This is a genomic window from Ruegeria sp. BHSB172 (genome assembly GCF_059613165.1).
In genome coordinates this window covers 1-45135 of the sequence record NZ_JBXWRZ010000024.1, presented here as the reverse complement: position 1 = coordinate 45135, position 45135 = coordinate 1, and the positions used below count along the sequence as shown (strand labels likewise).

Below are 45135 nucleotides of genomic sequence, written 5' to 3'. Positions count from 1 at the left end.
CTCCTCCGGCACGATGGTATTGCCGAGCGATTTGGACATCTTGTTGCCCTTCTCGTCCAGCGTGAACCCGTGCGTGACCACGTTGCGGTAGGGCGCGCGACCGATCGTGCCACAGGCCTGCAACATCGAAGAGTGGAACCATCCGCGGTGCTGGTCGGTGCCCTCCATGTAGACATCGGCGATGCCCTCGGGCGCACCATCCTCGCGATCGCGCAGAACGAATGCGTGGGTCGAGCCCGAGTCGAACCACACGTCCAGAACGTCGAACACTTGGTCATAATCGTCAGGGTTGACGATGCCGTCCAGCACCTGCTGTTTGAACCCGTCGGTGTACCAGACATCGGCACCGTGTTCTTCGAACGCGGCCTTGATGCGGGCATTCACTTCCGCGTTGCGCAGCAGATAATCCGGGTCGGTGGGCAGAGCGCCTTTCTTGGTGAAACACGTGAGCGGCACGCCCCAGGCACGCTGGCGCGAGAGAACCCAGTCGGGGCGTGCCTCGATCATCGAATACAGGCGGTTGCGGCCCGACGGCGGCGTCCATTTCACCAGTTCGTCGATCGAGCGCAGGGCGCGTTCGCGGATGGTGTCGCCCATCTGGTTCATGCCGTCGTCCAGCTTGCGGTCGACGGACACGAACCATTGCGGTGTGTTGCGATAGATGATCGGCGCCTTGGACCGCCACGAATGCGGATAGCTGTGCTTGATCTTGCCACGCGCCAGCAGCCCGCCGACCTCGGCCAGCTTGTCGATCACGGCCTTGTTCGCGTCGCCCTCGCCGCCCTTGCGCGACAGGATGTACTTGCCGCCGAAAAACGGCATGTCAGCGCGGAAGCTGCCATCGTCCATCACGTTGTAGGTGATGACCTGCTCGAGCATGCCCAGATCGCGGTACAGCTCGAATTCCTCCATCCCGTGCGAGGGCGCGCAATGGACGAAGCCGGTGCCTTCTGTATCGGTCACGAAATCGGCCGCGCGGAAATCGCGGATGTCGTCCCATTCGCCGTTAGACCCTTCGGCCCCTGCCAGCGGGTGCTGCAGCTGAATCTTGGCCAGATCGTCCTGCGTGACGTCACACAGGCGTCGGTACATGGTGTCGTCCAGTCGCGCGCGCGCGAACACGTCGGCGGCCAAGTTGTCGGCCAGCAGGTACCGGTCACCGATCCGAGCCCAGCATTCCTCGGGGCGGCCGGTCACTTCGTACAGCCCGTACGAGATATCCTTGCCATAGACCACGGCCTTGTTCGACGGCATGGTCCAGGGCGTCGTGGTCCAGATCACAACATAGGCGTTGTCCAGCGTGGTGTCGCCGGTGTTCACCACCTTGAACTTCACCCAGATGGTGAAGCTTTCCTTGTCGTGATACTCGACCTCGGCCTCGGCCAGAGCGGTCTTCTCGATCGGCGACCACATCACCGGTTTCGAGCCTTGATACAGCGTACCGTTCATCAGGAACTTCATGAACTCGTCCGCGATCACCGCCTCGGCGTGATAGTCCATGGTGACGTAGGGATCGGCCCAGTTGCCGGTGATGCCCAGGCGCTTGAACTCTTCGCGCTGTATATCGATCCAGCCTTCGGCGAACTTGCGGCATTCCTGGCGGAAGTCGATGACCGGAACCTCGTCCTTGTTCTTGCCCTTCTTGCGGTACTGTTCCTCGATCTTCCATTCGATCGGCAGGCCGTGGCAGTCCCAGCCGGGCACATAGCGCGCGTCAAAGCCCATCATCTGATGCGACCGCACGATCATGTCCTTGATCGTCTTGTTGAGCGCGTGGCCGATATGCAGGTGCCCGTTGGCATATGGCGGGCCGTCATGCAGGATGAACGGCTTGCGCCCCGGCTTTTCGCGCAGTCGGTCATAGACGCCGATCTTCTCCCATCGGTCCAGCCATGCGGGCTCGCGCTTGGGCAGGCCGGCGCGCATGGGGAATTCGGTTCGGGGCAGGTTCAGCGTGTCTTTATAGTCGGGTGTCTGGGTCGTGTCGGCGCACATGGAGAGGCGTCCCTTGGATGATCTTGGCGTGTTTGGATCGAAGCGGTCGGTGCGATGAACTCAAGCACCTTTGCCCGGCGTCTCGGAAACTCAGAGCGCCGGGGAAATAATTCGAATGATAATGGCCAAAACGTCTTGCATGGCCGGGCTTATAGGCCGGTTGTGCCTATTGGTCCAGAGCTTCCGGCCCCTGCGGCGAATGGCGCAGCTTGGCCCAGCGGTTCAGCCAAGCCAAACCCGCCAGCGCCAGCCCCAAAGCCAGCAACGAAAACACCCGGATCAGGCCGCCCAAGCCTGAGATGTCGATCAGGAACACCTTGGCCACCGCCAGCCCGATCACCGCCAGCCCGGCCTTGCGCATCAGGTTCGAACCGCGGGCCAACGACTGATAGAACAGCGCCGCGCCGATCACCAGCAGCGCGAGCGTGTAGGTATAAAGCTCGGGCTGGGACACGCCGTTGCCTTCATACATTCCTGCCGCACCCTGCCAGAAATGCCGGATGGTCAGGCCCAGCCACAAGGCACCCAGCGCGATGGACACCCCCTGGCAGACCAGCCGCAACTGGGCCGGCATCGTGGGGATTCGCCACGCGAACAGACCGATGACAAGGGCCGGCAGCAAATAGGCAATGGCAAGCGTGTTCACGATCGGAGGTCCCAGAACAGGATCTGCGCCAAAACGCAAAACAGGGTTGGCCACTGTCGCAGCCAGCGCCAGCCACAACAGGCCATGCGCGGCGAAAAACACGCCCAATGCGACCCGCACCCAGTTCAATCGCCCGCCCAGCGCAAACCGCTGCACCTGCGCGAATGCCAACAGCAGCCAAATGGCCGACAGCAGGCCCAGCCCCCAATGGCTGTCGTCGGCACCGCCCTCGCCCAGCCCTTCCAACCAGCGCAGCAGCAGCAGCGACACCAGAACGCCGCCCGTCGCCCAAGCCGCGCTGTCTAACATGACCTTGGCGACAGGTCGGTCCAGCGGGCGCAGCATCCACCATGCGGCGACATAGCCTGCAACCGCAGTTCCATAGACCAGAGCCATTTCCGGAACCGGCGCATCGAGCGCCCAGCCCAGACCCGGGTTCAGGATCAGCCGGAACGTGACGGTGACGACTCCGGCCCAGATGAACCAGCTCATCGGCGGCAGGGCAAACCGCCGGTCCAGCGCCGCCGCCGCGATGATCGTGACCACGAATGCGATGGTCAGCGCCGCCGAGCTGAGCACGATCACGCAGCCGAAGGTCAGGCAGGACAGGGCCGACAGCGTGGCCAAAGCCGGACGCATCCGGGCCTTAACATCCACACGCGCAAAGCGCTCGGCCAGCACCACCATCAGCGCCGCAAGCGCGACCGCATGCAGGGCCCAGGGGTAGGCTCCGATAACGCTGGCCGGGCGCCAGCCAAGCTCAAGCGCGATGGCCAGCGCCGGGGCGTACAGCGCGGCGGCACCGGCCCAGACCAGCGGGTACCGCCCACCCCGGAACGACCGCCATGCCGCCAGAACAGAGATCACCGCGCCCAGCGCAACCAGCCACGTCGCGGCCAACGGAAAATCGACTTCGGGCGTTTCGGAGTAGGTCTGCCAGAACCCACGCGCCACCGCGCCGCCATCAAACCCGTGCGTGAACACGAAACCACCCAGCCCCAGGGCAGGCAGCGCGGTCATGTCCTGCAGGGCCGGTGCGTCCTTGGCCCAGATCAGCAGGGCGAACGTCAGGACTGCCAGCAGGATCACACCCAGCCAGAACTCACCGCTCGTATCCGCCCATTGCAACACCAGAATGGCCGAGCTTGCCAGCACCGCCCCAAAGGCCAGACGCGTCGGAAATTCGGGCCACGGACCACTGGCTTTTCTGACAAATATTTCGCTGAACATCGCGCCGTCATGATCGGGCCAGATCCGGCGCACGGGAATGGCAATGGCGATCACGGCAACGGCGGCCACGTAGATGAGGAAAGCCGGTTCTGTGATCGGCGAACCAGCCACAAGCAAAAGGCCCGCCAAATAGGCTCCTATCAGCGACAGCACCGACACCCAGGCCCAACGCTGCACCGTGTCGATCCCAAGCCCAAGCCCGGTGATCACGAAGAAATATCCATACAGCCAGGAAGGGTCGGCCGACTCTCCACCTACGACGAATGGCGCGGCAAAGGCGCCGATCAACCCGATCGCCGCCAGCAGTGGGCCGTGGAACCAGCCCAGAACCAGCCCGACAAGGGCGATGGCGATCATGCCCGCCAAAGCCGCCTCGGGGCCGATCAGGTCATAGAGCTGGCGCGCCGCCAGCACACCGCCGAACAGCGTGACCAGCCCCGCGCCTGCAAATACCGAAGGCAGGTAGGCGGTGGCCGACGACTCGTCATCGCCGTATCGGCGCCGCACGACTTCACCCGCCACGATCAGCAGCGCGCCGAAGCCCAAGGCCGCCACCACGCGCGCGGTGGGCGGCAGCAACCCGTTCTCGACCCCGTATTGCACCAGAAATATCCCCGCCAGCGCCAGCGACAGGGCGGATACGGCATAGAACCAGTTCTCGCGGAGCCACGCGCCTAGATCGTCGAAGCGCTCGGCGCGGAACACGACTGCGGCCGGAGGGGATGCGGTCTCGGCAACAGTTGCCGATTTTTCAGGCTCGGGCTGTTGATCCGGCGTGGGTGGGCTTTCCTGTTTCGGCGGGCCCCAAGGGGCCGGTCGGGGTTTTGGCTTCAACGCTTCTGCTGGCGCGGGCGGCGTCTGCGCGGGCCGCGCCATGTCGGGCTGCGGCTCGACACCCAACCTGATCTCCAACTGCTCGACCCGCCGCCGCAGTCGGGCATGGCCGACCAGCAAGACGACAATAGATACCGGCATCGCCAAAACGACCAAGCCAACAAGAACAAGCAGAGATTCCAAACCGCACCTCCGGGCAAATCTGCATTATAGGCTATCCTGTGCAGGCGCGGTAAGACAGTCGGGAAATCCCAAATGGTTTCAGCCTGTTGTGGTCTGACGCCAGTAATCTAAGGATGGAACAGAGACCCGACGAGATAGGCAATTGCCGCCGCTGCTCCACCAATCGCCAGCGTCTCAAGCCCCGAGCGCCACCAGGGTGCCAGCGACCACCGGCTTTTCATCGCGCCGATGGCAAAGAACACGCCCAGCGTCATCAGGACCGAGGCTGAAAACGCGCCCTCGACACCCAACAAGAACGGCACGAGCGGAACCATACCGGCCACGACAAAGGCCGCGAACGTGGCTGCGGCGGCCTTGAGCGGATGCGGATCGACGCTGCCCAACCCGTACTCGCCCTCGATCATCAGGTTGATCCACGTGTCACGATCGGCAGTGATCGCATCGGTTGCCTGTTCGAGCACCCGGCCCGACAGGCCCTTGCGGGACAGAATTTCCAGCACCTCGCCGCGCTCGCCGTCGGGGTAGAGGCGGATGTGGCGCTCTTCGATGGCGCGGATCCGTCGGATATTGTCCAGCTCGGCCTTGGTCCCCGAGTAATTCCCAGCAGCCATCGAGAATCCGTCGGCCAGCACGTTGGCCAAGCCCAAGGCCACGATGACGAAGGGCGACAGCCCGGCCCCGGCTACGCCCGCCACGATGGCCAGCGTGGTCACCGATCCGTCGATCCCGCCATAGACCACGTCGCGCAGGAACCCGCGCCCGGGTGGGGCGTCGATCCGGTCTGCGATTTCCTGTTGGCTGTGGCCGTGATCCGCCATGGCTGGTCTCCCTTCCGGAAGATTTTGCCCTGAGTAGCGGCCCGTTGGCTTTGCGGCAGATCAACCCTTGGAAAACAGCCCGCCCAGCGCGCGCGAGACCATGCCGCGGGTCGACGGCCTGTGCCGGCCCGAGAAGGGCAGCGGACGGCAGACCTCCATCGCGGCCACGCCGACGCGGGCGCTGAGGGCGCCGTTGACCAGCCCTTCGCCAAAGCGGCGCGACAGCTTGCTGAGGACTGACCCGCCCAGAACCGGTTCAAGCAGATCGTCTCCCACGGCAACCGCACCGGTGGCCACCAGGTGAACAAACACCGCACGGGTCAACCGCCAGCCCCCCAGAAACCCGGCCCGCCCGCCATATATCTCGGCAATCCGGCGGATCATCCGCAGCGAGGCAAGAAGCGCCGTCGCAACATCGGCCAGCGCCAGCGGAACCAGCGCCGTCACGGTCGCGACCTGGCGCGCGGCGGCCTCGACTTCGCGGCTGGCGGCGGCGTCCAGCGGGGCCAGCAATTCATCCTCGACCAGTCCCAGCAGGCTCGAGGCGTCGAACTGATCCTCGATCCGTTCGGCCAGGCGGTCGCGGCCCCAGCGCGTATCCTCGCGCCCGCGATAGAACGTGATCAGGCGCTGGGTCACGGCCCGGGCCTGCGCCAGATCAGCATCGGCCAGCGCGGCATCGGCGGCGCGGCGCATCCCGTCCACCCGCGACAGCCGGCCCAGCGCGGCCAGTTCGCGCAGGGCGATCAGCAGAGCCACTAGCACCAGCGCGCAGATCAGGCCGGTCACGATCCAGCCCAGCACCGGCACGCTGGCGATCAACGAGGTAGCAAAATTCCAGGCAGCGACAGAGACCGCCGCCCCCACGACCGCAACCGCCAGCCCCCAGAACCACCGCCCAAGAACCGACGGCTTGCGCGCGGCCAGCCGGGCCGCGGCCTGCATCGCCTGCCCTTGGGGCGGCGCGATGTCCGGCACCGGCGCGGCCTTTGTCACGTCGGCGGCCGGGGCATCCTCGTCAAGCTCGATCAGAACCGGACCCTTGGCCATGCATTACTCCTTCCGTCGCCAGACGAACCGAATGTCCGGCAGCTGTTCATCATTGTCGGCCCCGTCGCTGCGGGCCACTTCGACAAAGCCGTGCCGTTCGTAGAACCGGCGCGCGCCCGTATTGGCCTGAAAAGCAAACAGCACCAGTTCGCTGCGACCTGCCTTGGCGCTGTCTAGCAGTTGTGCGCCGATCCCCTGGTTTCGCGCGGCGGGGCTCAGGTACAGGCAATGAACCTCGGTCCCGTCCACGGCTAGAAAGCCTGCGACCTTGCCGCCCTGTTCGGCAACCGTGACCCATCCATTGTCGATCATCCGCCCGCAAAAGGCGATGGCTTCGGCCCCGGAATGCAGCTCGGGCATCCAGTCGTTTTCGTGTGCAAAGCCGTGCAGGATCTCTCCGATCGCCCCGGCATCGAGGCTGCGCGCGGGCCTGAGGGTAACGGTCACAGCCGGTCTCCGATCAGGAACTGCGCAGCGCGGTCCAGCCGGATATGCGGCGGGCCGTCGCCGGGGCGCAGCGACAGATGCGCCGGGGCAAAGGTCATGAACCCGTAATCCTCGCCCAACCAAGTGTCGGCCCCCTTGCGCGCGGGGCCCAGCAGATGGGCGGGGTCTTCGGGCAGCTCTCCGGGATAGAAGGCCGCCTGCTTGCCGGTGTCCAACGTACCGCGCACGCAGGGCAGTTCGACGCCGTTGTGGGTGCGGATTTCTTCGGTCGTCACGCGCAGCGCGGCGATGGACATGGCAGCGGTCTCGGCCCCGGCGAACCTGGCGCGGTCGCGCGCCTCGCGCGTCAGAGCCTCCATGATCGCGGTCAGGCGCGGGTGCTGCAGGTGGTGCAGGTGATCGGCCTTGGTGGCAGCGAACAGGATGCGTTCGACCCGCTTGCCCAGCAGCATCTGGCTGAGCCACGCATTGCGGCCGGGCCGGAAGGCAGACAGGATATCACCCATGGCGCGGCGCATGTCCTCGACCGCCTGCGGCCCCTTGTGGATCGCGCCCAGCGCATCCACCAACACCACCTGCCGGTCGATCCGGGCGAAATGATCCCGGAAAAAGGGCTTCACGACCTGCGATTTGTAGGCCTCGAACCGGCGCTCCATCTCGCGATGCAAGCTGCGGCGGCGCGAGGCGCCATCGACCGGCAAAGGCGCAAAGGTCAGCACCGGCGACCCGGCCAGATCACCCGGCAGCAGGAACCGGCCCGGCGTACAGTCATAGAAACCCGCATCCCGCGCGGCAGTCAGATAGTCGGCAAAGCCCCGCGCCAGGGCCTGCGCGGTGGGTTCATCATGGGGGTCGGCCGGGTCAACAGATTTGATCTGGGCCAGGAAATCGGCGGCGGCCGGACGCTGCGCGATCCGCTCCAACGTTTCGCGCGACCAGTCGTCATAGGATTTTTCGAGCAGGGCCAGATCCAGCAGCCACTCGCCGGGATAGTCGACGATGTCCAGATGCACGGTGCGCGGCCCCTGCAGGCCGGCCAGCAGCCCGGCGGGGCGGGCCTTGAACGACAGACGCAGCTCGGACACGGCGCGGGTGCTGTCGGGCCAGTGGGGCTGCGGCCCGGTCAGAGCCGACAGGTGCGATTCATAGTCGAACCGGGGCACGGTGTCGTCGGGCTGCGGCTGCAGGTAGGCGGCGTTGATGCGCCCCTCCTGCTGAGCGACCAGGCCGGGCATCCGCCCCCTGTCCAGCAGGTTGGCCACCAGCGACGTGATAAACACCGTCTTGCCCGACCGCGCCAGCCCGGTGACGCCCAGCCGCACGACCGGTTCGAAAAACGTCTCGGACACGCGGTCACCGACGGATTCGACGCCGCGCACAAGACTGTCTGCCAGTGATGAGATGACCAAACCGCCGCCCCGCATTTCTTGTTTGTCCCAAGATAGGTAGCCGCTGCCCCGGTTGCCAGCGCTTTTGCCGCCTGCCCTTGCCCGGGCGCGTCCGGCAAGGTACCACCAGCCCATGCCCAGATACGCGTTGAAAGTCGAATACCAAGGTGCGCCGTTTGCCGGATGGCAGCGGCAGAAAGAGCTGCCCTCGGTCCAGGGCGCCATCGAGGCGGCTTTGTCGAAACTGCAGCCCGGTGCGCACACGATCGCGGCCGCCGGGCGCACGGATGCGGGCGTTCACGCGCTGGGGCAAGTGGCCCATTGCGACCTGGAAAAGGATTGGGACCCGTTCCGCCTGTCCGAGGCGCTGAACTATCACCTCAAGCCCTTGCCGGTGGCGATTCTCAAGGCCGCGCGGGTGGCGGATGACTGGCATGCGCGGTTTTCGGCCATCGAGCGGCAATACCTGTTCCGCATCCTGATCCGCCGTGCACCCGCGACCCATGACAAGGGCCAGGTCTGGCAGATCGGGCATCCGCTGGATGTCGCCGCGATGCAGGCCGGGGCCGACATGCTGATCGGGCGGCACGACTTCACCACCTTCCGGTCCTCGATCTGCCAGGCGGCCAGCCCGGTCAAGACGCTGGACGAGCTGCGCGTCGAACAGGTTCAGGGCTTTTCCGGCCCCGAAGTGCATTTCCATGTCCGTGCCCGGTCCTTCCTGCACAACCAGGTACGCAGTTTCGTCGGCACGCTTGAACGGGTCGGCGCGGGCGCCTGGACCCCGCAGGACGTGCGCGATGCGCTCGAGGCCGCCGACCGCGCGGCCTGCGGGCCGGTCTGCCCGCCGCAAGGTTTGTACTTGGCGCGGGTGGGCTACCCCGATCCTATTTTCGACTGACGTCAGAGCGCGCGCAGCAGCAATCCGCCCGCGATCACCGCGATCAGCAGCCCGGCCACCAGTTCGATCGTGGGCGCCAACACGGCCGCAAACCGCGTGGCCGAGGCCGAGGCCAGCAACCCGCCCCGCAACCCGAACGACGTCCAACCAACCAGGGTGGTAACGGTCGCGGTGCCCAGCGCCATGGCAAAGGCCCCGGCGATACCGACCATCGCGATGCCCATCTGCCAGGTCAGGATCAGCACGAACAAAGCTCCGGTACAGGGTCGCGCGGCGATGCCTGCGATCAGAATCAGCGCCTCGCGCAGGCTGCCGACCTGGGCCACCTCTTCGGCGGTCGGGCCGTGACGATGCCCGCAATCGGAACAGACCTCGCCGTCGTGGTGGTGATGCCCGTGATCATGATGATGGTGATGGTCGTGCGGAGCACTGTCCGCACGGCCGCGCCGGGCGAAACTGCGCAGCGACCGCAGAACAAGCCACAGCCCGATGGCCGCGATTGCGCCATAGCTGACCGGGGCCATGATCTGCTCGGTGGTGCCGACCAGGCTTTCCCGCGACATCTGGAACACCAGAACGCCTGCATAAACCAGAACGATCGCCGTCACGGCCTGCCCCAGCGAGGACAGAACGCTGATCGCCGACAGGCGCAGAAAGGCGACATTGCGGCCCAGCCCGTACCCTCCGATCAGCACCTTGCCATGACCCGGCCCCACCGCATGGAAGAACCCATAGGCAAAACACAAGGCCAGCAGCGTGGCCACGGCCTCGGGCTGTTCGGCCCGCGCGGCCCGCAGGGCACGGGCGATCTGGTTCTGAAATTCCCGCTGCTCGCCCGCGGCCCAAGACGCGAGGCTGTCAAAACCTCCGCTGCCCCAGAACCACAGCAGCAGCGCAATCGCCAGGCTGACCGGCAGGATCAGGTAGCGGGACATGAAACGCGGATCTCGGTGGCAAAGCGTTCACCGACCAGAGGGATGTCGTTCTCCTCGAGGTCATAGTCGGCGTCCAGGGTCAGCAGAAAGGCCTGCATCTGGGCCAGTTCGCCGTCGATATCCGGCTCAAACCTGTCGATCCGGCAGGTTTCAGGCCCGGAAACGGTGACCGGGCGCGTCACCTCGTAGGCGGTATAGAATGTCTCGTCATAGGGTTTGGCCGACAGAGCCTGCGCGGGTACTGGCTCGCCCTCGACCTTGCGCAGATGGGTGGTCACGATTCGACCATCCTCAGTCGTCGCGCGCGGCTCTAGCGGACCAGACAAGGCAACCGGCTTATCGGCTGCCAGGATGACCAGATCGCCGTTGTATCCTTCGACCCATTGCGCGTCGAAGCCAGCAAGGCGCTGTTCTTCCGCCTCGGATAAAACGCCGTCGCCGTCCTGATCCAACCTCATATCCTCGAGCACCAGCAGCGAGTAGAATTCGTCATAAGCCCAAGTGACGCGGACATGGGTCAGGTTGCCCGACTCATCCACGATGAATTCCAACCCGGTGTCGATGAAGACATGCGGGTGCGCCACTGCAGAAAACGGCAGGCAACAGGCGATCACGGCGGGTATCCAGCGCATGAATGCGAAGATAGGGTGCCCGACCGACGCTGGCAACACAGTTCGGCGGTGAGCACGGATTTTGCCGCTCATTTCGGCGGAAACAGGACCAGCGTCTGCAGCGCCGTGCCAATCGGGCCTTGAGTATCGTACAGAACCGACTGCGACATCCCGATGCCGCTGGGCTGCCAGAGTGACACGGAATCCGAGGCGAGCCAGTCAGACACCGGCTCGCGGTGGATCTGCACCGTCAGGTCGGTGTTCATGAACCCCATTTCCGAGGTCGGCGCATTCCAAGAAATGCCATTGCCGCAATCGGCCAGCGGGCACAGCGACTGGATCGGCGAGGGGGTTTCGCCCTGCAACAGAGGCGGGGTGCGCATCCAGATGGTTTTTGGCCCCGCCCCTTGGTTGCCGCCCTTGGGATAAGCCACCTCGGAATGATGGGCAAAGCCGGGCAGGTCATGCCGCATTTCGCCGATGGGAAACGGGCCGTCTTCGATCTGCGACAGGTCGGGGCCTTGGATCGCCACATTCGGCACCGGCCCCAAATCCCGGCGCGCCAGATGCATCGTGGTGGCGGTGGCGCACAGCGTGTCGTCCAAGTCATGCACGGTGACGCGCGTGGTGGCCAGCGTCTTGGTGTGGCGGACGGTCTCGGCGGCAACGCGCAGACCGGACAAAGGCAGCGGGCGCAGCAGATCGACCGTCAGGCGGGTCAGCATCTTGTCGGGACCGACCTCGATCTCGGCCGCGCGCACGATCAGGCCCGCAACCGGGCCGGCATGACAGTGATCGGCCGACCACGGCCCGCGCGCCGGGTCATTGCCGACAATGGCCCCGTCGGGCGCGACCCGAAAATATGCGGTCTCACCCACCACTGGCTGCATCGCCGCGTCCTGCATGTCAGATCTTTTCCTGGGTATGCTTTTTCAGTTCGGCCCGCGCCACCTGACGGCGATGCACCGCATCCGGGCCATCGGCTAGCCGCAGCGTGCGCACATGTGTCCAGGCAGTGGCCAGCGGCGTATCCTGGCTGACGCCTTGCCCGCCAAACATCTGCACCGCCTCGTCGATCACCTTCAGCGCAACACGCGGCGCGACGACCTTGATCTGGCTGATCCACGGGGCAGCCGCGCGCGCATCGCCCTGATCCATGTACCACGCGGCCTTCAGACACAGCAGGCGGGCCATCTCGATCTCCATCCGGCACTCGGCGATGATGTCGAAATTGGCACCCAACTGCGCCAGCTTCTTGCCGAAGGCTTCGCGCTGCAGGGCGCGTTTGCACATCTGCTCCAGCGCCATCTCGGCCTGGCCGATCGCGCGCATGCAGTGATGGATGCGACCGGGCCCGAGGCGCCCCTGTGCGATTTCGAACCCGCGGCCCTCGCCCAGCAGGATGTTCTCGGCCGGCACTCTGACATCGGTGAACCGGATATGCATGTGCCCGTGCGGCGCGTCGTCATGGCCGTACACTTCCATCGGGCGCAGGATCTCGATCCCCGGCGTGTCGGCGGGCACCACGATCATGGACTGGCGCTGGTGCTTGGGCAGGTCGTCGCCGCCGGTCTTGACCATCACGATGTAGACCTTGCAGCGCGGATCGCCCGCGCCGGACGACCACCATTTCTCGCCATTCAGAACATAGTCATCCCCGTCCCGCACGCAGGACATCGAGATATTCGTGGCATCCGACGAGGCTACATCCGGTTCGGTCATCAGATAGGCCGAGCGGATCTCGCCCGCGAGCAGCGGCTTGAGCCACTGCTCTTTCATCTTCTCGGTGCCATAGCGCTCGAACACCTCCATGTTGCCGGTGTCGGGGGCGGAACAGTTAAACACCTCGGCGCCCAGCGGGGTCTTACCCATCTCTTCGGCGAAATAGGCGTACTCGACCGTAGTCAGGCCAAATCCCTTGTCGCTGTCGGTCAGCCAGAAATTCCACAGACCCGCCGCCTTTGCCTTGGCCTTCAACCCCTCCAGGATCTCGGCCTGGCGGTCGGTGTACTGCCAGCGGTCGCCCTTGTTGATCTCGGCCTGGTATTCCTCTTCCAACGGCATGATCTCGTTGCGGATCATGTCGCGGACCCGCTCCAGCAGCGCCCGGTTCTCTTCGCGCAAGACGAATGACATGTTCATGGATGGTCCCTCCCAAATGGCCCGGCGCAGGGCCGAATTTCTGACGCGAGGATGGCGCAGGGGCACTGACCCTGTCCAGCCGGGTGACGGGACGTCACGCGCAATCATTTTTTCAAAGGACTTCGGGACGTTTGGCCCGGATCGAGCGTTTCCCAGGCAATCAGGGTGTCATGATCCAGTTTCCGCCAGCGTCCCTGCAACGCCGCGTCCGGATTTCGCGGGTTTGATCACCGCCTTCGGCTTGGATGAAATGCTGCAGATGTACACAGTTTCCCCGCACATCGCGTACCCGGATCGTCCCTTTCGAGCCGGTCTGTTCATTTTCCCAGCTGCGTTCCTGCCCGACGCTAGGCGTCCCGCCCGACAGCAGTGCCGTCGAGGCCGCGTCCAGAATCTGAAAATCAGCCGGGCTCAGGCCCATTTCGGCAATGATCCGCGACAGAGGTTTGGCCTGCGCCGTGCCGATCAACCCGACCAGAACCGATGTGCAGAAGAGGAAGAAAAACCGGGGCATGCCTTGAAACTCGCTTTCGTCGAAATGGGTCCGGGGCCAAGCCTATACCGCGGGTGCGGTGCGGCCAAGCCCCGGGCGGGGTGCACCTTCAAATAATCCCGAACAAACCTATTGCATCCGTGACGCTATCGGCCCCCGCACGATCGGCACATAGTGGCCGAGACACCTACCCGAGGTTTTACGATGGCTCATCCCACCTATTACGCGCCCTATGGCGGCCACCCCGGTCAGGATCAGTTGCTGACCGATCGCGCCATGTTCACCGAGGCCTATGCCGTGATCCCGCGCGGTACGATGCGCGACATCGTCACCAGCTTTCTGCCGTTCTGGGAGAAGACCCGGCTGTGGGTCCTGTCCCGTCCGCTCAGCGGCTTCGCCGAGACCTTTTCGCAATACATCATGGAGGTTCAGCCCGGCGGTGGCAGCGACCGACCAGAGACCGACCCGGCGGCGCAAGGCGTCCTCTTCGTGGTCGAAGGGACCGTGGTCCTGACCCTCGCCGGGCAGAAGCACGTGCTGGACCCCGGCGGATACGCCTATGTGCCGCCCGGATCCGACTGGGCGCTGCACAACCGGTCCGACGCGGTGGCGCGGTTCCACTGGGTGCGCAAAGCCTATCAGGCGGTGCCCGGCCTGCCCGCCCCCGACCCGATCATCACCAACGAGCGCGACGTGGCCCCCACCCCGATGCCCGGCACCGAGGGTCGCTGGGCCACCACCCGCTTTGCCGACCCGGCCGACCTGCGTCATGACATGCATGTCAACATCGTCACCTTCGAACCCGGCACCGTCATTCCCTTTGCCGAGACCCATGTGATGGAACACGGGCTGTATGTGCTGGAAGGCAAGGCGGTCTATCGGCTGAACCAGGATTGGGTCGAGGTCGAGGCCGGCGACTACATGTGGCTGCGCGCGTTCTGCCCGCAGGCCTGCTATGCCGGCGGGCCGGGGCGGTTCAGGTACCTGCTGTACAAGGACGTCAACCGCCACATGCCCCTGTCCGTGGCCGGGCGATAGCGAGAAATTCCCGCCCGAAACCGGCTTTCCCGGGCCGAGACTTCCCTCGGGGGCCGAAATTTGCTCTGATCGGGGCAGATTTCATGTGTTCATTCCCGGAGATTGCCCAATGAAACTGCGTAGATCCATTTTGACTCTGGCCACGATCGCGCCTCTCAGCGTCGCTGCCCCGGCCCTTGCAAACGAAGAAACCCGAACCGTATCGGTGATGAGCCGCACCTGGGCCGTCACCCAGGTGGCCGACGAACCGGTCGTGTACCGCGCCACCCGCGACAACAACAACCTTAACCCGTTCGGTCCGCCCCCGCGCCTGCGCACGCTTCAGGCCATCGCGGCCATCCAGCAAGCGACCGGGTGCAAGGTGATCCGGTCCAGCATGTACCAGAACATCTCGGGTCAGTTCTTCTCGCAAGTCAGCTGCCGCTGACATCCCTCCGAACGGGCATTGAGGTCGCCCCGGCGCCCTGCCATAGCTTGCGCATGAAGATTGCGATCAACGGATTCGGCCGCATCGGCCGCACGATCCTGCGGCAGGTCATGGCGCTGCCCGCCGGGTCGGATGTTCAGGTGGTGCTGATCAACGACATCGCGCCGCTGGAAACCTGTGCCTATCTGTTCCAATACGACAGTACCTTCGGCCCCTATGCCGGGACGGTCGCGGCCCGGAACGCCGCGCTGGTGGTGGATGGCGTAGAAATCCCCGTCACCAACAGCGAAGATGTGGCGCGGGTCGATCTGTCGGGGGTGGATGTGCTGCTGGACTGCACCGGCATCGCCCGCAGCTCGGACGTGGCCGCACGGGGGCTGCAGGCCGGGGCGTCAAAGGTTCTGATCTCGGGGCCGTCACCGGCCGCCGACACCACCATCGTTCTGGGCGCCAACGAAGACGTCTTGGGCGATGCTCGGATCGTGTCGAACGCGTCCTGTACCACGAATGCGCTGGCGCCGCTCGTCAAGGTGCTGGACGGCATCGGGGGCATCGCATCAGGGCACATGACCACGATCCATTGCTACACCAACAGCCAGCCGATGGTGGACGCACCGCGGGGCGATCTGGCGCGGTCGCGCGCGGGGGCGCTGTCGATGGTGCCCACGACCTCGAGCGCGACGCACCTGATCGACGTGGTGCTGCCGCATCTAGCCGGGCGCATCTCGGGCGCGGCGGTGCGGGTGTCGACGGCCAGCGTCTCGGCCGTGGACCTGGTGGCGACGCTGGAAACTCCGATGGACATCGACACCTTCACAGAACGGTTGCGACATGCGGTTGCCGAGTCGGCCGTTCTTGGCTGGACCGACATGCCCCTGGTGTCGTCCGACCTGCGGGCGCGGCCCGAGTCGCTGGTGATCGCTGGCCCCGAGATCCGCATGGTCGGCGACCGCCAAGTGCGGGTTTTTGGCTGGTACGACAATGAATGGGGGTTCTCGGCCCGGATGCTGGATGTGGCCCGGCTGATGGCGGGCTGACCCGGTCAGGGCAACCGCACCTCGTAAGGGGTGTCGAACCAATGCTCCTGAAGGTTGGTGCCGTCGCCGATGCGGTCGACCACGGCGAACAGGCCGGGCGCGTGCAGCGGCGTCAGCACGCCGTGCCATGTGCCGCGATGATAGTTCACGGCCTGCCCCGGCTGCGTCACGAAGGCCAGCGGCCTGCCCGGAACGCCATCTTCGTCCGGCGCGACGATCACCAGGAACGGCTGGTGGGTCATCGGAATGAAGGCCTGGCTGCCCTGAGGGTGACGTTCGACCATGTCCAGTTGATAGGGCAATGCCCGCGGGTTGGCGTCGAACAGGCTGATCCCCGCGCGCCCGTCCGCAAAATCCAGCACCGCTCGGTCATGGTATCGCCCGCACTGACCCTGGTTGATGATCTTGTCCGGCGCGCCCGAAACCTCGAGCACGTCGCCGAATGGCGCAAAGGCCTGGGCCGTCAGCGGCGCGATATGGATAACCAGGGTCATGAGGGCAGCAGGTCGCGCAGGCGAAACTCGGCGATGCGCTCGACCTGACGGCAGGCTTCGGCGAGCTCGGTCTCGCGGTCATTCTCGATGCGTCGCTGAAACGCCTGCAGGATCGAGGCCTTGTCGTGGTCGCGCACCGCGATGATGAAGGGAAAGCCGAATTTCCGGGTGTAACGCGTGTTCAGATTGGTAAAGGCGTCGCGCTCGGCGTCGGTCAGGGCGTCCAACCCGGCCGAGGCCTGTTCGGCGGTGCTTTCAGCCGTCAGGCGTTTGGCCTGTGCCAGCTTGCCCGCCAGATCCGGATGCGCGGTCAGAACGCCCAAGCGCTCCTCGGGCGAGGCCGAACGGAACACCCGCGCCAGCGCGTTGTGCAGCCCGCCCGCCGTATCGTGCGCCGGCCCCAGTTCCAGCGCCCAGGCGCGCTCGGCGATCCAGGCCGAATGTTCGAAGATGCCGCCATAGGCCGCCACGAAGGAGTCGCGGTCCATCTGCGAGGGGCGCGGGCGGCCCTGCGGCGGATGATGCGCGGCCCAGTGTTCGGCAATCTGTAACCGGGTCGCGAACCACACATCGGAAAAGCCGCGCGCATAGTCCAGAAACCGCTTCAGCGCCATCACCCGGCCCGGTCGGCCGATCAGGCGGCAATGCAGACCGATCGACAACATCTTGGGCGCGCCGGCCTGCCCCTCGGCATAGAGCGCATCGAAACTGTCGCGCAGATACGCAAAGAACTGATCGCCCGAGTTGAACCCCTGCGGCGTGGCAAAGCGCATGTCGTTGCAGTCCAGCGTATAGGGCACGATCAGCTGGTCGCGCCCGCCGGTGTGCACCCAATAAGGCAGATCGTCGGCATAGCTGTCGGCCACATAGGCAAACCCGCCTTCCTCGGCGACAAGCCGCACGGTGTTGTCCGAACACCGCCCCGTGTACCAGCCGCGCGGGCGGTCTCCGACCACCTCGGTGTGCAGGCGGATCGCCTCGGCGATCTGGGCGCGCTCCTCGTCTTCGGGCATGTCCTTGTGTTCGATCCATCTCAGCCCGTGGCTGGCGATCTCCCACCCGGCGGACTTCATCGCCGCCACCTGATCGGGCGAGCGCGCCAGCGCGGTGGCCACGCCATAGACGGTCACCGGCAGGTCGGCCATCAGGCGATGCAGCCGCCAGAACCCGGCGCGGGCGCCGTATTCATAGATGGATTCCATGTTCCAATGCCGCTGGCCGGGCCAAGGCGCGGCGCCCACGATTTCGGACAGAAACGCCTCGGACGCCGCGTCGCCATGCAGCACGCAGTTTTCGCCGCCCTCTTCATAGTTCAGCACGATCTGCACTGCCAGTTTGGCGCCGCCGGGCCAGTTCGCATCGGGCGTGGTGGCGCCATATCCGATCATGTCGCGCGGGTATCTGGGGGGCTGCATGTTGGGTTCCGCCTTTTGTTGCGACCATTCACTGGCTTTTTATTGCATGAAACCGCAAGGGATTATCAAATCAATCCGAACGCTGTTTCGGTTATTTGGCCGTTTCCTCGGGCATGGGTTTCGCCTCAGAATGCGGTCTATCCGTTTGCCAAATCCGCTGACGACCGGCAAGACTGCACCACGCAACAGGCAGGAGAGACCCGTGACAGGATACCTGACGACCCACGTTCTGGACACGGCCCGCGGCTGTCCGGCCCAAGGGCTGAAAATCGCGTTGTACCGCGTGTCGGGCAATTCGCACCGCAAGCTGGTCGAGATGCAGACCAACGCCGATGGGCGCACCGACAGCCCGATCCTGCCACAGGACAAGTTCCAAACCGGAACCTACGAGTTGATCTTTTTTGCCGGCGACTATCTGCGCGCCACCGGCCAGGCGGGAGCGGACCCGCTGTTCCTGGATCAGGTGCCGATCCGGTTCGGCATGTCCGATCCGCAGGCGCATTACCATGTGCCGCTGCTGCTGTCGCCCTACGGCTATTCCACCTATCGCGGCAGCTGAGAGCCTAGGCCTCGGCCCGGCGGACGACCGCGCCGATCCGGGCGATCACGAAATCCATGAACAGGCGCGCCTTTGGGTCCTGATGGCGGCGATGCGTGTACAGGCACGCCATCTGCACCGGAACGGGCGGCGTGTCCTGCGCCACCGGTACAAGACGGCCGGCCTTCAGATGCTCGGCCACTTCGAAGACCGGCTTCATCGCGATCCCCTGCCCCGCCAGTGCCCAATCGGTCAGCACGTCGCCATCATCGCACTCAAACCGGCCGGACACGGCAAAGCGTTTGGGGCCGTCGGGCGTCTGCAACAGCCATTGAAACTCGGTCGCGCCGGGATAGCGCAGGTTCAGGCATTCGTGCCGGTCCGCGATCAGATCAGCCCCCGATCGCGGCATGCCCCGGCGCGCGACATAATCCGGGGCCGCGCACAGAATGCGCTGACAATCGGCGATCTTGCGGATGCGCAGGGTGCTGTCCTCGGGCAGGCCGATGAAGAACGCAAGATCCAGCCCCTCGGTCGTCAGGTCCACCGAGCGGTCGGTCAGGCGCAGCCGCACGTCGATCTCGGGGTATTTGTCCAGAAATTCCGGCACTTGCGGCGCAATCAACCGCCGCCCCACCCCAAGCGGCGCCGCCACGAACAAGGTGCCGCGCGGGGCCTCGGTCAGGTGCATAACCTGCGCCTCGGCCTGATCGACCGCGTCCAGCACCGCCACCGCACCGGGATAGAAAGCCCGGCCCTGCTCGGTCGGCGACAGGTTGCGCGTGGTGCGCTGGAACAGACGCACGCCCAGATGATCCTCGAGCTGGGAAATCCGCGCCGATGTCACCGCCGGTGAAATCCGCAGATCGCGGCCCGCCGCCGACATGCTGCCCAGATCATAGACCCGGACAAAGGTGCGAATGTTGTCGAGATAGGACATCTTATCGTTTTTTTTGATACAGTTTGACAATATGCGGGAATACCGAAGAAACCACCACTTGCCTAGTGTGCGGGCAAACAATCGGAGAGCCATGGATGTTTGAGTTTGCCGTGTTCTGGGACTGGTTGGCCTTTGGCGTGCGCTGGCTGCATGTGGTCACCGCGATCGCGTGGATCGGGTCGTCATTCTATTTCATCGCGCTGGACCTCGGCCTGAACCGCGACATTCCCGGCCCGGCGGATGGCGAGGAATGGCAGGTGCATGGCGGCGGGTTTTATCACATCCAGAAATACTTGGTGGCGCCCGAACGGATGCCCGCTCACCTGACCTGGTTCAAATGGGAAAGCTATTCCACATGGCTCAGCGGCGCGGCGCTGCTGATGATCGTCTATTGGGTGGGTGGAGAGCTGTACCTGATCGACGCGCAAAAGGCCGATCTGGCGCTGTGGCAGGGCATCCTGATCTCGGCGGCGTCGCTGACCGTGGGCTGGCTGATCTATGATTTCCTGTGCAAATCTGATCTGGGCGAGCGTCCGACCCTGCTGATGCTGCTGCTGTTCGTTCTGCTGGTGGCAATGGGCTGGGGATACAACCAGATCTTCACCGGCCGCGCGATGATGCTGCATCTGGGCGCCTTCACCGCCACGATCATGACGGCCAACGTATTCTTCATCATCATGCCCAACCAACGGATCGTGGTGGACGACCTGAAAAATGGCCGCACCCCCGACCCGAAATACGGCAAGATCGCCAAGCTGCGCTCGACCCACAACAACTATCTAACTTTGCCGGTGGTCTTCCTGATGCTGTCGAACCACTATCCGCTGGCCTTTGCGACCAAGTACAACTGGATCATCGCGGCGCTGGTCTTTCTGATGGGCGTCACCATCCGCCACTATTTCAACACGCGCCACGCCCGGGCCGGCAACCCGACCTGGACCTGGCTTGTGACGGCCCTGCTGTTCATCGCCATCATGTGGCTGTCCACCGCCCCGATGCACGACCCGCTGGAAGAGGCCGAGGCGCAGCCGCTGACGCCCTATGAACAGAGGTTCGCCGAGGCCCCCGGCTTTGAGGCCGCCCATGACGTCGTTCTGGGCCGATGTTCGATGTGCCACGCGCGCGAGCCGGTCTGGGACGGCATCCTGTGGGCGCCCAAGGGCGTTCTGCTGGAAACCGAGGCCGACATCGCGCGCAACGCCAAGCAGATCTATCTGCAGGCGGGGATCAGCCACGCGATGCCGCCCGCGAACGTGACCTACATGGAGCCCGAGGACCGCTCGGCCATCGTCCGTTGGTTCCGCAACGCCGGGTCATGACAGCCGGCTGAAAATCCAGCTTGTCCACCCAATATTTCTGTCCCTTTCCCGCGCGCGATGTTCTAACATGCCGATCAAGGACGTTGCGGAGGCCGCATTTCGGCTGAAAAACCGCAATGCAGAACGGGTGGAGCCAATTGATGCGGGCAGGCAGGCGGAAGTGCAGTCTGAGGGGCTGGTTCATTGGCGCGGTGCTGGCCGTGGCCCCGCACAGCCTGCTTGCACTGGAAACCTCCCTGTCGGCGCCGGGCCTGCCGCCGGACGTTGTCAAGAAGATCGAAAACACGTCCTCGGTCATCACGGCCGAATCCCGGGGCCTGGACACACCTTTGGAGGTCTTTTCGGCCGCCCTGTCCGATTATCGAACCATCGTGCAGATCCTGTATGACGCGGGGTATTTCGGGCCTTCGGTCAGCATCAAGCTGGACGGGCGCGAAGCCGCTGACCTCAGCTCGGTGAACGTTCCGGCGCGGATCAACCGTGCGGTGATCTCGATCAATCCCGGGCCCGCGTTTTCTTTCGGAACCGCCGTCATCCGCCCCGTGGCCCCCGAAACCGACCTGCCCGAAGGCTTCGCCACCGGAAAGCGCGCCACTACCGGCGCGATCCATGATGCGGCGTCGGCCGGGGTGCAGGGCTGGAAAAACGCGGGCCACCCCAAGGCCGCCCTGTCCGATCAAGAGATCATCGCCCGCCACGCCCAAGCCCGGCTGGATGCTCGGATCAGGCTGGACCCGGGCCCACGCCTGCGGTTCGGCAAGATGCATATCGCAGGCGACACCGATGTCAGACACAGGTCAATCGAGAAAATCGCTGGTTTCCCTTCGGGCGAGGTCTATTCGCCGGACAAGCTGCAGAGAGTCGGCACCCGGTTGCGTCGCACCGGAACATTCAGCAGCGTTTCGATCGTCGAGCGTGAAACACCCAACCCCGACGGCACGCTGGATTTTGACGCCACCTTCGAGGACCTGCCCAAGCGCCGCCTGACCTTCGGGCTCGAACTCGCCTCGCGCGATGGGCTGGATCTGGCGGCCACCTGGACCCACCGAAACGTTTTCCGACGCGCCCAGCGTCTGCGGCTCGAAGCCGCGATCCGCAACATCGGCGGGTCCGAAGACGTCGATTACCGCCTGGGCCTGCGCCTGGACCAGCCCGACAGGCTGGGCCCCGACGACAGCACATTCTGGAGCGCGTTGCTGGAACGGCGCGACACCGACAATTACACCGTCTCGGCAGCGTCGCTGGTCTTCGGCGCACGTCGGACATTTTCAGACCGTCTCTATGCCGAAGCCGCCACGGGTTTCTACTACTCCGAAGCGGATGACGCCTATGGTACAGGCCGCAAATTCCGGTATTTCATCCTGCCGACCCGATCCGAATGGGATCTGCGCGACAGCAAGGTCAGCGCCACGCGCGGTTATTACCTTGACGCCCAGGTTATGCCGTTTGTCGGGCTGTCTGGAACCGATACGGGGATTCGGCTGTTTGTCGACGGGCGTGGTTATGCCAGCTTGGGCACCGGCGGACGGCTGGTGCTTGCCGGGCGCATTCAGCTGGGTTCGGTGATCGGCCCGCCGGCCGACGGGGTCACGCCCGACTTCCTGTTCTTCTCGGGCGGCGCGGGCACCGTGCGCGGCCAACCGTATGAAAGCCTGGGCGTGCCCGTCGGAACCGGAATCGCCGGTGGCAAATCCTTCCTGGGCCTGTCCGGCGAAGTCCGCGGAAAGGTGACCGAGAAACTGTCGCTGGTCGGGTTCTACGACTACGGTGCCGTGGACATCTCGTCCTTCGTTGGCAGCGGCGCCGAAACCCATTCGGGCGCCGGCTTGGGGGTCCGGTATGATCTGGGTGGGTTTGGGCCCCTGCGGCTGGATCTGGCCGTTCCCGTCCAGGGAGACACCGGCGACGGGCTGCAATTCTACATCGGGATCGGGCAGGCATTTTGACACGTCATCTTTCATATCCGCTTGCGATCGCCGCCCTGTCGCTGACTTTGTCGGGTCCCGTTGCAGCACAGGACTCGGACGGCGGTGGCATGCTGTCCGATTTCCTTCAGAACACCCTGTCCGGCGACAATCGCAACGTGCGCGTCGTGGGGCTGCAAGGCGCGCTGAGCGCCCGCGCCACGATCGAGGAGATCACCGTCGCCGATGACGACGGCGTCTGGCTGACCATCCGCAACGCCGAGCTGGACTGGAACCGCCTGGCCCTGATCCGCGGACGGTTTTCCGTGAACGCCCTTGCGGCGGAGGAAATCGAAATCGCCCGCGCGCCCGGCAAGACGACGTCGGATGAACCGACCGCCACAGCCGAGGCCCAGCCCTTTCAACTGCCGGAACTGCCTGTTGCCATCGAAATCGGAGAACTCCGGGTGGACAGCCTATCGCTGGGTCAACCGCTGATCGGCGTCGCGGCCACGTTGTCGGTAGACGGCAACCTGACGCTGGCCGACGGCACCCTTGACACCAAGCTGGGTATTGACCGACTGGACCGCCAAGGCGACCGGATCGCCCTGACCGCCGGGTTCCAGAACGAAAGCCGTCAGATCGACCTTGATCTGACCGTGTCCGAGGCGCCCGGCGGCCTGATTTCCCAAGCCCTGAAAATCCCCGACAGCCCGGCCATCGGGTTGACGGCCAAAGGGTCTGGGCCGGTCACGGATTTCACCGCCGATATCGGTCTGGGCAGCGACGGGATGGACCATGTCAGCGGCCAGATACGTCTGCGGGGACTCGAACAAACGCAAACCTCCGCACAGGACGGCATTGTCTTTACAGCGGATCTGGGCGGCGACCTCAGGCCGTTTCTTGCCCCCGAAATCGACCCGTTCTTCGGCGCGCGCACACGCCTGTTCATCGACGGACGGACATTGCCGGGCGGTGGGATGGAGGTCTCCAAGGCCGAAATCACCTCGCAGGCGCTACGCTTCGAGGCGCAGGTGAACCTTGCCGCAGGCAACGCCTTGCAGATGGCAGCCATTCAGGGCCGGATCACTCCGCCTGCCGGCGATGAGGTGGTTCTGCCCTTCGGCGGCGGGGATACCTCGGTGGGCGCAGCCCAGTTCTCGGCCCTGTTCGACCAGAAGAACGGCAACTACTGGGATCTCAGCCTGACCGCCAACGCAATCGATACGCCGCAGTTGCGCGTCGCTCGGGCGCGGCTGACGGCACAGGGCACTCTGACGCAAACCGCCGGCCTGGACCTCAGCGGCGATCTTCAGGCCTATTTGGGCGGTGTCGATCCAAACGATCCCGCCTTGAAGGCGGCGGTTGGCGACCAGATCACCCTGGATGGCCGGTTCGACTATGGCGCAGACCAGACGCTTGGGTTGTCGGGGTTCGAACTGGTCGGAACCGACTATGCCATGCGGGCCAACGCACAGATTAGCGGGTTGGCAAGCGGGTTGAAGGTCGACGGGACCGCCACCGCCGATGTGACGGACCTGTCCCGGTTCTCGGGCCTGGCGAAACTGGACTTGGGCGGACGGGCCAGCCTGCGTGTCGAAGGCGCGGGCTCGCCGCTGGAGGGGAGTTTCGACGGCAAGCTGACCGTTGAAGGGCACGACCTGTCCACCGGTCGCGACGACATCGACCCGGTGATCGCCGGAGAGACCGACATCGCGCTGGACGCGCGGCGCGATGCGGGCGGCATAACGATCCGCGCGCTCACCATCAACGGCGAGACCTTGACCGCGCAGGCCAGCGGAGACGTGACGACCCCCGGCGGCAATCTGACGCTCGACGGACAGGCCGAGGTGAGGGCTACCGATCTGTCGATATTTTCAGGCTTGGCCCAGCGCCCGCTGGCCGGCGCGCTGTCGGCGCGGGTGGATGGCAAGGGCGCGGTCCGGACGCTGGCGTTCGACGGCACCGCCAGTCTGGACGCCCGCGATGTCCGAACCGGGCTGGACCAGATCGACCCGCTGTTGACCGGCCGCGTTGAGGCGGCGTTCGACGGGGCGTACGGCCGCGACCGAATCGACATCCGGCAGGCAAGCCTGAACAGCGCCGCCGTGCAGGCCGAGATCGCCGCCACCATCGACGACCCGACCGGGAAATTGGTCGTTGATGGCCGGGCCAAGGCCGAAATCCCGGACCTGTCGTTGTTCGCGGCATTGGCGGGCCGCCCCGTGGCCGGGGCCGTTTCGGCAGAACTGTCGGGCAAGGCCGCCAGAGACAGCCGCACCTTCGACATTCGCGGAACAGTCAAGGCCGACGACATCCAGACCGGGGTCGCATTGGCCGACGCTCTGGTACCGGGTCGCACGACCCTGACCGTGGACGCGGCGAACGACGACCAGGGCCTGAACATCCGCACATTCCGGCTGGCAGGCACCGCGCTGTCGGCAAATGCCTCGGGTCAGTTGGACCGGGCATCCGGCGGGCTGAGTTTCTCGGCCGGTCTGGACGATCTGGCACGCATCTCGAACACGATTTCGGGGCCATTGAAACTGGATGGTAACGTGGCGCCCACGGCTTCGGGGCTGGAAGGGTCGGCGCGTCTGCAAGGGCCTGACAGCTCATTCGCGGCGCTTGTTGGCGCGGTGAATACGGATGGGTCCGCCGATCTGGACTTTGACGCCAGGTTCGACCGTATCGAGCGTTTCGCGCCGGACTTCCCGGGCAGCGTCACCGCCAAGGGAAATGCCCGGCGTGGCGATGGTGTCTGGACGATCGACGCCGCCGCAACCGGCCCGGCCGAGATCAACAGTACCGTCAAGGGCACTTATTCCGAGGCAGCAGGCACGGCCGACATCACCGCGCAGGGCGGCGTAAATCTTGGCATCGCCAATGCGTTCATTACCCCGAACAAGATCGAGGGCTCAGCCCAGTTCGATCTGGCCCTCAATGGCCAACCCTCGCTGGACGCGCTCAGCGGCTCGGTCACGACCTCGGAGACTTCGTTGGCCATCCCCACCGCCGGTCAAACCATTACCGGCATCACCGGCCGGATCGACCTTGCCCAAAGCCGCGCGACGATCGCGTTGAACGGCGGCATGCGGGCAGGCGGCGGGTTCACCGTCAGCGGCCCCGTCGATCTGACACCGCCCTTCAATGCGCAGATCACCACCGCGATCAACAACCTGGTGGTGACCGACAACCTGCTGTACGAAACCACGTTGAACGGACAGATCGCTATGACCGGTGCGCTGGCCCGCAACAGCACGCTGGCCGGGCAGATCACCTTCGGGGAAACCAACATCAACCTGGCAGCCGCCTCGGGGGCCGTCGGCGCCGCACCCATCCCGGTGATCGAGCATGTGGGTGAAAGCGCCGCCAGCCTCGTCACGCGCCAGCATGCCCAATTGGTCGAAACCGAGCGCACCCAGAAAGGCGAGTCCCGCATCGCGCTGGACATCAGCCTGCTTGCGCCCAAAAGCGTCTTCGTGCGCGGGCGTGGCGTCAACGCGGAACTTGGCGGCGCGATCTTCATCAGGGGCACCACCGCCTCCGTTGTGCCTTCGGGCCAGATCGACCTGATCCGGGGCAATCTGGACATTCTCGGGCGTCGGCTGGCCTTGACCAAAGGGATCGTCAGCCTGCAGGGCGACCTGAAGCCGTATATCGAATTCGTGTCCTCGGCCAGCACCTCGGACGGAACCGCGACCATCGAGATCGCCGGGCCGCTGGACGCCCCCGCCGTCGACGTGTTTTCCGACCCCGAACGCCCGGCCGAAGAGGCGCTGGCCATGTTGCTGTTCGGCAACCGGTTTTCCGAGCTTTCGCCCTTCGTGATCGCGCAGATGGCGGCCTCGCTGGCGCAGCTCAGCGGTGCGGGCGGCGATGCCACCAAAGGCGTGCGCGACGCGACAGGGGTTGATACCGTCGATGTCGGCGCGACCGAAGGCGGTGGCGGGCGGCTGGGTGCCGGCGCCTATCTGAGCGACAACCTCTATACCGATTTCACCGTGAACACCGAGGGCGATACCGAGGTGAACCTCAACCTGGACGTCACCGACAATATCACCGTGCGCGGCACGGTGGATGGCAAAGGGGAAACCGGGATCGGCATCTTTTTCGATCGCGATTACTGAAGGCCAGTATCGCGGGGCCCGTCAGGATCTTCGGATGCCGATCGGCTGCCCGATTTGCGGCGCGGCCTCCAGACCCGCGTGATCGGCCATGATCCGGGCCAGACGCGCTACGGCCCAGTCCGGGTAGGGTTCCGACCGACCTGTTGTGTGGCTGACATTCATGAACAGGGCCTCTTGGGTGGCACAGACCACGCCATCCTCGGCCGACACCATCTTTGCAAAATAGTGACCACGCTTGTAATCGGCGTCCAGCATCCGAAACCGGAACACCAGTGCCTCTCCCTCGCGAACCTCGCGCAGGAAATGCAGATGCGACTGCAGGATGTACGGCCCCTGCCCCAGCGCCGCGACCTGCGGTTCGCCCAGGCCCAGATGATCGACCAGCAGACGTTCGAAGGCCAGATCGAACACCACGCCGAAATACCCCACATTCATGTGGCCGTTATAGTCGATCCAGTCGGGCCGGACCGAAAAACCGGTGATTTCGACTGGTGCGGGGTACGGGCCGTCATGGCCGCCCAAAGGCTCGGATTGCGGGGTCATTGCGCGCTGTCCTCCTCGAAGATCGCCACCGCGCGGACGAACCCGGCCGAGGCGCCCTTAATCTTGAACGGAAAGCAAGAGATCTCGAACCCCGTGGGCGGCAGGCTTTCCAGATTGGTCATCTTCTCCATGTGGCAATAGCCGATCTCCATCGACGCGCGATGCCCCTCCCAGATGATCGAGGGATCATGGGTTTCCGCGTATTCCTGCGCGGTCAGCGGAAAGGGCGCGTCCCAGCTCCAGGCGTCGGTGCCGGTCACCCGTACGCCGCGCTCGGTCAGGTATAGCGTGGCCTCACGCCCCATTCCGCAGCCTTTCATCAGGTAATCCGGCTGGCCATAGCAGGTGCCGGCGGAGGTGTTGACCACGACGATATCCAGCGGTTGCAGGTCATGCCCTATCCGCTTCAGTTCGGCCTCGACATCGGCGGCGGTGACGACGTAGCCATCCTCGAAATGCCGGAAATCCAGCTTCACGCCCGGGTTCATACACCACTCCAGCGGCACCTCGTCGATGGTGATCGCCCGCTCGCCCCGGTTCATGGTCGAGTGGTGGTGGTACGGCGCATCCAGATGGGTGCCGTTGTGGGTGGCGATCTGCAGCCGTTCGATGGCCCAGCCCTCGCCGCCGGGCAGGTCCTCTTTCTTCAGGCCGGGGAAAAATGCCATCACCTGCTCGGCCGTCTCGTCGTGGCTCATGTATTCGATCTGCGGCAGCATGATCGGTGGGTCCGACACGATGCCGGTTTCCAGCGGGACGGACAGATCGACGAAACGGCGGGCCATGAACTCCTCCGGGATTGCGCGGCTCAAGGGTTGGCTGGCTGCAAGCATCTGTCAAGCCAAGAAAAAGGCGGGCACGCTGGCCCGCCTTTTCAGGGTTTTGGTGAGTGGTTGCAGGCTCTACTCGGCCGCGATGGCGTCCTCGATCTTTTCGACACGGATGGCCGAGAACTTGAACTCGGGGATCTTGCCATAGGGGTCGATTGCCGAGTTGGTCAGGATATTGGCCGCCGCCTCGACATAGGCGAAGGGGATGAACACCATGTCCTCGGCGATCGCCCGGTCGGCGCGCACCATGATCTCGATCGAGCCGCGCCGGGTGGTGAGACGCACCATCTCGCCCGGCTCGATCCCCATCAGCTTGAGCGTTCGCGGGTTCATCGAACAGTTCGCCTCGGGCTCGACTGCGTCCAGAACCTTGGCGCGACGGGTCATGGACCCGGTGTGCCAGTGTTCCAGCTGCCGCCCTGTGGTGGCGATCATCGGGAATTCCTCGTCCGGGGCCTCATCCGGGGGGATGATGCTGGCCGGAGTGAATTTCGCACGGCCATCGGGGCGCGGGAAGCCGTCGCCGAACACGATGGACTGGCCCGGATCGGTCTCGGACAGCGACGGATAGGTGATGCTCTCGGTCTCGAGCCGCTCCCATGTGATGTTGTCCAGCGACGCCATGGTCAGCTTCATCTCGGCAAAGACCTGCGAGACATCCGTGTAATCCCAGTTCAGCCCGATGCGCTTTGCCAGATCGACGGTGATCGCCCAGTCCTCGCGCGCATCGCCCGGCGGCGGCACCGCGGGGCGCACGCGCTGCACTTGGCGGTTGGTGTTCGACACCGTGCCGTTCTTTTCATACAGCGCCGAGGCCGGCAGGATGATGTCGGCATAGTTCGCCGTTTCGGTCAAAAAGATGTCCTGCACGATCATCAGGTCCAGCTTGGCCAGCGCCTCGCGGGCGTGGTTCACGTCGGGGTCGGACATGGCCGGGTTTTCGCCCAGGATGTACATGCCCTTAATCTTCCCCACATAGGCGTGGTCGATGATCTCGGTCACGGTCAGGCCCTTCTCGTTCGAGAAATCGCCCGAATTCCAGACCTGACTGAACTTGGCTCGAACGGCGTCGTCGGTGACCGACTGGTAGTCGGGCAGGAACATCGGGATCAGGCCGGCATCCGAGGCCCCCTGTACGTTGTTCTGTCCGCGCAGCGGGTGCAGACCCGCACCGGGCTTGCCCACATTGCCCGTCATCAGCGCCAGCGAGATCAGGCAGCGCGAGTTGTCGGTGCCGTGGATATGCTGGCTGACGCCCATGCCCCAGAAGATCAGGCCCGCATTCGCATTGGCGAAAATCCGGGCCACGCGGCGCAGTTGATCGGGCTCGATGCCGCAGATCGGCGCCATCTTCTCGGGCGTGAACTGGCGCAGGTGCTCCTTCTCGGCCTCCCAGTTCTCGGTCCAGCGATGGATGTACTGGCTGTCATACAGCTCTTCCTCGACGATCACGTTCATGATCGCGTTCAGCATCGAGACATCGGCACCGGGCCGGAACTGCAGCATCTCGGTCGCGAATTTGCGCATACCCACGCCGCGCGGGTCCATCACGATCAGCTTGCCGCCGCGTTTGGCGAACTGCTTGAAATAGGTCGCCGCGACGGGGTGATTCTCGATCGGGTTGGCGCCGATGATGATCGCCACATCGGCATTTTCGATCTCGTTGAAGGTCGCGGTCACTGCGCCCGAGCCCACGTTCTCGATCAGCGCCGCCACCGACGAGGCGTGGCACAGCCGCGTGCAGTGGTCCACGTTGTTGTGGCCAAAGCCCTGCCGGATGAACTTCTGGAACAGATAGGCCTCTTCGTTGGTGCATTTGGCCGAGCCAAAGCCCGCCGCGCTGCGCGGATCCTCATCCCGCAGCTTCATCAGCCCCTTGGCGGCCAGGTCCAGCGCTTCGTCCCAGGTCGCCTCGCGGAAATGGGTGCTCCAGTCGGCGGGATCGACGTTCAACCCCTTGGGCGGCGCATCCTCGCGCCGGATCAGCGGCTTGGTCAGGCGGTGCGGGTGGTGGATGTAGTCGAACCCGAACCGGCCCTTGACGCACAGGCGGCCTTCGTTGGCGGGACCGTTGATGCCCTCGACATATTTGACCTTGCCGTCCTTGACCTTGAGGCTGACCTTGCAGCCCACGCCGCAGAAGGGGCAGACGCTTTCGGTCTCGGAGTCGTAATCCTTGCTGTCGCCGCGCTGCTGGTCGTCCAGCACGGTGGCGGGCATCAGCGCGCCGGTCGGGCAGGCCTGAACGCATTCGCCGCAGGCCACGCAGGTCGACTCGCCCATCGGGTCGTTCTGGTCGAACACCACCTGCGCGGTATGCCCGCGGCCGGCCATGCCGATCACGTCATTCACCTGCACCTCGCGGCAGGCGCGGACGCAGAGGTTGCAGTTGATGCAGGCATCCAGATTGACCCGCATCGCCACATGGCTGTCATCCAGAAGCGGGATCTTCTCGGGCTCTTTCGCCGGAAAGCGGCTGTCGCTGACATCGTTCAGCCTGGCCATGTCCCAGAAATGGCTGGAGGCATCATGCGGCTGCTCTGGCTGGTCGGCCACCAACAATTCCATCACCAGCGCGCGCGATTTCTCGGCGCGGTCGGTGTCGGTTTTGACCACCATCCCTTCAGCCGCCGGGCGGATGCACGAGGCGACCAGCGTCCGCTCGCCCTCGACCTCGACCATACAGGCGCGGCAGTTGCCGTCGGGGCGATAGCCCGGCGCGGGCTTGTGGCACAGATGCGGGATGACCAGACCCTTGCCGTTGGCCGCTTCCCAGATCGTGGTGCCCTCGGGTACCGTCACGTCTTCGCCGTTCAGGTTGAAGGTGACGGTCTTGGTTTCGCTTGCGTCAAGCATCGCCAAATTCCTTCTTAAGAACCGCAAGAAGCTCGCGTGCCGATTTTTCGTCAAACTGCAGTGTTTGGCTCAACTTGTCGGGTATTTCCCGGTTCACAGACCCGTAGGTGTTAAGCTGCAAAACCTTTTTGCCATCACTTTCAGAAACCAGGTACTTGCAAGAAACCTGCGTAGGATGAAGTGAACGAAAGTTTCTCTCGTCTTTTTCAAGGTGCGTCACTAACGCCATCCTAGATCTCCTCCCCGAAATGTTTCATGACCAGGCGGATCGGGTTCGGAGCCGCCTGCCCGAGACCGCAGATCGAGGCATCACCCATCACCTGGCACAGGTCTTCCAGCAAGTCGGTGTCCCACTTGTCGGCCTGCATCAGCTTGACCGCCTTTTCGCAACCCGCGCGGCAGGGCGTGCACTGGCCACAGCTTTCGTCCTCGAAGAACCGCAGCATGTTCAGCGCCGCGTCGCGCGCGGTGTCCTGATCGGACAGGACCACCACGGCGGCGGACCCGATGAAGGTGCCATGCGGTTGCAGAGTGTCGAAGTCCAACGGGATGTCGTCCATAGACGCGGGCAACAGGCCCGAGGACGGCCCGCCCGGTTGATACGCTTTGAAAACGTGGCCCTCGGCCATGCCCCCGGCGGCATCAATCACGTCAAGAATGGTCGAGCCTGCCGGCAGCAGGTAAACGCCGGGTTTCGCCACCCGGCCCGAGACCGAATAGCTGCGCAGACCCTTGCGGCCATTCTTTTCAACCGAATTGAGGATTTCCGGGCCTTCCCGGCAGATCTTGGACACCCAGTAGAGCGTCTCGACATTGTGCACCAGCGTCGGGCGGCCAAACACGCCGACCTGCGCCACAAAGGGCGGGCGGTGGCGCGGCAGGCCCTTCTTGCCCTCGATCGACTCGATCATCGCGGATTCTTCGCCGCAGATATAGGCGCCCGCACCGCGGCGCAGGTCGATATAGCCTTTCTCGACGATCCCGGCCTGTTCCAACGCTGCAATCTCGCGCCGAAGGATTTCCAGCACCGCCGGGTATTCGTCGCGCATGTAGATGAAGCAGGTCTCAGCCTCGACTGCCCATGCGGCGATCAGCATCCCTTCGAGGAAAACATGCGGCGTGCGTTCAAGATAGTAGCGGTCCTTGAAGGTGCCGGGCTCGCCCTCGTCACCGTTGACAGCCAGGTAACGCGGGCCGTCGTTCATGCGGACAAAGCCCCATTTCTTGCCCGACGGGAAACCGGCACCGCCCAAACCGCGCAGGCCCGAGGCCAAAACCTGTTCCTGAACCGCTTCCCAGTCGCCGCCTTCACGCAGTTCTTTCAGCTTGGCGTAACCGCCGTTTTCGACATAGGTCGCGAAGGTTTCATACTCGGGCAGATGGGCGTGGGTATCGCCCGCCGCGATGGCGGTCTGCACCTTTTCTGGGGTGGCGTGGTCGATGTGGTTGTGCCCGATTTCCAGCACCGGCGCGGTGTCGCAGCGCCCCATGCAGGGCGCGCGCAGAACGCGCACTTCAGACGGGTCCAGCCCATCTTCCAGCGCCTTCTTCAGCTGTTGTGCGCCGGCCAATTCGCAGGACAGGGAATCACAAACGCGGATGGTCAGCGCGGGGGGCGGCGTTTCACCTTCTTTGACCACGTCGAAATGGGCATAGAAAGTCGCGGTCTCGTAGATCTCGGCCTGACCGACCCGCATCTCAACGGCCAGCGCGGCAATTTGGTCGGCGCTGATATGGCCGTGCGTGTCCTGGATCAGATGCAGAAACTCGATCAGCAGGTCGCGGCGGCGCGGGCGATCGCCCAGCAGGCGCTGAATCTCGGCCTGCGCCTCGTCCGTGAACTGACGGCCCTTGGGCGTGTGCCGCCCCTTGCCTTTGCCTGACTTCCAGACGCCCTTGGGCGCGCCTGATGGCTTGGTGTCCAATGGTGCCATGATGCCCTCCGAATTGAGGCCCCGTGTCTCATCAGCAAACCATATCGTCAAATCGCAAAACCGAATGGCACGATAACGACGGTTTATCACCGCAAAGACGTCACCACCCGTCGCAAGGCATCGACCGTCGGCAGTTCCGGGTCGCGCGCCAAGGTCGCCAGACAGATCGGCTTGCTGACCACCGGATCGACCAAAGGCAGGACCCGCGTCCCCTCAAGATCGCCCAGCGCCCGTACCAGAACGCGCGGCACAACCGTCGCCGCCAGCCCTTCGCGCGCCATGACCATCGAGGCGGTGAAACCGCTGGTTTCGGCCACTACATGAGGATGTAGCCCTTGTTCCGCAAAAATCCGGTCGAGAATGCGCCGGTTCTGCATCTGCGGCTCCAGCAGGCTGAGCGGGAACTCGGCCACGCGTGCCCAAGGGATCGGGCCGGTTTCCTGCGTCATGTGCTCGGGCACGAGCAGCACATAGGTTTCCTCGTATAGGGGATGAACATGGCGCAGATCGGTGCCGATGCTGTCGCCATAGGTGATCCCGGCATCAATGCTGCCTTCGTCCAGCCGGTACTGAATCGCGGTGGCCGACATGGTTTCGATCCGCGACAGGATGCGGGGATGCGCCGCCTGCAGATGTTTGATCAGGCGGCCTGTAAAGGCTATGGCGGTTGGGATCACGCCAAGGATCAGCGTGCCGGTGATCTCGCCCTTGATCGCTTGCACCTCCTGCTCCAGCGCCTTGGCGTCGTCCAGAATGCGGCGGGCGCGGCGGACGATCATCTCGCCCTCTTCGGTCAGGCCCTGAAACCGGTTGGCCCGGCGCACGATCGACACGCCCAGCCGATCCTCGAGGTTGCGGATGCGCATCGAGAACGCGGGTTGCGAGATGCCGCATTCCTCGGCCGCCTTGGCGAAATGGCGATGGCGCGCAAGCGCGGACAGCAGGTGCAGATCGCGAAGGTCGAACACGGGCGGGCCTCAGGGTTGCGGAGGATGCCCGAAGGATACCGGGTTTGCCCGCCGGGAAAAGACGTTTCGCGATCAGGTGTTGAACAGGAAGTGCAGCACGTCGCCATCCTTGACGACATAGCTTTTGCCTTCGGCCCGCATCTTGCCGGCCTCCTTCGCGCCCTGTTCGCCATTGCACGCGACAAAGTCGTCATAGGCGATGGTCTCGGCGCGGATGAAGCCCTTTTCGAAATCGCCGTGGATCACGCCCGCGGCCTGCGGGGCCAGCGTGCCGCGACGGATGGTCCAGGCACGTGCCTCTTTCGGGCCGACGGTGAAATAGGTCTCCAGCTTGAGCAGGTCGTAACCCGCGCGGATCAGGCGATCGAGGCCGGGTTCTTCCAGCCCCATCTCCTGCAGGAACATCTGTGCCTCGTCCGGCTCCAGCAGGCTGATCTCTTCTTCGATCTTGGCGCTGATAATGACGTGGGCGTTACCCTGCTCGGCCGCCATCTTGGCCACGCGTTCGGAATACTCATTGCCGGTGGCCGCATCTTCCTCGGATACGTTGCAGACATAGAGAACCGGCTTGGTCGTCAGCAGTTGCAGGTTTTTCCAGGCCTTCGCATCCTCGTCGCTGACCTCGACTAGGCGGGCGGGCTTGCCGTCCTCCAGCATCTGTTGTGCGGCGGCCAACAGGCGGTCCTGCTGCTGGGCCTCCTTGTCGTTGCCCTTGAGCTTGCGCACCAGGTTGGCGCGTCGCTTTTCAATGCTTTCCAGATCGGCCAGCATCAGCTCGGTCTCGATCGTCTCGGCATCGGCAACCGGATCGACGCGGCCCTCGACATGGGTTACGTCGCCGTCTTCGAAACAGCGCAGCACATGGGCGATGGCGTCCACCTCGCGGATGTTGGCCAGGAATTGGTTGCCCAGCCCTTCGCCTTTCGAGGCGCCTTTGACCAGTCCGGCGATGTCGACGAAGGTCATCCGGGTCGGGATGATCTGCTTGGATTTGGCAATGGCGGCCAGCTTGTCCAGGCGCGCATCCGGCACCGCAACGTCACCCACATTGGGTTCGATCGTGCAGAACGGGAAATTCGCCGCCTGCGCGGCCGCGGTCTTTGTCAGCGCGTTGAACAGGGTCGACTTGCCGACATTCGGCAGACCCACGATACCCATTTTAAAGCCCATTGCGACCTCCTGATGCCATTCGACGGCTGCTTCTATGCATCTCACGGGGAATCCGCAAGGCGCTGGTCTGCCGCCAGACTGAGTCCCATCGGCAACATCACGAAAAGTCGCGGAATCGTGCGCCTTCCCGTGTTGAACTTACCGACATACGGTTCCGATTTACGATCCGAGTTCTTCAAAGGTTATGATTTGATATGAAAAACCTTCTTGCCTCAGCCGCGCTTTCAGCCTTTGCGACCATAGCACCGGCGCAAACCATCATTTTTGGGGCCGGTTATGCCGATTTCTCGGACAGCCTGTCTGCAGATCAAGCGATTTTCTCGCTGGAATATCAGCACCGGCCGTTCCATCAGGCCGAACGGTTCAGTGCGACCTGGGGTGCGGCGATTTCGTCGGACAAGGACGGCGACAGCCATATCGGGGCCGGACTGATCGGAACCTACCAGTTTGCCAACCGATGGTTCATCGAAGGCAGCGTGATGCCCGGCTATTACAACGAGTCGCTGGCGCTGAATGACCTGGGCGGCAGCTTTCAGATCCGCAGCCTGCTGGGCGTCGGCTATACGCTGAACGGCGGCAACGACGTATCGCTTGCGATCACCCACAAATCGAACGCAAGCACGCAAGAAAAAAACCCCGGCATGAACGCCCTTATGCTGCGGTATCATCTGAACTTCTGACCCCGGCGGTCAGGACGGGATTGATTTTCGGCCAAACTTTCTGCACATCGGGTCCAAACCTGTATGCAAGGATCGTCCATGACCCGTATCGACGCCAAGTTCGCCGCCCTGAAGGCCGAGGGTAAGAAGGCCTTTGTCGCCTATGTCATGGCCGGGGATCCCGACTATGACACCTCGCTTGAAATCGTCCGCGGCCTGCCGGGGGCCGGCGTCGACGTGATCGAACTGGGTCTGCCCTTCACCGATCCGATGGCTGACGGCCCGACAATTCAGGCCGCCGGTCAAAGGGCACTGGACGGCGGCATGACGCTGCAGCGCACGCTGGATCTGGCCAAGGCGTTCCGGGAAACCGACGACACCACGCCGATCGTGCTGATGGGCTATTACAACCCGATCTACAGCCGCGGCGTGGACAAGTTCCTGGCCGACGCCAAAGAGGCCGGCATCGACGGACTGATCGTCGTTGACCTGCCGCCCGAGGAAGACGACGAGCTGTGCCTGCCCGCGCAGGCGGCCGGGCTGAACTTCATCCGGCTGGCCACACCCACCACCGATGACAAGCGCCTGCCGCGGGTGCTGCAGAATACCTCGGGCTTTGTCTATTACGTCTCGATCACCGGCATCACCGGTGCTGCCGAGGCCGAGGCCACCGATGTCGGCCCCGAGGTCGCGCGCATCAAGGCGGCGACCGATCTTCCGGTGATCGTGGGGTTCGGCATCAATACGCCCGAGAAATCACGCGCCATCGCCAGCGTTGCCGACGGGGCGGTGGTCGGCTCGGCCATAGTCAGCCAGATCGCCGCCGGAAAACCGGTGGCCGAGGTTCTGGACTTCGTGAAATCGCTGTCAGACGGCGCCCACAGCGCCTGAAGCCGAAACCCCAAACGGATTTCAACCGCTGCAGGCCGCACGCCTGCGGCGGTTTATCTTTGCGTCTTTGACCCATTTGACCACATGCGCAACTGGCCGTTGCGCCGCGGTGGAAGAATTGGTAAAGAATCCTAACCAATCTGCAGAAGGGCGCGGCCATGCCTGTCATTACCAATATCGACGACCTCAAACGCATCTATGAACGCCGGGTGCCCCGGATGTTCTATGACTATGCCGAAAGCGGCAGCTGGACCGAGCAGACCTTCCGCGACAACAGCGCGGATTTCCAAGACATCCGCTTGCGCCAGAAGGTTGCGGTGGACATGTCCGGCCGTTCGACCGCGTCGCAGATGATAGGACAGGACGTGGCCATGCCGGTGGCACTTGCGCCCGTGGGCCTGACCGGGATGCAGCATGCGGATGGTGAAATGAAGGCCGCCAAGGCCGCGCTGGATTTCGGCGTGCCCTTCACGCTGTCGACCATGTCGATCAACTCGATCGAGGATGTGGCCGAACATACCGGTGCGCCGTTCTGGTTCCAGCTGTACACCATGAAGGACGAGGACTATGTCCGCCGCCTGATCCAGCGCGCCAAGGATGCCAAATGCTCGGCCCTGGTCATCACCCTTGATCTGCAAATCCTCGGCCAACGGCACAAGGACTTGAAGAACGGCCTGTCCGCCCCGCCGAAACTGACCGCCAAGACCATCGCCAACCTGATGACGAAATGGGCCTGGGGCATCGAGATGCTGGGCGCGAAACGGCGCGAGTTCGGCAATATCGTGGGTCATGTTCAGGGCATCTCGGACGCCTCGTCGCTGGGTGCGTGGACCGCTGAACAGTTCGATCCCAGCCTCGACTGGAAAAAGATCGAGAAACTGATGGAGCAATGGGGCGGCAAGGTGATCCTGAAGGGTATCCTTGACCCCGAAGACGCCAAGATGGCGGCCAAGTTGGGCGCCGACGCCATCGTGGTCTCGAACCACGGCGGGAGGCAATTGGACGGCGCACTCAGCTCAATCCGGATGCTGCCGCGGATCATGGATGCGGTGGGCGGCGATGTCGAAGTGCATCTCGACAGCGGTATCCGCTCGGGGCAGGACGTGCTCAAGGCGCTGGCGTTGGGGGCCAAAGGCACCTATATCGGGCGCGCTTTCGTCTACGGGCTGGGCGCGATGGGCCAAAAGGGCGTGACCACAGCGCTGGAAGTGATCCAGAAGGAACTGGACACCACCATGGCCCTGTGCGGCGAGCGCAACGTGGCCGATCTGGGGCCGCACAACGTGCTTGTCCCGCAGGATTTCTGCGGCCGCTGGCAGGAATGACGCGGAAATCGTTTTTACCCCTTTCCAAATGGCCGGATTCGGTCTAAGGACGCCGCTTCACGCGGGGTGACAGCCTTGGAGGCACCCTGCCCTAACATTGGAGATTTATCATGGCTGGTGAGATTCCTGATCTCGTAGCTCTGGAACGGACGGGGACGGGCAAGGGCGCCGCTCGTCAGGCACGCCGCGACGGCATGGTTCCGGGCATCGTATTTGGTGGCGACAAAGACCCGCTGCCGATCCAGATTCCGTTCAACGAACTGTTCAAGCGCCTGAAGGCAGGCCGCTTCAAGTCGACTCTGTGGAACCTGAAGGTCGAGGGCCACGAAGACGTCCGCGTCATCTGCCGCGACGTGCAGCGTGACGTGGTCAAGGACCTGCCGACCCACCTGGACCTGATGCGTCTGCGCCGCACCAGCAAGATCGCGCTGTACATCCCGGTCGAGTTCATCAACGAAGACGCGGCCCCCGGCATCAAGAAGGGCGGCGTTCTGACCGTCGTCCGCCCCGAGGTCGAACTGGTCTGCACCGCCGGTGACATTCCCGAAAAGATCACCGTCGATCTGACCGGCCTGAACATCAACGACGTCGTGACCATCTCGTCGGTCGATCTGCCCAACGGCACCAAGCCGACCATCGATCGTGACTTCGTGATCGCCAACATCTCGGCCCCGACCGGCTTGGTCACCGATGACGAGGACGGCGAAGAAGAAGTAGCTGCCGATGCAGTCGAAGTCGTCGGCGAGGATCAGGAATAAATCCAGTCCCGGATTGTTCCGAATTCAAACGGGGTGTCGCAAGGCGCCCCGTTTTTCGTTTGAACCGCGGACCGCGCTTGTTTACCTGATCGGTGCAACCAACATGCCGTGCAACGCAAGGAACCAAGGATGAAACTGTTCGTCGGACTGGGCAACCCGGGCGCGAAATACGCGAGGAACCGGCACAATATCGGCTTCATGGCCGTGGACGCCATCGCCGACGCGCATGGCTTTGGCCCCTGGCGGTCCAAATTCCAGGGCGAGGTTTCCGAAGGCCGGCTGGGCCGCGAAAAGGTTCTGCTGCTCAAGCCGATGACCTTCATGAACCGGTCGGGCCAGTCCGTGGGTGAGGCGATGCGGTTCTACAAGCTCGACTCGACCGACGTGACCGTGTTCCACGACGAGCTGGACCTTGCCCCCGGCAAGGTGCGTGCCAAATCGGGCGGCGGACATGCGGGGCATAACGGCCTGCGGTCGATCCATGACCACATCGGGGCGGCCTATGACCGGGTGCGTCTGGGCATCGGGCATCCCGGCCGCAAGGAACTGGTCTCGGCCTACGTACTGGGCGACTTCGCCAAGGCTGATTCTCAGTGGCTGGAGGACGTTCTGCGCGGGGTTTCCGATGGCGCCGTGCATCTGGCCGAGGGCGATACGGCCAAATTCATGAATGCCGTCGCCCTGCGCACCGCGCCGCCGCGCAGCTCGACCACGGCAACCAAGCCCGCGCTAAAACCGGCCGCCCAACCCACCGCGCCCGAGGCCGACACGCGTTCGGCGATGCAGAAGCTGCTGGACAAGTTCAAATAGGCCCCGAAGCCTGCCGCAACGTAGCGATTGCGGATTGAACGGCATCGCGCTCCAATGCCGTCAACAGCGGAGGGAAACATGAAAACGGTCCTGAAATGGCTGCTGCGCATCGTGCTGATGCTGGCGCTGGCCGCCGTCGTCGTCGGCGTCTGGAAACGGGAAGAGATCCAGCGGTTGCTGGCCGTGAACTCTCTGTTTTCCGAGGAAAAGATCGTCCACAACTTCTCGCACATGGATCAGGCTTTTCTGACGACCCCCCTGCCCCGCGGAGATGGCCCGACCTGGGAGTTGCCCTACGGCCCCGAGTTTGACCTGCCTGAGGGCAGCCAGGACTGGATCGAGGAGAGGGCAGTGACATCCCTGCTGGTGATGCAGGATGGCCAGATCCGGTTCGAGGAATACTATCTGGGCACCGGGCCGGATGACCGGCGCATTTCCTGGTCGATGGCTAAAAGCTATCTGTCGGCGCTGTTTGGCATCGTCATGAACGAAGGGGCCATCGAGTCGCTGGACGATCCGGTCGTCAAATATGCCCCCAAGCTAAAAGGCAGCGCCTACGAACCCGCCACGATCCGCAATGTGCTGAACATGGCCAGCGGCGTGACCTTTGACGAAGACTACCTGGACCCCAATTCCGACATCAACCGGATGGGGCGCGTGGTGGCCCTGGGTCGAGAATTGGACGATTTCACTGCCGCGCTTACCGAGAGTTTCGCCACCCCCGGCGAAGTCTGGCAATATGTCTCGATCGACACCCATGTCGTGGGGATGGTTATCCGCGGCGCCACCGGCCGCAGTATTCCCGACCTGCTGACGGAGAAAATCGTACAGCCGCTGGGATTGGCGCGCGATGGCTACTATGTCACCGACGGGGCTGGCGTGGCCTTCGTGCTGGGCGGGCTGAACTTCACCACCCGCGACTATGCGCGGTTTGGGCAGATGATCCTGCAGAACGGTGTACACGACGGCCGCCAGATGGTGCCGGCCGACTGGATCGCGGAATCGACCTGGCCCACCGCTCCGACCGAACCGGGAAAAATCGGCTATGGCTATCAATGGTGGATCCCGGTTGGGGCACATGAAGGCGAGTTTCTGGCCCGCGGCGTCTATGGGCAGTACATGTATTTCGATCAACCTCGCGGCGTCCTGATCGTGGCCACGGGGGCTGATCGAAAGTTCCGCGAGTCCGGCGTCAACGAACAGAACATCGAAATGTTCCGCAAGATCGCCCAAAGCCTGTAAGATGGGGTCATGCAGAAACAGGACAGCATCAACGTATTGGGCGGGGTTCTGGCCCCGTGTTCGCGGAAACCGCTGACAGGGTTCTTCCGTGACGGGGCCTGCAATACCTGCCCCGAAGATCGTGGCAGCCACACGGTCTGCGCGGTGATGACGGCCGAGTTTTTGGCCTATTCGAAATATGTCGGCAACGACCTCAGCACGCCGCGGCCCGAGTTCGACTTTCCCGGTCTAAAGCCCGGCGACCGCTGGTGCCTTTGCGCCGGCCGGTTCCTGCAGGCGCATGACGAGGGCTGCGCGCCCCTCGTGCATCTCGAAGCGACCCATCAGCGCGCGCTCGAAATCGTGCCGCTGAGCGTGCTTGCATCCTACCGGGCGCCAGCCGACTGACAGCGAAGCGATGCCTGACCAGATGCGTCAGAACGCCATTCGCCACATCACGTTGACCGCATAGCTTTCGAAACCGCTTTCGCCGATACCGTCATAATAGATCCCGGCTGACAGTGTGCTGCTGTTTTCCAACCGGTAGTCGAGCCCAAGATCGGCCCGGCCGCGTGTGGTATCCCCGATCGGAGCCACTCCGACGGCGGTCCCGGCGCCCGAGGTGCTGCTCCAGACCCCCGACAGGCCGCCGGTCAGCGTCATCTCGCCACGCGACACCACAATGGGGCGACTGAAATCCAGACCCAGCCTGGCCGTCGTCAGGCTGAAGTCCTGATCCGGGATTCGGTTTCCCAACCCGTCGGTATAAGCCTTCTGGTCATCGGAGGCATAGCTGACGTCCAGAAGCGGCATCAGGGTCAGGTCCCCATACTGCATCTGACCGGTCACGCGCGATTGCACCAGCCAGCGATCGCTGTCGAACTTGTCCGTGTAGGTGCCGAACGGCGAAATTTCGTTGCTGGCTTGCCCATACAGCGCACGGCCTTCGAAGAACACCGGCTGCCCGGGCATCTTGGCCACGACGTAGGGGCCGATCAGCCAGCCCGTCCCATCGACATCGCCCACACCGTCCTCGGTCTTGGCATAGTCGATCTGCACCATGCCCCCCACAAGCAAATTCGGATTGATCTGCCGGTGCGCGCCCATGACCGCCAGCGCATAAGAGCTGTCGAAATCGTCCTGTGAACTCCAGTTCCCGGTCAGGTTGAACCAGATCGGATAGGCCCGGCTGCTGGCAAAGTTCAGATATCCCGCCCCTTGCGTCGCCGCGGCATCCAGAACGCCGCCTCCGGGTTCCAAGAGGAACGGCGTCAGCTTGGGCTGATTGGAAACCAGGCTGTTAGCCCGCGCATTCTGAAAGGCCAGAATCAACCGTTGGGTATTCACCACGGGCTGGACCGAGCTGACCCGGTTCGAAGCCAAGTTCGGGTTTCCGGCTGCATCGGTAAACACGTTTGCAGGCACGAACAATTCGATCGGCCCGTTGCTTTGCGGCGTCAGCGTAGCCACGTAATTTGCTCCTGAACCCGTCATCGCGGCGGTGGCATTGGTAGCCGACAGATCGCCCACCACGAAATTCGTGCTGGGCTCGCTGAGCGTGATCGTCGCCTGATACTGCCCGCCGGAAGTCGCCGACAAGGGGCTGATCGTCACTGTCGGGCGTGTGGTGTCCACGGCAGTTCGGGTGTTGATGATCTGCGTGGTGGTGACGCCAGACAGCGCGATCTCGTATCGGTAGAGTTGGCCGCCTGGTGTTTCGCGGGCGGTGAATACCACCCCCATGTAGCCATCGGTGGAATAGGTCGCATCGGCTCCGTTCTGGCTGAGGATGGTCACGTCCACCCAGCCCAAAGCTGTCAAACCGGCAGGCGTTACCGCCGGCAAAGGAAAGATGAAACCCCCGCTGTAGATGGCCCCACCCGGCACCTCGCCCGAACCGCCAAGCGAGACGAAAGCTGTCGAAGTTCCCTGAAGATTAGTAAAGAAGATGTTGCCGCCATTCGGCGTCGTCACTGTCGATCCGATGAACTGTGGCGGACCGAAGGCCCGGGCCTGCCGCCACTCGCCAATTAACACGAACATGGCCGCCAACAGCAGAACCAAAGACTTGCGCAAGACCGACCAAACCATCCCAATCTCCTAAGTCACCACCGCGGGCGGCCAAGGTTTGCCAAGCCGCGCCGTGCAATCGTCAATCATGCTTGGGGGTCTGTTCCCACCGCACCCACATACATTCTTGACTTGAGGCTAATTGAACCGAAATCCGCTGTACAGATTCCGCAAGCGAGTCACCATTCGTCTGCTGCCTCCGCGACACAAGGGTTGATTTCCACACACGGGCGCGCGGGATCGATGGACCGGCTTAGGATATTGAAAAATGTAGTTTCTATGGCAACCGGCATCCCAACGCCGTTGCCCGGATACGCGACCACCCTGGTGTTGGACGACCATCGGCTTAGGCCTGAGCTGTCAACAATTTGAACGACTAATGCGCACTCGACCCGCACCGGAAACAAGGTCGCCTAAAGGCTGCGGTTCCGGGGCTGCAAGGCCCCGAGAACGCAATCTTCCGACGCTAGGAGGCCGGTCAGCCCGCGTCGCGCCCTTCGGTGTCGGACATATCGAAGTTCAGATACTTGGCGACTGTTTGCACGTCCTTGTCGCCGCGTCCGCACATGTTCATGCAGATGATGTGATCCTTGGGCAGCTCCGGCGCGATCTTCATGACATGCGCCAATGCGTGGCTGGGTTCGAGCGCGGGAATGATGCCCTCGGTCGCGCAGCACAGCTGGAACGCCTCAAGAGCCTCTTTGTCGGTGATCGACACATATTGCGCGCGCCCGATATCGTGCAGCCATGAATGTTCAGGGCCGATGCCCGGATAGTCGAGCCCGGCCGAGATCGAATACCCCTCGAGGATCTGGCCGTCGTCATCCTGCAGCAGATAAGTCCGGTTGCCATGCAGCACGCCGGGCCGACCGCCCGTGAGCGAGGCGCAATGCTCCATCTTTTGGTTGACGCCCTTGCCGCCCGCTTCGACGCCGATGATGTTGACCGAAGGATCATCCAGGAACGGATAAAACAGCCCCATGGCGTTCGAGCCGCCGCCGATCGCCGCGATGATCGTGTCCGGCAGACGACCCTCGGCCTTCATCATCTGCTCCTTGGCTTCCTTGCCGATGATCGACTGGAAGTCGCGCACCATCGCCGGGTACGGGTGCGGCCCGGCGACCGTACCGATGCAATAGAACGTGTCGCGCACATTGGTCACCCAGTCGCGCAGCGCGTCGTTCATCGCGTCCTTCAGGGTGCCGCGGCCCGAGGTCACCGGAATCACCTCAGCCCCCAGCAAACGCATGCGGAACACGTTGGGCGCCTGCCGCTGGACATCATGCGCACCCATGTAGACCACGCATTTCAGACCAAACTTGGCGCAGACCGTCGCGGTGGCGACACCGTGCTGCCCGGCCCCGGTTTCGGCGATGATCCGGGTCTTTCCCATGCGACGCGCCAGGATGATCTGACCCAGCACGTTGTTGATCTTGTGCGCGCCGGTGTGGTTCAGCTCGTCGCGCTTCATATAGATCTTGGCACCGCCCAGATGCTCGGTCAGGCGTTCGGCATGATAAAGGGGCGACGGACGGCCGACATAATTGGCCCACAGATCATCCATCTCAGCCCAGAAACTCGGGTCGGTCTTGGCCTTCTCGTACTCCTCCTCCAGCGACAGGATCAGCGGCATCAGCGTTTCGCTGACGAACCGCCCGCCGAAGATGCCAAAGCGGCCGTTTTCATCCGGGCCGGACATGAAGGAATTGAACAGATCATTGGCCATGGTGGTCTCCATCATCTTGCCCAACGTTCATAGGTGCTGGCGGCGGGATTTGCCATCGCAAATCGCGGCAATCGGGGCGAGGCAAACCGTTCAGCCCGGCGCCAACAGCCCTGGGCGGTCATCGCGTCGCGCGAATGAAGGCGTCGATCAGAGCCGGGTCCTTGACGCCCGGCGCTGATTCCACGCCCGACGAGACATCGACCTGCCGTGCGCCGGTCATCCGCACTGCTTCGGCCACGTTGTCAGGCGTCAGCCCTCCGGCCAGCATCCAAGGCCGGCGCCAATATTTACGCCCGGCCAGCAGCCGCCAATCGAAGGCCAACCCATTGCCCCCCGGAAGATCGGCGTTCTTGGGAGGCTTGGCGTCGATCAGCAACTGGTCGGCCACGTCGGAATAGAGGTCGATCGCCGCCAGGTCCGCCTCGTCGGCAACGCCGATGGCCTTCATCACCGGCAGGC

Annotated in this window: 39 protein-coding genes; 15 read left to right on the top strand and 24 right to left on the bottom strand. The window is 63.9% G+C overall.

Annotated features, from left to right (window positions below; genetic code table 11):
* The 6 genes from AC2FM3_RS12015 to AC2FM3_RS11990 all read right to left on the bottom strand — a co-directional run.
* The coding region (locus AC2FM3_RS12015) for an isoleucine--tRNA ligase (protein WP_496682053.1) at positions 1–1995 on the bottom strand (1995 nt) is incomplete at its 3' end.
* A gap of 166 nt (positions 1996–2161) precedes the next feature.
* Positions 2162–4846 carry a DUF2339 domain-containing protein gene (locus AC2FM3_RS12010; RefSeq protein WP_496682050.1) on the bottom strand — a complete coding sequence of 895 codons (2685 nt, stop codon included), beginning with the start codon at positions 4844–4846 and terminating at the stop codon, positions 2162–2164.
* Between the two features lie 149 nt (positions 4847–4995).
* The gene (locus AC2FM3_RS12005) at positions 4996–5706 is read right to left on the bottom strand and encodes a VIT1/CCC1 transporter family protein (protein WP_170539128.1); all 711 of its coding nucleotides are present in this window, start codon (positions 5704–5706) and stop codon (positions 4996–4998) included.
* Between the two features lie 60 nt (positions 5707–5766).
* Positions 5767–6756, bottom strand: coding sequence for a YcjF family protein (locus tag AC2FM3_RS12000; RefSeq protein WP_496682047.1), 990 nt, complete (start codon positions 6754–6756; stop codon positions 5767–5769).
* Positions 6757–6759: 3 nt separating this feature from the next.
* Positions 6760–7203, bottom strand: a complete 444-nt coding sequence (locus AC2FM3_RS11995) for a GNAT family N-acetyltransferase (RefSeq protein WP_496682045.1) — start codon at positions 7201–7203, stop codon at positions 6760–6762.
* On the bottom strand, positions 7200–8612 hold the full coding sequence (locus AC2FM3_RS11990; RefSeq protein WP_496682043.1) for a YcjX family GTP-binding protein: 1413 nt from the start codon (positions 8610–8612) through the stop codon (positions 7200–7202). Before AC2FM3_RS11990 ends, AC2FM3_RS11995 begins: the two co-directional genes overlap by 4 nt.
* Before the next feature lie 112 nt (positions 8613–8724).
* On the opposite strand from AC2FM3_RS11990, the gene truA reads away from it, so the two are divergent.
* Entirely contained in the window at positions 8725–9492 is a 768-nt protein-coding gene (truA, locus tag AC2FM3_RS11985) for a tRNA pseudouridine(38-40) synthase TruA (RefSeq protein ID WP_496682040.1), read from the top strand.
* A gap of 2 nt (positions 9493–9494) precedes the next feature.
* Here truA and AC2FM3_RS11980 read toward each other — a convergent pair whose 3' ends face one another.
* From AC2FM3_RS11980 to AC2FM3_RS11960, 5 genes are all read right to left on the bottom strand, one after another.
* Entirely contained in the window at positions 9495–10427 is a 933-nt protein-coding gene (locus tag AC2FM3_RS11980; protein WP_496682037.1) for a nickel/cobalt transporter, read from the bottom strand.
* Complete coding sequence (locus tag AC2FM3_RS11975; RefSeq protein ID WP_496682035.1) at positions 10412–11059, bottom strand: DUF1007 family protein; 648 nt, start codon at positions 11057–11059, stop codon at positions 10412–10414. Before AC2FM3_RS11975 ends, AC2FM3_RS11980 begins: the two co-directional genes overlap by 16 nt.
* Positions 11060–11127: 68 nt before the next feature.
* Positions 11128–11943, bottom strand: a complete 816-nt coding sequence (locus tag AC2FM3_RS11970) for a thioesterase family protein (RefSeq protein WP_496682032.1) — start codon at positions 11941–11943, stop codon at positions 11128–11130.
* A 1-nt stretch (position 11944) separates the two neighbouring features.
* The gene (locus AC2FM3_RS11965; RefSeq protein ID WP_496682030.1) at positions 11945–13180 is read right to left on the bottom strand and encodes an acyl-CoA dehydrogenase family protein; all 1236 of its coding nucleotides are present in this window, start codon (positions 13178–13180) and stop codon (positions 11945–11947) included.
* Between the two features lie 160 nt (positions 13181–13340).
* Positions 13341–13694 (bottom strand): hypothetical protein, encoded by a 354-nt coding sequence (locus AC2FM3_RS11960; RefSeq protein ID WP_496682028.1) that lies wholly within the window; start codon positions 13692–13694, stop codon positions 13341–13343.
* Positions 13695–13877: 183 nt separating this feature from the next.
* Between AC2FM3_RS11960 and AC2FM3_RS11955 the strand changes: the two genes are divergently transcribed.
* The 3 genes from AC2FM3_RS11955 (at position 13878) to AC2FM3_RS11945 (ending at position 16175) form a co-directional block, all read left to right on the top strand.
* Positions 13878–14711: a bifunctional allantoicase/(S)-ureidoglycine aminohydrolase gene (locus AC2FM3_RS11955; RefSeq protein WP_496682026.1), complete on the top strand. Its 834-nt coding sequence runs from the start codon at positions 13878–13880 to the stop codon at positions 14709–14711.
* A 109-nt stretch (positions 14712–14820) separates the two neighbouring features.
* Positions 14821–15138, top strand: coding sequence for a hypothetical protein (locus AC2FM3_RS11950; RefSeq protein ID WP_496682025.1), 318 nt, complete (start codon positions 14821–14823; stop codon positions 15136–15138).
* Positions 15139–15191: 53 nt separating this feature from the next.
* Positions 15192–16175, top strand: coding sequence for a type I glyceraldehyde-3-phosphate dehydrogenase (locus AC2FM3_RS11945; RefSeq protein ID WP_496682022.1), 984 nt, complete (start codon positions 15192–15194; stop codon positions 16173–16175).
* A 5-nt stretch (positions 16176–16180) separates the two neighbouring features.
* Here AC2FM3_RS11945 and AC2FM3_RS11940 read toward each other — a convergent pair whose 3' ends face one another.
* Positions 16181–16669, bottom strand: a complete 489-nt coding sequence (locus AC2FM3_RS11940; RefSeq protein ID WP_496682019.1) for an ureidoglycolate lyase — start codon at positions 16667–16669, stop codon at positions 16181–16183.
* Entirely contained in the window at positions 16666–18084 is a 1419-nt protein-coding gene (gene puuE, locus AC2FM3_RS11935; RefSeq protein ID WP_496682017.1) for an allantoinase PuuE, read from the bottom strand. Before puuE ends, AC2FM3_RS11940 begins: the two co-directional genes overlap by 4 nt.
* 202 nt (positions 18085–18286) lie before the next feature.
* On the opposite strand from puuE, the gene uraH reads away from it, so the two are divergent.
* Entirely contained in the window at positions 18287–18643 is a 357-nt protein-coding gene (gene uraH, locus AC2FM3_RS11930) for a hydroxyisourate hydrolase (RefSeq protein WP_496682016.1), read from the top strand.
* 4 nt (positions 18644–18647) lie between these two features.
* Here the strand turns inward: uraH and AC2FM3_RS11925 are convergent, their stop codons facing one another.
* Positions 18648–19562, bottom strand: coding sequence for a LysR family transcriptional regulator (locus tag AC2FM3_RS11925; protein ID WP_496682014.1), 915 nt, complete (start codon positions 19560–19562; stop codon positions 18648–18650).
* Positions 19563–19657: 95 nt separating this feature from the next.
* Here AC2FM3_RS11925 and AC2FM3_RS11920 point away from each other — a divergent pair, with 95 nt between their 5' ends.
* The 3 genes from AC2FM3_RS11920 (at position 19658) to AC2FM3_RS11910 (ending at position 26915) form a co-directional block, all read left to right on the top strand.
* Complete coding sequence (locus AC2FM3_RS11920) at positions 19658–20881, top strand: urate hydroxylase PuuD (protein WP_496682011.1); 1224 nt, start codon at positions 19658–19660, stop codon at positions 20879–20881.
* Between the two features lie 140 nt (positions 20882–21021).
* A complete protein-coding gene (locus tag AC2FM3_RS11915) occupies positions 21022–22827 on the top strand; it encodes an autotransporter assembly complex protein TamA (RefSeq protein WP_496682009.1) in 1806 nt (601 codons plus the stop codon).
* Positions 22824–26915: a translocation/assembly module TamB domain-containing protein gene (locus AC2FM3_RS11910; protein ID WP_496682006.1), complete on the top strand. Its 4092-nt coding sequence runs from the start codon at positions 22824–22826 to the stop codon at positions 26913–26915. Before AC2FM3_RS11915 ends, AC2FM3_RS11910 begins: the two co-directional genes overlap by 4 nt.
* Before the next feature lie 21 nt (positions 26916–26936).
* Here AC2FM3_RS11910 and AC2FM3_RS11905 read toward each other — a convergent pair whose 3' ends face one another.
* The 7 genes from AC2FM3_RS11905 to ychF form a co-directional block, all read right to left on the bottom strand.
* A complete protein-coding gene (locus tag AC2FM3_RS11905; protein WP_496682003.1) occupies positions 26937–27458 on the bottom strand; it encodes a thioesterase family protein in 522 nt (173 codons plus the stop codon).
* Positions 27455–28243, bottom strand: coding sequence for a cyclase family protein (locus AC2FM3_RS11900; protein ID WP_496682002.1), 789 nt, complete (start codon positions 28241–28243; stop codon positions 27455–27457). Before AC2FM3_RS11900 ends, AC2FM3_RS11905 begins: the two co-directional genes overlap by 4 nt.
* Positions 28244–28360: 117 nt before the next feature.
* Positions 28361–31144, bottom strand: a complete 2784-nt coding sequence (gene fdhF / locus AC2FM3_RS11895) for a formate dehydrogenase subunit alpha (RefSeq protein ID WP_496682000.1) — start codon at positions 31142–31144, stop codon at positions 28361–28363.
* The gene (locus AC2FM3_RS11890) at positions 31137–31373 is read right to left on the bottom strand and encodes a hypothetical protein (protein WP_170364886.1); all 237 of its coding nucleotides are present in this window, start codon (positions 31371–31373) and stop codon (positions 31137–31139) included. The genes fdhF and AC2FM3_RS11890 overlap by 8 nt, the downstream gene beginning before the upstream one ends.
* A gap of 1 nt (position 31374) precedes the next feature.
* Positions 31375–33078 carry an NAD(P)H-dependent oxidoreductase subunit E gene (locus AC2FM3_RS11885; RefSeq protein ID WP_496681997.1) on the bottom strand — a complete coding sequence of 568 codons (1704 nt, stop codon included), beginning with the start codon at positions 33076–33078 and terminating at the stop codon, positions 31375–31377.
* A gap of 86 nt (positions 33079–33164) precedes the next feature.
* Positions 33165–34046, bottom strand: a complete 882-nt coding sequence (locus tag AC2FM3_RS11880) for a LysR family transcriptional regulator (protein WP_496681994.1) — start codon at positions 34044–34046, stop codon at positions 33165–33167.
* Positions 34047–34118: 72 nt separating this feature from the next.
* Positions 34119–35216, bottom strand: a complete 1098-nt coding sequence (ychF, locus tag AC2FM3_RS11875) for a redox-regulated ATPase YchF (RefSeq protein ID WP_005978002.1) — start codon at positions 35214–35216, stop codon at positions 34119–34121.
* A gap of 194 nt (positions 35217–35410) precedes the next feature.
* On the opposite strand from ychF, the gene AC2FM3_RS11870 reads away from it, so the two are divergent.
* From AC2FM3_RS11870 to AC2FM3_RS11840, 7 genes are all read left to right on the top strand, one after another.
* On the top strand, positions 35411–35896 hold the full coding sequence (locus AC2FM3_RS11870) for an acyloxyacyl hydrolase (RefSeq protein WP_496681990.1): 486 nt from the start codon (positions 35411–35413) through the stop codon (positions 35894–35896).
* 78 nt (positions 35897–35974) lie between these two features.
* Positions 35975–36766 carry a tryptophan synthase subunit alpha gene (gene trpA / locus AC2FM3_RS11865; RefSeq protein ID WP_496681988.1) on the top strand — a complete coding sequence of 264 codons (792 nt, stop codon included), beginning with the start codon at positions 35975–35977 and terminating at the stop codon, positions 36764–36766.
* A gap of 158 nt (positions 36767–36924) precedes the next feature.
* Entirely contained in the window at positions 36925–38091 is a 1167-nt protein-coding gene (locus AC2FM3_RS11860) for an alpha-hydroxy acid oxidase (protein ID WP_496681985.1), read from the top strand.
* A gap of 110 nt (positions 38092–38201) precedes the next feature.
* The gene (locus AC2FM3_RS11855) at positions 38202–38849 is read left to right on the top strand and encodes a 50S ribosomal protein L25/general stress protein Ctc (RefSeq protein WP_496681983.1); all 648 of its coding nucleotides are present in this window, start codon (positions 38202–38204) and stop codon (positions 38847–38849) included.
* Positions 38850–38978: 129 nt separating this feature from the next.
* A complete protein-coding gene (pth, locus tag AC2FM3_RS11850) occupies positions 38979–39659 on the top strand; it encodes an aminoacyl-tRNA hydrolase (RefSeq protein ID WP_496681982.1) in 681 nt (226 codons plus the stop codon).
* Between the two features lie 78 nt (positions 39660–39737).
* On the top strand, positions 39738–40901 hold the full coding sequence (locus AC2FM3_RS11845; protein ID WP_496681980.1) for a serine hydrolase domain-containing protein: 1164 nt from the start codon (positions 39738–39740) through the stop codon (positions 40899–40901).
* A 9-nt stretch (positions 40902–40910) separates the two neighbouring features.
* Positions 40911–41288 carry a DUF2237 family protein gene (locus tag AC2FM3_RS11840; protein ID WP_496681978.1) on the top strand — a complete coding sequence of 126 codons (378 nt, stop codon included), beginning with the start codon at positions 40911–40913 and terminating at the stop codon, positions 41286–41288.
* A 27-nt stretch (positions 41289–41315) separates the two neighbouring features.
* On the opposite strand, the gene AC2FM3_RS11835 is transcribed toward AC2FM3_RS11840, so the two are convergent.
* The 3 genes from AC2FM3_RS11835 to AC2FM3_RS11825 form a co-directional block, all read right to left on the bottom strand.
* Positions 41316–42971, bottom strand: coding sequence for an autotransporter domain-containing protein (locus tag AC2FM3_RS11835; protein WP_496681976.1), 1656 nt, complete (start codon positions 42969–42971; stop codon positions 41316–41318).
* Positions 42972–43428: 457 nt separating this feature from the next.
* Positions 43429–44676, bottom strand: a complete 1248-nt coding sequence (gene trpB, locus AC2FM3_RS11830; protein ID WP_496682055.1) for a tryptophan synthase subunit beta — start codon at positions 44674–44676, stop codon at positions 43429–43431.
* Positions 44677–44794: 118 nt separating this feature from the next.
* A partial coding sequence (locus AC2FM3_RS11825) for a phosphoribosylanthranilate isomerase (protein WP_496681973.1) occupies positions 44795–45135 on the bottom strand: 341 nt, incomplete at its 5' end.

What these genes read in the sequence shown, in the direction of transcription:
- AC2FM3_RS12010 (WP_496682050.1), bottom strand. Translation starts at nt 4,846, where the DNA reads ATGCCGGTATCTATTGTCGTCTTGCTGGTCGGCCATGCCCGACTGCGG.
- AC2FM3_RS12005 (WP_170539128.1), bottom strand. Translation starts at nt 5,706, where the DNA reads ATGGCGGATCACGGCCACAGCCAACAGGAAATCGCAGACCGGATCGAC.
- AC2FM3_RS12000 (WP_496682047.1), bottom strand. Translation starts at nt 6,756, where the DNA reads ATGGCCAAGGGTCCGGTTCTGATCGAGCTTGACGAGGATGCCCCGGCC.
- truA (WP_496682040.1), top strand. Translation starts at nt 8,725, where the DNA reads ATGCCCAGATACGCGTTGAAAGTCGAATACCAAGGTGCGCCGTTTGCC.
- AC2FM3_RS11980 (WP_496682037.1), bottom strand. Translation starts at nt 10,427, where the DNA reads ATGTCCCGCTACCTGATCCTGCCGGTCAGCCTGGCGATTGCGCTGCTG.
- AC2FM3_RS11975 (WP_496682035.1), bottom strand. Translation starts at nt 11,059, where the DNA reads ATGCGCTGGATACCCGCCGTGATCGCCTGTTGCCTGCCGTTTTCTGCA.
- AC2FM3_RS11970 (WP_496682032.1), bottom strand. Translation starts at nt 11,943, where the DNA reads ATGCAGGACGCGGCGATGCAGCCAGTGGTGGGTGAGACCGCATATTTT.
- AC2FM3_RS11965 (WP_496682030.1), bottom strand. Translation starts at nt 13,180, where the DNA reads ATGAACATGTCATTCGTCTTGCGCGAAGAGAACCGGGCGCTGCTGGAG.
- AC2FM3_RS11960 (WP_496682028.1), bottom strand. Translation starts at nt 13,694, where the DNA reads ATGCCCCGGTTTTTCTTCCTCTTCTGCACATCGGTTCTGGTCGGGTTG.
- AC2FM3_RS11955 (WP_496682026.1), top strand. Translation starts at nt 13,878, where the DNA reads ATGGCTCATCCCACCTATTACGCGCCCTATGGCGGCCACCCCGGTCAG.
- AC2FM3_RS11950 (WP_496682025.1), top strand. Translation starts at nt 14,821, where the DNA reads ATGAAACTGCGTAGATCCATTTTGACTCTGGCCACGATCGCGCCTCTC.
- AC2FM3_RS11945 (WP_496682022.1), top strand. Translation starts at nt 15,192, where the DNA reads ATGAAGATTGCGATCAACGGATTCGGCCGCATCGGCCGCACGATCCTG.
- AC2FM3_RS11940 (WP_496682019.1), bottom strand. Translation starts at nt 16,669, where the DNA reads ATGACCCTGGTTATCCATATCGCGCCGCTGACGGCCCAGGCCTTTGCG.
- puuE (WP_496682017.1), bottom strand. Translation starts at nt 18,084, where the DNA reads ATGCAGCCCCCCAGATACCCGCGCGACATGATCGGATATGGCGCCACC.
- AC2FM3_RS11925 (WP_496682014.1), bottom strand. Translation starts at nt 19,562, where the DNA reads ATGTCCTATCTCGACAACATTCGCACCTTTGTCCGGGTCTATGATCTG.
- AC2FM3_RS11920 (WP_496682011.1), top strand. Translation starts at nt 19,658, where the DNA reads ATGTTTGAGTTTGCCGTGTTCTGGGACTGGTTGGCCTTTGGCGTGCGC.
- AC2FM3_RS11915 (WP_496682009.1), top strand. Translation starts at nt 21,022, where the DNA reads ATGCGGGCAGGCAGGCGGAAGTGCAGTCTGAGGGGCTGGTTCATTGGC.
- AC2FM3_RS11905 (WP_496682003.1), bottom strand. Translation starts at nt 27,458, where the DNA reads ATGACCCCGCAATCCGAGCCTTTGGGCGGCCATGACGGCCCGTACCCC.
- AC2FM3_RS11900 (WP_496682002.1), bottom strand. Translation starts at nt 28,243, where the DNA reads ATGGCCCGCCGTTTCGTCGATCTGTCCGTCCCGCTGGAAACCGGCATC.
- fdhF (WP_496682000.1), bottom strand. Translation starts at nt 31,144, where the DNA reads ATGCTTGACGCAAGCGAAACCAAGACCGTCACCTTCAACCTGAACGGC.
- AC2FM3_RS11890 (WP_170364886.1), bottom strand. Translation starts at nt 31,373, where the DNA reads ATGGCGTTAGTGACGCACCTTGAAAAAGACGAGAGAAACTTTCGTTCA.
- AC2FM3_RS11885 (WP_496681997.1), bottom strand. Translation starts at nt 33,078, where the DNA reads ATGGCACCATTGGACACCAAGCCATCAGGCGCGCCCAAGGGCGTCTGG.
- ychF (WP_005978002.1), bottom strand. Translation starts at nt 35,216, where the DNA reads ATGGGCTTTAAAATGGGTATCGTGGGTCTGCCGAATGTCGGCAAGTCG.
- AC2FM3_RS11870 (WP_496681990.1), top strand. Translation starts at nt 35,411, where the DNA reads ATGAAAAACCTTCTTGCCTCAGCCGCGCTTTCAGCCTTTGCGACCATA.
- trpA (WP_496681988.1), top strand. Translation starts at nt 35,975, where the DNA reads ATGACCCGTATCGACGCCAAGTTCGCCGCCCTGAAGGCCGAGGGTAAG.
- AC2FM3_RS11860 (WP_496681985.1), top strand. Translation starts at nt 36,925, where the DNA reads ATGCCTGTCATTACCAATATCGACGACCTCAAACGCATCTATGAACGC.
- AC2FM3_RS11855 (WP_496681983.1), top strand. Translation starts at nt 38,202, where the DNA reads ATGGCTGGTGAGATTCCTGATCTCGTAGCTCTGGAACGGACGGGGACG.
- pth (WP_496681982.1), top strand. Translation starts at nt 38,979, where the DNA reads ATGAAACTGTTCGTCGGACTGGGCAACCCGGGCGCGAAATACGCGAGG.
- AC2FM3_RS11845 (WP_496681980.1), top strand. Translation starts at nt 39,738, where the DNA reads ATGAAAACGGTCCTGAAATGGCTGCTGCGCATCGTGCTGATGCTGGCG.
- AC2FM3_RS11840 (WP_496681978.1), top strand. Translation starts at nt 40,911, where the DNA reads ATGCAGAAACAGGACAGCATCAACGTATTGGGCGGGGTTCTGGCCCCG.
- AC2FM3_RS11835 (WP_496681976.1), bottom strand. Translation starts at nt 42,971, where the DNA reads ATGGTTTGGTCGGTCTTGCGCAAGTCTTTGGTTCTGCTGTTGGCGGCC.
- trpB (WP_496682055.1), bottom strand. Translation starts at nt 44,676, where the DNA reads ATGGCCAATGATCTGTTCAATTCCTTCATGTCCGGCCCGGATGAAAAC.